53 protein-coding genes, 2 tRNA genes and 1 pseudogene (1 of these 56 running past the window's edge) are annotated in these 55,709 nt (G+C 62.3%); 24 read left to right on the forward strand and 32 right to left on the reverse strand.

The features are described 5' to 3' along the window. The 4 genes and pseudogenes from ACP7B7_RS00005 to radC form a co-directional block, all read right to left on the reverse strand. A pseudogene (locus ACP7B7_RS00005) lies at positions 1-344 on the reverse strand (hypothetical protein); the annotation flags it as partial. 139 nt (positions 345-483) lie between these two features. Beyond that, positions 484-651: a 50S ribosomal protein L33 gene (gene rpmG, locus ACP7B7_RS00010; RefSeq protein WP_010400929.1), complete on the reverse strand. Its 168-nt coding sequence runs from the start codon at positions 649-651 to the stop codon at positions 484-486. Between the two features lie 22 nt (positions 652-673). After that, positions 674-910: a 50S ribosomal protein L28 gene (gene rpmB, locus ACP7B7_RS00015; protein WP_010400928.1), complete on the reverse strand. Its 237-nt coding sequence runs from the start codon at positions 908-910 to the stop codon at positions 674-676. Between the two features lie 245 nt (positions 911-1,155). Continuing rightward, the gene (radC, locus tag ACP7B7_RS00020) at positions 1,156-1,830 is read right to left on the reverse strand and encodes a RadC family protein (protein ID WP_426075357.1); all 675 of its coding nucleotides are present in this window, start codon (positions 1,828-1,830) and stop codon (positions 1,156-1,158) included. A gap of 110 nt (positions 1,831-1,940) precedes the next feature. On the opposite strand from radC, the gene ACP7B7_RS00025 reads away from it, so the two are divergent. The 6 genes from ACP7B7_RS00025 (at position 1,941) to ACP7B7_RS00050 (ending at position 7,308) form a co-directional block, all read left to right on the forward strand. After that, positions 1,941-2,396, forward strand: a complete 456-nt coding sequence (locus ACP7B7_RS00025) for an FKBP-type peptidyl-prolyl cis-trans isomerase (RefSeq protein ID WP_426075358.1) — start codon at positions 1,941-1,943, stop codon at positions 2,394-2,396. A 10-nt stretch (positions 2,397-2,406) separates the two neighbouring features. Continuing rightward, on the forward strand, positions 2,407-3,381 hold the full coding sequence (gene ispH, locus ACP7B7_RS00030) for a 4-hydroxy-3-methylbut-2-enyl diphosphate reductase (RefSeq protein WP_426075359.1): 975 nt from the start codon (positions 2,407-2,409) through the stop codon (positions 3,379-3,381). A gap of 258 nt (positions 3,382-3,639) precedes the next feature. Continuing rightward, on the forward strand, positions 3,640-4,569 hold the full coding sequence (locus ACP7B7_RS00035) for a branched-chain amino acid ABC transporter permease (RefSeq protein ID WP_426075360.1): 930 nt from the start codon (positions 3,640-3,642) through the stop codon (positions 4,567-4,569). 21 nt (positions 4,570-4,590) lie between these two features. Then, complete coding sequence (locus ACP7B7_RS00040) at positions 4,591-5,808, forward strand: ABC transporter permease subunit (protein WP_426075361.1); 1,218 nt, start codon at positions 4,591-4,593, stop codon at positions 5,806-5,808. A 10-nt stretch (positions 5,809-5,818) separates the two neighbouring features. Continuing rightward, positions 5,819-6,592, forward strand: coding sequence for an ABC transporter ATP-binding protein (locus tag ACP7B7_RS00045; protein WP_426075362.1), 774 nt, complete (start codon positions 5,819-5,821; stop codon positions 6,590-6,592). After that, on the forward strand, positions 6,589-7,308 hold the full coding sequence (locus tag ACP7B7_RS00050) for an ABC transporter ATP-binding protein (protein ID WP_308924826.1): 720 nt from the start codon (positions 6,589-6,591) through the stop codon (positions 7,306-7,308). The genes ACP7B7_RS00045 and ACP7B7_RS00050 overlap by 4 nt, the downstream gene beginning before the upstream one ends. A 127-nt stretch (positions 7,309-7,435) precedes the next feature. Here ACP7B7_RS00050 and ACP7B7_RS00055 read toward each other — a convergent pair whose 3' ends face one another. Then, positions 7,436-8,002 (reverse strand): phasin family protein, encoded by a 567-nt coding sequence (locus ACP7B7_RS00055; protein ID WP_308924827.1) that lies wholly within the window; start codon positions 8,000-8,002, stop codon positions 7,436-7,438. A gap of 351 nt (positions 8,003-8,353) precedes the next feature. On the opposite strand from ACP7B7_RS00055, the gene ACP7B7_RS00060 reads away from it, so the two are divergent. Continuing rightward, positions 8,354-9,271 carry a DMT family transporter gene (locus ACP7B7_RS00060; RefSeq protein ID WP_308924828.1) on the forward strand — a complete coding sequence of 306 codons (918 nt, stop codon included), beginning with the start codon at positions 8,354-8,356 and terminating at the stop codon, positions 9,269-9,271. Between the two features lie 176 nt (positions 9,272-9,447). Continuing rightward, the gene (pbpG, locus tag ACP7B7_RS00065; RefSeq protein WP_308924829.1) at positions 9,448-10,542 is read left to right on the forward strand and encodes a D-alanyl-D-alanine endopeptidase; all 1,095 of its coding nucleotides are present in this window, start codon (positions 9,448-9,450) and stop codon (positions 10,540-10,542) included. A 262-nt stretch (positions 10,543-10,804) separates the two neighbouring features. Here the strand turns inward: pbpG and ACP7B7_RS00070 are convergent, their stop codons facing one another. After that, on the reverse strand, positions 10,805-11,584 hold the full coding sequence (locus ACP7B7_RS00070; protein WP_308924830.1) for an IclR family transcriptional regulator: 780 nt from the start codon (positions 11,582-11,584) through the stop codon (positions 10,805-10,807). A 153-nt stretch (positions 11,585-11,737) separates the two neighbouring features. On the opposite strand from ACP7B7_RS00070, the gene ACP7B7_RS00075 reads away from it, so the two are divergent. The 8 genes from ACP7B7_RS00075 to ACP7B7_RS00110 all read left to right on the forward strand — a co-directional run bounded on the left by ACP7B7_RS00075 (position 11,738) and on the right by ACP7B7_RS00110 (position 18,542). Then, a complete protein-coding gene (locus ACP7B7_RS00075; protein WP_308924831.1) occupies positions 11,738-12,121 on the forward strand; it encodes a diacylglycerol kinase in 384 nt (127 codons plus the stop codon). A 129-nt stretch (positions 12,122-12,250) separates the two neighbouring features. After that, a complete protein-coding gene (locus ACP7B7_RS00080; RefSeq protein ID WP_308924832.1) occupies positions 12,251-13,252 on the forward strand; it encodes a sulfate ABC transporter substrate-binding protein in 1,002 nt (333 codons plus the stop codon). A 60-nt stretch (positions 13,253-13,312) separates the two neighbouring features. Then, entirely contained in the window at positions 13,313-13,879 is a 567-nt protein-coding gene (locus tag ACP7B7_RS00085) for an RBBP9/YdeN family alpha/beta hydrolase (protein WP_308924833.1), read from the forward strand. A 45-nt stretch (positions 13,880-13,924) separates the two neighbouring features. Continuing rightward, a complete protein-coding gene (locus ACP7B7_RS00090) occupies positions 13,925-14,563 on the forward strand; it encodes a peroxiredoxin (protein WP_308924834.1) in 639 nt (212 codons plus the stop codon). A 226-nt stretch (positions 14,564-14,789) separates the two neighbouring features. Next, positions 14,790-15,596 (forward strand): sulfate ABC transporter permease subunit CysT, encoded by an 807-nt coding sequence (gene cysT / locus ACP7B7_RS00095; RefSeq protein WP_308924835.1) that lies wholly within the window; start codon positions 14,790-14,792, stop codon positions 15,594-15,596. Beyond that, positions 15,596-16,522: a sulfate ABC transporter permease subunit CysW gene (gene cysW, locus ACP7B7_RS00100; RefSeq protein WP_308924836.1), complete on the forward strand. Its 927-nt coding sequence runs from the start codon at positions 15,596-15,598 to the stop codon at positions 16,520-16,522. Before cysT ends, cysW begins: the two co-directional genes overlap by 1 nt. A 1-nt stretch (position 16,523) precedes the next feature. Then, a complete protein-coding gene (locus ACP7B7_RS00105) occupies positions 16,524-17,594 on the forward strand; it encodes a sulfate/molybdate ABC transporter ATP-binding protein (protein WP_308924837.1) in 1,071 nt (356 codons plus the stop codon). A 15-nt stretch (positions 17,595-17,609) separates the two neighbouring features. Further along, complete coding sequence (locus ACP7B7_RS00110) at positions 17,610-18,542, forward strand: CysB family HTH-type transcriptional regulator (protein WP_308924838.1); 933 nt, start codon at positions 17,610-17,612, stop codon at positions 18,540-18,542. Here ACP7B7_RS00110 and ACP7B7_RS00115 read toward each other — a convergent pair. Then, positions 18,539-18,904 carry an MmcQ/YjbR family DNA-binding protein gene (locus ACP7B7_RS00115; protein WP_426075363.1) on the reverse strand — a complete coding sequence of 122 codons (366 nt, stop codon included), beginning with the start codon at positions 18,902-18,904 and terminating at the stop codon, positions 18,539-18,541. The genes ACP7B7_RS00110 and ACP7B7_RS00115 overlap by 4 nt on opposite strands. Before the next feature lie 147 nt (positions 18,905-19,051). Here ACP7B7_RS00115 and ACP7B7_RS00120 point away from each other — a divergent pair, with 147 nt between their 5' ends. Further along, on the forward strand, positions 19,052-19,885 hold the full coding sequence (locus tag ACP7B7_RS00120; RefSeq protein WP_426075364.1) for an aldo/keto reductase: 834 nt from the start codon (positions 19,052-19,054) through the stop codon (positions 19,883-19,885). A gap of 49 nt (positions 19,886-19,934) precedes the next feature. Here ACP7B7_RS00120 and ACP7B7_RS00125 read toward each other — a convergent pair whose 3' ends face one another. The 3 genes from ACP7B7_RS00125 to ACP7B7_RS00135 form a co-directional block, all read right to left on the reverse strand. After that, positions 19,935-22,355, reverse strand: coding sequence for a TonB-dependent receptor plug domain-containing protein (locus ACP7B7_RS00125; RefSeq protein ID WP_426075365.1), 2,421 nt, complete (start codon positions 22,353-22,355; stop codon positions 19,935-19,937). A 285-nt stretch (positions 22,356-22,640) separates the two neighbouring features. Further along, positions 22,641-23,687, reverse strand: a complete 1,047-nt coding sequence (locus ACP7B7_RS00130) for an aldo/keto reductase (protein ID WP_426075366.1) — start codon at positions 23,685-23,687, stop codon at positions 22,641-22,643. Between the two features lie 17 nt (positions 23,688-23,704). After that, a complete protein-coding gene (locus tag ACP7B7_RS00135; protein ID WP_426075367.1) occupies positions 23,705-24,754 on the reverse strand; it encodes a quinone-dependent dihydroorotate dehydrogenase in 1,050 nt (349 codons plus the stop codon). 188 nt (positions 24,755-24,942) lie between these two features. Between ACP7B7_RS00135 and ACP7B7_RS00140 the strand changes: the two genes are divergently transcribed. Continuing rightward, complete coding sequence (locus ACP7B7_RS00140; protein WP_426075368.1) at positions 24,943-28,251, forward strand: S41 family peptidase; 3,309 nt, start codon at positions 24,943-24,945, stop codon at positions 28,249-28,251. 29 nt (positions 28,252-28,280) lie between these two features. On the opposite strand, the gene ACP7B7_RS00145 is transcribed toward ACP7B7_RS00140, so the two are convergent. The 3 genes from ACP7B7_RS00145 to ACP7B7_RS00155 are packed head-to-tail and all read right to left on the reverse strand — an operon-like array spanning position 28,281 to position 30,379. Beyond that, positions 28,281-29,003: an arginyltransferase gene (locus ACP7B7_RS00145; protein WP_426075369.1), complete on the reverse strand. Its 723-nt coding sequence runs from the start codon at positions 29,001-29,003 to the stop codon at positions 28,281-28,283. A gap of 46 nt (positions 29,004-29,049) precedes the next feature. Then, on the reverse strand, positions 29,050-29,766 hold the full coding sequence (gene aat, locus ACP7B7_RS00150; RefSeq protein ID WP_426075370.1) for a leucyl/phenylalanyl-tRNA--protein transferase: 717 nt from the start codon (positions 29,764-29,766) through the stop codon (positions 29,050-29,052). 37 nt (positions 29,767-29,803) lie between these two features. Beyond that, positions 29,804-30,379 carry an NUDIX hydrolase gene (locus ACP7B7_RS00155; RefSeq protein ID WP_308924846.1) on the reverse strand — a complete coding sequence of 192 codons (576 nt, stop codon included), beginning with the start codon at positions 30,377-30,379 and terminating at the stop codon, positions 29,804-29,806. Positions 30,380-30,568: 189 nt separating this feature from the next. On the opposite strand from ACP7B7_RS00155, the gene ACP7B7_RS00160 reads away from it, so the two are divergent. Together ACP7B7_RS00160 and ACP7B7_RS00165 are read left to right on the forward strand one after the other, a co-directional pair. Next, positions 30,569-30,645 (forward strand) — tRNA-Met (locus tag ACP7B7_RS00160). A 108-nt stretch (positions 30,646-30,753) separates the two neighbouring features. Beyond that, a tRNA-Met gene (locus ACP7B7_RS00165) sits at positions 30,754-30,830 on the forward strand. 63 nt (positions 30,831-30,893) lie between these two features. On the opposite strand, the gene ACP7B7_RS00170 is transcribed toward ACP7B7_RS00165, so the two are convergent. Then, the gene (locus tag ACP7B7_RS00170; RefSeq protein ID WP_308924847.1) at positions 30,894-31,676 is read right to left on the reverse strand and encodes a helix-turn-helix transcriptional regulator; all 783 of its coding nucleotides are present in this window, start codon (positions 31,674-31,676) and stop codon (positions 30,894-30,896) included. A gap of 107 nt (positions 31,677-31,783) precedes the next feature. Between ACP7B7_RS00170 and ACP7B7_RS00175 the strand changes: the two genes are divergently transcribed. Then, complete coding sequence (locus tag ACP7B7_RS00175) at positions 31,784-32,962, forward strand: MFS transporter (RefSeq protein ID WP_308924848.1); 1,179 nt, start codon at positions 31,784-31,786, stop codon at positions 32,960-32,962. Here the strand turns inward: ACP7B7_RS00175 and ACP7B7_RS00180 are convergent. Together ACP7B7_RS00180 and ACP7B7_RS00185 are read right to left on the reverse strand one after the other, a co-directional pair. Continuing rightward, on the reverse strand, positions 32,959-35,274 hold the full coding sequence (locus ACP7B7_RS00180) for a molybdopterin cofactor-binding domain-containing protein (protein WP_426075371.1): 2,316 nt from the start codon (positions 35,272-35,274) through the stop codon (positions 32,959-32,961). The genes ACP7B7_RS00175 and ACP7B7_RS00180 overlap by 4 nt on opposite strands. Continuing rightward, positions 35,271-35,744: a (2Fe-2S)-binding protein gene (locus ACP7B7_RS00185; protein WP_308924850.1), complete on the reverse strand. Its 474-nt coding sequence runs from the start codon at positions 35,742-35,744 to the stop codon at positions 35,271-35,273. The genes ACP7B7_RS00180 and ACP7B7_RS00185 overlap by 4 nt, the downstream gene beginning before the upstream one ends. Before the next feature lie 183 nt (positions 35,745-35,927). Between ACP7B7_RS00185 and mug the strand changes: the two genes are divergently transcribed. Continuing rightward, a complete protein-coding gene (gene mug / locus ACP7B7_RS00190) occupies positions 35,928-36,458 on the forward strand; it encodes a G/U mismatch-specific DNA glycosylase (protein WP_308924851.1) in 531 nt (176 codons plus the stop codon). A 14-nt stretch (positions 36,459-36,472) separates the two neighbouring features. On the opposite strand, the gene ACP7B7_RS00195 is transcribed toward mug, so the two are convergent. Continuing rightward, entirely contained in the window at positions 36,473-37,375 is a 903-nt protein-coding gene (locus ACP7B7_RS00195; protein WP_308924852.1) for a LysR family transcriptional regulator, read from the reverse strand. 147 nt (positions 37,376-37,522) lie between these two features. On the opposite strand from ACP7B7_RS00195, the gene ACP7B7_RS00200 reads away from it, so the two are divergent. Next, on the forward strand, positions 37,523-38,746 hold the full coding sequence (locus ACP7B7_RS00200; RefSeq protein WP_426075372.1) for an MFS transporter: 1,224 nt from the start codon (positions 37,523-37,525) through the stop codon (positions 38,744-38,746). Here the strand turns inward: ACP7B7_RS00200 and ACP7B7_RS00205 are convergent. Together ACP7B7_RS00205 and ACP7B7_RS00210 are read right to left on the reverse strand one after the other, a co-directional pair. Further along, positions 38,743-39,633: a DNA-3-methyladenine glycosylase 2 gene (locus ACP7B7_RS00205; protein WP_308924854.1), complete on the reverse strand. Its 891-nt coding sequence runs from the start codon at positions 39,631-39,633 to the stop codon at positions 38,743-38,745. The two genes, ACP7B7_RS00200 and ACP7B7_RS00205, sit on opposite strands and share 4 nt — an antisense overlap. Then, positions 39,630-40,613: an XdhC family protein gene (locus ACP7B7_RS00210; protein WP_308924855.1), complete on the reverse strand. Its 984-nt coding sequence runs from the start codon at positions 40,611-40,613 to the stop codon at positions 39,630-39,632. Before ACP7B7_RS00210 ends, ACP7B7_RS00205 begins: the two co-directional genes overlap by 4 nt. 104 nt (positions 40,614-40,717) lie before the next feature. Between ACP7B7_RS00210 and ACP7B7_RS00215 the strand changes: the two genes are divergently transcribed. Then, a complete protein-coding gene (locus ACP7B7_RS00215; protein ID WP_308924856.1) occupies positions 40,718-40,861 on the forward strand; it encodes a hypothetical protein in 144 nt (47 codons plus the stop codon). Here ACP7B7_RS00215 and ACP7B7_RS00220 read toward each other — a convergent pair. From ACP7B7_RS00220 to ACP7B7_RS00280, 13 genes are all read right to left on the reverse strand, one after another. Beyond that, positions 40,858-41,946 carry a M48 family metallopeptidase gene (locus tag ACP7B7_RS00220; protein WP_308924857.1) on the reverse strand — a complete coding sequence of 363 codons (1,089 nt, stop codon included), beginning with the start codon at positions 41,944-41,946 and terminating at the stop codon, positions 40,858-40,860. The genes ACP7B7_RS00215 and ACP7B7_RS00220 overlap by 4 nt on opposite strands. A 29-nt stretch (positions 41,947-41,975) precedes the next feature. Further along, positions 41,976-42,425, reverse strand: a complete 450-nt coding sequence (gene dut, locus ACP7B7_RS00225) for a dUTP diphosphatase (RefSeq protein WP_308924858.1) — start codon at positions 42,423-42,425, stop codon at positions 41,976-41,978. A gap of 23 nt (positions 42,426-42,448) precedes the next feature. Beyond that, on the reverse strand, positions 42,449-43,669 hold the full coding sequence (gene coaBC, locus ACP7B7_RS00230; RefSeq protein WP_426075373.1) for a bifunctional phosphopantothenoylcysteine decarboxylase/phosphopantothenate--cysteine ligase CoaBC: 1,221 nt from the start codon (positions 43,667-43,669) through the stop codon (positions 42,449-42,451). Positions 43,670-43,682: 13 nt separating this feature from the next. Beyond that, a complete protein-coding gene (lspA, locus tag ACP7B7_RS00235; RefSeq protein ID WP_308924860.1) occupies positions 43,683-44,198 on the reverse strand; it encodes a signal peptidase II in 516 nt (171 codons plus the stop codon). A 90-nt stretch (positions 44,199-44,288) separates the two neighbouring features. Continuing rightward, entirely contained in the window at positions 44,289-47,189 is a 2,901-nt protein-coding gene (gene ileS, locus ACP7B7_RS00240; RefSeq protein WP_426075374.1) for an isoleucine--tRNA ligase, read from the reverse strand. Between the two features lie 74 nt (positions 47,190-47,263). After that, entirely contained in the window at positions 47,264-48,235 is a 972-nt protein-coding gene (locus tag ACP7B7_RS00245) for a bifunctional riboflavin kinase/FAD synthetase (RefSeq protein WP_308924862.1), read from the reverse strand. Between the two features lie 160 nt (positions 48,236-48,395). Further along, positions 48,396-49,607: a tetratricopeptide repeat protein gene (locus ACP7B7_RS00250; protein WP_308924863.1), complete on the reverse strand. Its 1,212-nt coding sequence runs from the start codon at positions 49,605-49,607 to the stop codon at positions 48,396-48,398. A gap of 78 nt (positions 49,608-49,685) precedes the next feature. Further along, on the reverse strand, positions 49,686-50,117 hold the full coding sequence (locus ACP7B7_RS00255; RefSeq protein ID WP_308924864.1) for an ExbD/TolR family protein: 432 nt from the start codon (positions 50,115-50,117) through the stop codon (positions 49,686-49,688). A 105-nt stretch (positions 50,118-50,222) separates the two neighbouring features. Next, the gene (locus tag ACP7B7_RS00260) at positions 50,223-50,651 is read right to left on the reverse strand and encodes an ExbD/TolR family protein (RefSeq protein WP_308924865.1); all 429 of its coding nucleotides are present in this window, start codon (positions 50,649-50,651) and stop codon (positions 50,223-50,225) included. Positions 50,652-50,656: 5 nt separating this feature from the next. Further along, positions 50,657-51,586 carry a MotA/TolQ/ExbB proton channel family protein gene (locus ACP7B7_RS00265; RefSeq protein WP_308924866.1) on the reverse strand — a complete coding sequence of 310 codons (930 nt, stop codon included), beginning with the start codon at positions 51,584-51,586 and terminating at the stop codon, positions 50,657-50,659. Between the two features lie 86 nt (positions 51,587-51,672). Beyond that, entirely contained in the window at positions 51,673-52,335 is a 663-nt protein-coding gene (locus ACP7B7_RS00270; protein ID WP_426075375.1) for an energy transducer TonB, read from the reverse strand. Positions 52,336-52,859: 524 nt separating this feature from the next. After that, on the reverse strand, positions 52,860-54,449 hold the full coding sequence (locus tag ACP7B7_RS00275; RefSeq protein WP_426075604.1) for a SpoVR family protein: 1,590 nt from the start codon (positions 54,447-54,449) through the stop codon (positions 52,860-52,862). Then, a protein-coding gene (locus ACP7B7_RS00280; RefSeq protein WP_426075376.1) for a YeaH/YhbH family protein crosses the window boundary here: on the reverse strand, positions 54,449-55,709 show its 3' portion. Its footprint extends 8 nt past the window's final position; only the last 1,261 of its 1,269 coding nucleotides appear in the window; its start codon lies beyond the right edge, outside the window — the gene reads right to left on this strand; the stop codon is at positions 54,449-54,451. Before ACP7B7_RS00280 ends, ACP7B7_RS00275 begins: the two co-directional genes overlap by 1 nt.

Consider the following 55,709-nt stretch of genomic DNA (forward strand, 5'->3'; position numbering starts at 1 on the left):
TCGACACCTTCCTGGCGCAACTGCTGGAAGATCTCGGGACAAGAGCGATGTTCGCGATAACGCAACTGCCCCACGCGCAGCACCACATCGAAGCTGAATTCCTGCTTGGGTAACGCCCAGCGGCCTTCTTCCTCGGGATGGCAGACTTGATGGAAGCGTGGGCATTGGGCATTCTCGCAGCGGCGGATTTGCAAGCGCAGCTGGATCAGCCCATGCATCGTCACCAGCTTGCGGGTCTTGGTATATGTCGTCGGCATGCGCTGTGCGCATGCGGCGCAGTCGGCGCATTGAAGTGCCAGCGTGTACTGACACTCGGCTTCGCCACGAATAGGACGTCCTGACATGATCGCTCTCCTTGAGGAAGATTCCCATGCGACCTTGGACAGCAACGCGCTTCAATAGTGCCCGCGGGAGAGGTAAGCAGAATGTGCCGCCCTAGAAAAAAACCGCTCGGAAGCGGCTTTTTCAAGGAACTCGGATCGATTACTTGATCTTGGTTTCTTTGTACGTCACGTGCTTGCGTGCTTTAGGATCAAATTTCATGATCTCCATTTTCGCAGGCGTCGTACGCTTGTTTTTGGTGGTCGTGTAGAAGTGACCCGTACCGGCGGTCGATTCTAACTTGATTTTGTCGCGGCCTGATTTTGCCATGATAGCTCCCTTGTTCTGCTAATTAGACTTTTTCGCCACGAGCGCGCATGTCGACCAATACGGCGTCGATGCCGACTTTATCGATGACGCGCAGACCGGCGTTGGACAAACGCAGGGAGACCCAGCGGTTTTCAGATTCAACAAAAATACGACGATTTTGCAAGTTAGGCAAAAAACGACGTTTGGTTTTGTTGTTTGCATGGGAAACATTGTTGCCGACCATCGGCTTCTTCCCAGTGACTTGGCAAACACGTGCCATGGCGCACTCCTTAAAGACATTCCAAATTGGAAAAACGAGAGTATATCCAAAAAAATCAGATTTATCAATGACTTGCGAAAAACAATTGTGTCTTGTTGTGTTAAATGATTTAACAATTTGAGGCGCAGCTGTTTCCTGTCATGAAAAACCTTGTAAACTGACTTGTTTACTGCTAGGCAAGCAGCCCGGCTGGCGCGCGTATGTCCTTGTTTATACAGGTTAACTGCCGCAAACGCGCATGGACGCTAGAGTTGTCCGTGTTCGGCGAAGGAATGGACTTGCCGGCCTGCCACCACAAAGTGGTCGAGCACGCGCACATCGACCAGCGACAGCGCCTGCACCAGCGAACGCGTCAGCAACAGGTCCGATTCGCTGGGCTCCGGCGTGCCGGAAGGGTGGTTGTGCGCCAGGATCACGCTGGCCGCATTGTGCTGCAGCGCCTGTTTCACCACTTCGCGCGGATACACGCTGGTATGCGTCAGGGTGCCCCGGAACATTTCGCGTGTCGTGATCAGGCGGTTCTTGACGTCCATGAACAATACATGGAACGATTCATGGCCCAGGTTGCCCATGGTGATGCGCAGATAGTCCTTGACCGCATGGGGCGAGCTCAGCACCTGGCCCGATTGCAGGTCTTCGACAATCGCGCGCCGCGCCAGTTCCATCACGGCCTGCAGCTGGGCGAACTTGGCGCTGCCCATGCCGTGCACGGCCGAGAAATTGACCAGGCTGGCGCCGAACAGGCCGCGCAGCGAACCGAAGTGCTCGACCGTGTCGCGCGCCAGCTGCACCGCGCTCTTGCCACGCACGCCAGTGCGCAGGAAAACGGCCAGCAATTCCGCATCCGACAGCGTGTGCGCGCCGTCCTCGATCAGCCGTTCCCGGGGCCGCTCGCGGGCGGGCCAGTCCTTGATTGCCATATTGCTCTCCCGTGTAGTGCGGCAGGGACATCCTTTGACGACGCAATGGGGCGGGCGCGGCCAGTGTGGCTTACAATATCGTTTTGCATCAGTTATCTGAAAACATCACTATGTCCAACCAGCAACCAGCAGTCGTCACCAAAGCGGCCTACCTCACTCTGCATTATCGTCTTGCTACTGTGGACGGTACTGATATTGTCACTACCTTCAACGGAAATCCCGCGACCCTGATGCTGGGGCAGAACCAGCTGGCGCCGTTCCTGGAAGAGCGTTTGCTGGGCTTGCCGGAAGGCACGCACACCACGTTCGAGCTGGCCGCCAGCGAAGGCTTCGGCGAGCGCAACCCGGACCTGGTGCGATCGGTCACGCGCGCCACCCTGGACGAAAACTCGGTGCCGGGCGCCGACTACAAGATCGGCGACCTGGTCGACTTTGCCGCCCCTGGTGGCGGCCGTTTTGCCGGCGTCCTGCGCGAGCTGCGCGACGAATCCGCCCTGTTCGACTTCAATCACCCGTTGGCCGGACAGCCGCTGCGTTTTGAAGTCAAACTGATATCCGTGCTGTAAGGAGATGTCCATGGACAAGGAACTGTTACTGGCCCAGCCGCGCGGTTTTTGCGCCGGCGTCGACCGGGCGATCGAAATCGTCGAGCGCGCGCTGCAACAATTTGGTGCGCCTATCTATGTGCGCCATGAAATCGTCCATAACGCCTATGTGGTGGCCGATTTGCGCAACAAGGGCGCCATCTTCATCGATGACCTCGATGATGTGCCTTCTGGCAATACGCTCGTGTTTTCCGCCCATGGCGTCTCGAAAGCCGTGCGCGCCGAGGCCGAATCACGGGGCTTGAGCATCTTTGACGCCACTTGCCCGCTGGTCACCAAGGTGCACATGGAAGTGGCCAAGATGCGCCGCGAGGGCCGCGAGATCATCATGATCGGCCATGACGGCCATCCGGAAGTGGAAGGGACGATGGGACAGGCCGAGCAGGGCATGCATCTGGTGGAAACGCTCCAGGATGTGGCAGCCTTGCAGGTGGCCAATCCGGACAGCCTGGCCTATGTTTCGCAAACAACGTTGTCAGTTGACGACACCATCGACATTATTGCGGCCCTGAAACAAAAATATCCGAATATTTCCGAGCCTAAAAAAGGCGACATTTGCTACGCCACCACCAACCGCCAGGAAGCCGTCAAATTCATGGCGCCACAGGTGGAACTGGTGATCGTGGTCGGCAGCCCGAACAGCTCGAATTCGAACCGCCTGCGCGAAGTGGCCGACAAGATGGGCACGCCTGCCTACATGGTCGATAACGCCTCGCAGATCGACCCGGCCTGGCTGGACGGCAAGCTGCGCGTGGGTGTCACGGCCGGCGCCTCGGCGCCCGAGGTGCTGGTGCAAGCCGTGATCGACCGCCTGAAAGAGTGTGGCGTGAAGAGCGTGCGGCCGCTGGACGGCGTGCAGGAGGCCGTGACCTTCCCGATGCCGAAGGGCCTTGATGGGGTGAAAAGGGTGGTGGAGCAAGTGAGCTTTGGAGAGACTCCGGCATAAAAACTGAATTTAATTTGTTGGTTTCGATATTATTCCAAGCTAAGTTTTTGCAAAAGATCGTTATGATGGTCGCAAGCTTGAGTATGTTGTCGTTATGACTAAGCACGGGTGCGCACGTTTTCAGTGCATGCACCAGGCTGGTGAGAACGGTCCAAGGATGGCACTGCAGGAATTTTTCCTTCGGTGCCGTTTTTTTATCGGCGGCGGCATGGCGAGCGGACGGTGTTCCCGAAAAATGCAACGATAGGGCAATCTGACATGGATACATTCATCCAGCAAATCATTAACGGCTTGGTGCTGGGCAGCATGTACGCCTTGGTCGCCCTCGGTTATACGATGGTGTACGGCGTCCTGAACCTGATTAACTTCGCCCACGGCGACGTGCTCATGATAGGCGCCATGGTGGGCCTCGCCATCCTGAAGCTGCTGGGCATTTATGTGCCGGACTGGCCCGGCTATTTGAAACTGGCTACCGCCATCCTCGGCGCGATTCCCGCCTGCATCCTTGTCAATATCATCATCGAGCGGGTCGCCTACCGCCGCCTGCGCAACGCCCCCCGCCTCGCTCCCCTGATCACCGCCATCGGCGTGTCGATATTGCTGCAAACCTTTGCCATGATGATCTGGACCCGCAACCCGCTGCCGTTCCCGCAATTGCTGTCGACCGACCCGATCCATATCGGCGGCGCCGTGATTTCGCAAACGCAAGTGCTGCTGCTGGCCCTGGCCGCCATTTCCATGGGCTCGCTGGTGATCCTGGTGGAAAAAACGAAAATGGGCCGCGCCATGCGGGCCACGGCGGAAAATCCGCGCGTGGCCGGCCTGATGGGAGTCGATTCCGACAAGGTCATCGTCGCCACCTTCGCCATCGGCGCCGCGCTGGCCGCCGTGGCCGGCGTGATGTGGGGCGCCAACTATGCTTCCATCCAATTTTCCATGGGCGCGATTCCGGGCCTGAAGGCGTTCTGCGCCGCCGTGCTGGGCGGCATCGGCAATATCTACGGCGCCATGATAGGCGGCATCCTGCTGGGCATAATCGAAAGCCTGGGCGCCGGCTATATCGGCGACCTTACCGGCGGTTTCCTCGGCAGCCACTACCAGGATATCTTTGCCTTTATCGTGCTGATCATCGTGCTGACCCTGCGTCCGTCCGGCATCATGGGCGAACGCGTGGCCGACCGCGCCTGACGTCATTAGGAGATAGATAACATGGCACTACTCGATTTCGACGTCAAGAAGAACCCCACCAAAGCCTGGGCCGGCATGGTGGGCCTGGCCGCGCTGCTGATGATCTTCCCATTCTTTGCCGCCCAGTTCGGCAACTCGTGGGTGCGCATCATCGACATGGCGCTGCTGTACATCATGCTGGCCCTGGGCCTGAATATCGTGGTGGGTTTTGCCGGCCTGCTGGACCTCGGCTATATCGCCTTTTATGCGGTGGGCGCCTACCTGACGGCGCTGCTCGCTTCGCCCCAGTTCGCCATCCTGCTCGAATCGGTGATCAACCAGTATCCCGTGTTCGGCGAGTCGCTGGTGCAACTGATGGGGCCGGAGATCCGCGAGAACGGCATCCATCTGTCGGTGTGGGTGATCGTGCCGCTGGCGGCAGCTGTCGCCGGCCTGTTCGGCGCGCTGCTGGGGGCGCCGACCCTGAAACTGCGCGGCGACTACCTGGCCATCGTGACCCTGGGCTTTGGCGAGATCATCCGTATTTTCATGAACAACCTGAACGACCCGATCAATTTCACCAACGGGCCGCAGGGCATCAACCTGATCGATCCGATCCGTGTGTTCGGCGTTAACCTGGCCGGCGAGGCGGGCACCAACAGCACCGTGATGGTGGGCGGCTTTTCGATGCCGTCCGTGAATGCCTATTACTTCCTGTTCCTGTTCCTGTGCATCGCCGTGGTGTTCATCACCAAGCGCTTGCAGCATTCGCGCCTGGGCCGCGCCTGGGTCGCCATCCGCGAAGACGAGATCGCCGCGAAAGCCATGGGCATCAACACGCGCAATGTCAAACTGCTGGCGTTTTCCATGGGCGCCTCGTTTGGCGGCGTGGCCGGCGCCATGTTTGCGTCGTTCCAGGGTTTTGTGTCGCCGGAATCGTTTTCGCTGACCGAATCGATCGCCGTGCTGGCGATGGTGGTGCTGGGCGGCATCGGCCATATCCCCGGCGTGATCCTGGGCGGCGTGATCCTGGCCTCGATTCCCGAACTGCTGCGCCATGTGGTCGAGCCGGCCCAGCAGGCGCTGTTCGGCAAGGTGGTGATCGAAGCGGAAGTACTGCGCCAGTTGCTGTACGGCCTGGCCATGGTGCTGATCATGCTCAATCGCCCGGCCGGCCTGTGGCCGTCGCCGAAGAGCGAAGACCGGCCCGACCACGACGTCGACCAGCCCAACAAATCGACCGATGTCGTGTCGGCTTAAGGAGAACGGCTTGAGCGAACAGATCATTCTCAATATCGCCGGCGTCAACAAACGCTTTGGCGGCCTGCAGGCGCTGACCGATGTCGGCATTACCATCAAGCAAGGCCAGATCTATGGCCTGATCGGCCCCAACGGCGCCGGCAAGACGACGTTTTTCAACGTGATCACCGGCCTGTACCAGCCCGATACGGGCACCTTCGAGCTGGCCGGCAAGCCGTACTCGCCGTCGGCGCCGCACAAGGTGGCCAAGGCCGGGATTGCCCGCACCTTCCAGAATATCCGCCTGTTCGGCGACATGACGGCGCTGGAAAACGTGATGGTGGGGCGCCACGTGCGTTCGCACCAGGGCGTGTTCGGCGCCATCTTCCGCCACAAGGCGGCGCGCGAGGAAGAGGCGGCTATACGCCGGCGTTCGCTGGAGCTGCTGGAGTTCGTCGGCATTGCCCAGTTCGCCAACCGCACGGCCCGCTTTTTGTCCTACGGCGACCAGCGCCGCCTGGAAATCGCCCGCGCGCTGGCCACCGACCCGCAGCTGCTGGCCTTGGACGAACCGGCGGCCGGCATGAATGCCACCGAAAAGCTGGCCCTGCGCGAGCTGCTGGTGAAAATCAAGGCCGAAGGCAAGACCGTGCTCCTGATCGAACACGACGTGAAACTGATGATGGGGCTGTGCGACCGCATCACGGTACTCGAATACGGCAAGCGCATCGCCGAAGGCTTGCCAGCCGACATACAAAAAAACCAGGCCGTCATCGAGGCTTACCTGGGAGGATCGCACGCATGAGTAATGTTTTAAAAGTGGCGGGCCTGAGCGTGGCCTATGGCGGCATCAAGGCCGTCAAGGGCATCGACCTGGAAGTCAACCAGGGCGAACTGATCGCGCTCATCGGCGCGAATGGCGCCGGCAAGACGACGACCCTGAAAGCCATCACGGGAACTTTGCCGGCGTGCAAGGTCGAAGGCACGATCAGCTATATGGGCGAGTCGCTCAAGGGCAGCAAGTCGTTTCACCTGGTGGAAAAGAAGCTGGCGATGGTGCCCGAAGGGCGCGGCGTGTTTACCCGCATGTCAATCCGCGAAAACCTGATGATGGGCGCTTACACGCGCACGGACGTGGCCGGCATCGAGGCCGATATCGGCCGGTGGTTCGACGTGTTTCCGCGCCTGAAAGAGCGTGCCGCGCAGATGGCCGGCACCTTGTCGGGCGGCGAACAGCAGATGCTGGCGATGGCGCGCGCGCTGATGAGCCACCCGAAACTGCTGCTGCTCGACGAGCCGTCGATGGGCCTGTCGCCGATCATGGTCGAGAAGATCTTCGAGGTCATCCGCAAGGTATCGGGCGAAGGCATCACGATTCTGCTGGTCGAACAGAATGCGCGCCTGGCGCTGCAGGCGGCGCACCGCGGCTATGTGATGGATTCGGGCCTGATGACGATGAGCGGCAATGCGGCCGACATGCTCGACGATCCGCGCGTCAAGGCCGCCTATCTGGGTGAATAGTCTTTGCCCATAAAAAATGCCCCGGGAGACCGGGGCATAATGGCATCCGTGGGGAAGTACGGGGTGGATGCCTGGAGGAGCTGGTTCAGCTGGGCCGCCGTGGCGGCCCCGAGTCAAACGTCGCTAATTAGTTGCTGGCAGCGTGCGGTGCGGCTTTTGCAGCGGCTTGCGTGAACTGGCTGACGGCCGATGCCAGGTTCGCTTCGATGGTTTCCACGGCTTGCTTGCTGCTTTTCGTGAACTGCTCGTAACCTGCATTGGCGTTGCCGATGGCGCTTTTGAAGATGGCGACCGCGTTTTCCGAGCCGGCTGGCGCGTTCTTGGTGACTTCTTCGACCAGCGAGATGACCTTGCGGTTGGTTTCGGCGATTTGCGATTCAGCAGCTTTGCTGAATTCGGCTTGTGCGCCGGACGTGATCGCAGCCAGGTGACGGCCGTAGGCGATGGCTTTTTCAGCGGTCGGCTGGGCTTGGGCAGCGGTCAGCGAGAAGAATTCTTGTGGATCCTTGGCAGCCAGCAATTGCTTGGTGGTCGCGGTCGACTCTTCCAGGGTGGCTTTGGCGGCGGTCAGGTTCAGTTCGACGATTTTTTCGATGCTCTCAAATGCCTTGCCCGTCAGCGACGAGAACAGGGCGAATTGGGCTTCCAGGTTGGATTTGGTGGCGGACGAGAATTGCTCAGGGATTGAAAACATTGTGAATCTCCAAAATATTAAAATCTGGTTAATTTGATGCTGCGTTTGCCATAAAGGGGGAAGCAGTTGACTCTGTTTTATCTAGCTGAACAAGCAATTGTGCAACGCAACAAACCCTATTCTACGGTGAAAAAAAGTTAAGTCAAGCGAATTTTGTGCGTTGCAACAATTGAATAGATTTGGGTCAAAAGTCATTGTTTCTAAAGATTAATTTTTGATTCTTCCAGATAATTATTTCCTGGAAACTGGCCTCTTCGGCCTCCTGCGGCACGCCGGGCGGCGCAGCATGCTAGACTTGATCTTCCGCACTGGCGCCAGCCCACGGTGCCGCCACGTTTTCCGAGCCTGTTCATGTCCAATCTTCCCGCCGCGCCAGGCGCCAGCAATAAGCCCGTTTTTCCCGCCAGCCTGGCGCCGATGGCCTTGCCCGCTTTCTTCGTCCTGTTATGGAGCACCGGTTTTATCGTCGCCAAGTTCGGCCTGCCGTATGCGCCGCCGCTGACGTTTTTGCTGCTGCGTTTCCTGGGCGTGCTGGTGATCCTGCTGCCGCTGGTGCTGGTCTTGCGTGCGCCGTGGCCGGTCGGGCAGTTCCGCCAGATCGCCGTGGCCGGCATCCTGATGCAGGCCGGCTACCTGGCTGGTGTGTGGTGCGCGATCAAGCTGGGCATGCCGGCTGGCCTGTCCGCCCTGATCGTCGGCATGCAGCCGGTGCTGACGGCCTGCGCCGCACCTTTGATCGGCGAATCGGTGCGCCCGCGCCAGTGGCTGGGCCTGTTTTTCGGCCTGCTGGGCGTGGCGCTGGTGGTCTACGCCAAGATCAACCTGGTGGGGCTGACCGTGGAAAGCGTGCTGCTGTGCGTGTTCGCGCTGCTGTCGATGACGGCCGGCACCATGTACCAGAAACGCCATTGTCCGCAGTTCGACCTGCGCACCGGCACCGTCGTGCAATTTGCCGCCTCGATCGTTGTGGTGCTGCCGTTTGCCTTGTATTACGAAGGCCTGGATTTTGCTTTCAGTAGCGTGCAATGGACCGGCAACTTTATCGGCGCCTTGCTGTGGTCGGTATTGGTGCTGTCGATCGGCGCCATCTTCCTGTTGTTCGCACTGATACGGCGCAGCGACGCCACCAAGGTGACGGGCTTGCTGTATCTGACGCCGCCGACCACGGCCGTGATGGCCTGGCTGATGTTTGGCGAAGCATTTAACATGTTGGGCATCGCCGGCATGCTGGTGGCCGTGATCGGCGTGGTGTTTGTCGTCAAGAAATGACACCCATCACGGTTCAGGCAAGGAAACGCATAATGAAAAGGAAATTCATTTGCTCATCAATAATGCTTTGTGTTTCATTGCCGCAATAAATACTGTCTCAACTGTTAAATAGGCTTGCGATTACTCTGCATTTCGCTACACTGCAATAATGCAACAGCTTCACGGGGAAATATTGAATGGCTAAGTTTAAACTCGCGCTGGGCTTGCTGGCTTCCCTGCTGTTTGCGCTGGCACCGGCTGCTGCCGTGCACGCCAAGGAAGCAGCCAGCAAATCGTCAGCTGCCAAGAAACAGAATAACAAGAAAGTCAAAGTCGTCGTGCGCAAGGGCGCCCGCGCCACGGGTACGCGCGCGATTGCTGCGCCGCGCGAGAAAGCCGTGCGCCGCGTGGTGACCGTGCGCGGCAAGCGCAAGGTCATCTATCAAAGAGTGACCAGCGCCGCCGTGCCGATGGCCGCGCCGATGCCGACCATGGGCGACCTGGCCGGCCTGAACCTGACACGCGATCCGCTCGACCTGAAGTCCAGCGTGGCGCTGGTGCTCGACCAGAGCAATGCGGAAGTCCTGTTCGAGAAAAATTCCAATGTGGCCCTGCCGATCGCCTCGATTACCAAGATGATGACGGGCCTGGTGGTGGTCGAAGCGGGGCAGGACATGGAAGAAGTGCTGACGATCACGGACGACGATGTCGACCGCGCCAAGTTCAGCAGCTCGCGCCTGAAAGTCGGTTCACAATTGACGCGCGGCAATATGTTGCATATCGCGCTGATGAGTTCGGAAAACCGCGCCGCGTCCGCCCTGGGCCGCAACTATCCGGGTGGCCTGCCGGCCTTCGTGAACGCCATGAACGCCAAGGCGCGCAAGCTGGGCATGAACGACACCCGCTATGTCGATTCGAGCGGCTTGTCGAAAATGAACGTGGCCAGCGCGCATGACCTGGCCAAGCTGGCCATGGCCGCCTTCCAGCAACCGCTGCTGCGCCAGTTCTCGACCGATCCGAAAGCCATTGTCGAAGCGAGCGGCCACCCCATGCAATTCGGTAACACGAATCACCTGGTGGCCAATCCGGGCTGGGACATCGGCTTGCAAAAGACCGGATTCATCAACGAAGCGGGGCGCTGCCTGCTGATGCAGGCCGTGATCGAAGGGCGTTCCGTGATCATGGTGTTCCTCGACTCCAAGGGCAAGCAGTCGCGTACGGCCGATGCCGGACGGATGAGGAAGTGGCTCGAAGCGCTGAAACCAGGCAACTTGGTTCTTCCAGGCGGTTGATTACAAAGGCAGTTTTCATTGTAATGCCGTAAGTTAATCTGTCCGATGTATTAAAAGCAAGGCGTAAAAATGGCGGGCCGGAGACGCAGGCCCGAGAAAATGCCGATGGCGGCGTTGCAGCTCCTCGCCGACCATGCGTACTGTCTTCGTCGCTGCGCCTTGCCCTCGACATTTTTCAGGCCCGCTTGGCCCAAGATGCCTATGCGGACGACTGGGGTTTTAATCAGTTTGGTGGTGTGCTTGTGGGGCGGGGACGTTAATTTTAATTCTGCGGCATAAAGCCCAGCGTCACCGAAATCTGGTTCGCCGTTTCCACCAGATCCTCCAACCACTCGTCCTGCAGCCGGTCGGCCGGCGCCGAGATCGACAGGCCGGCGATCAGCTTGCCCGAATCATCGCGGATGCCGGCCGCCATGCAGCGCACGCCCAGTTCCAGCTCTTCATTGTCGCGCGCATAGCCGTTCTCGCGCACCTGGCTCAGCTCGCGTTCCAGTTTCAGCAAATCCGTGATGGAATTCTTGTTGTGCCCGGCCAGGCCGGTGCGCGTGGCATAGGCGCGGATCGCTTTCGGTTCATCGACCGATAAGAACAGCTTGCCGGTCGAGGTCAGGTGCAGCGGGCCGCGCCCGCCGATGGCGCGCACCACTTGCATGCCGGAACGCTCCGAGAACGCCCGGTCGATATACACGATCTCGTCGCCCTGGCGTACCGACAGATTGATGGTTTGCTGGGTTTTCTTGTGCAGCTGGCGCATGAAGTCGAGCGCCGCTTCGCGCACGCTGAGGCGGCTTTTCACCACATTGCCCAGCTCCAGCAGGCGCATGCCCAGCCGGTAGGTGCCCGGCTCGATGCGGTCGACAAAGCGCGTCAGTACCATGTCGTTCAGGATGCGGTGGGCGGTGGACGGGTGCAGGCCCGAGACCTTCGACAATTCCTTCAGGCTGACCGGGTCGCTATATTTGGCCAGGGCGTCGAGCAGGGCGACCATGCGCTCGATCACCTGTATCGTCGTCTTCGGCGCTGCGACGGGTTCAATTTTCATGATGGATTTGGTGCGATGCAGTATTCATGCCGTACTTTATACCATGATGTGAAAGAGGGGAATGCCCGCTGTGGCTTTGCAGGAAAAATTGTCACAATTCCTATTGTGCCAAGGCATAATCAAACTCCCTTATCGGCCGGAACACGAAAATCCATGCAACCAGTAAATGAATTCAAAAGCAAGAGCGGCTTGAAACGCATCTTTTCCGCCTTTTTCTATTCCATCGACGGCTTGAAAGCGGCCTGGCGCGGCGAGCATGCGTTCCGCCAGGAACTGGGCCTGTTCGTGGCCGGCACCATTATCGCCTTGCTGCTGAGGGTGTCCGCGTTTGAAAAACTGGTGCTGATCGGCGTGCTGCTGCTGGTGCTGATCGTCGAACTGATCAATTCCGCGCTGGAAGCGGTGGTCGACCGGATTTCGCTGGAGCGCCATGAACTGTCGAAGAACGCCAAGGATTTCGGCAGCGCCGCCGTGCTGCTGACCTGCCTGCTGGCATTCGCCACCTGGGCGGTGGTGCTGTTCAACCGCTTTTATTGATGGCGCATCTCCGTTGAGTGCCATCCATATACGAAAATCGCATATCAAATGGTGAAACGCTTCGTTCTCTTTATGATCGCAGGGCCGTAATCTGGTGGCTCTGAAAGCTTAACCACACGGGGATCATCGATGTTGTCGAAAAAATTAATCATTGCCGCCGCCATCAGCGCCTTTGCCATCCTGCAAACCGCGCAAGCTGCCGATATCACTTTGCTCAACGTGTCGTATGACCCGACCCGCGAGCTGTACCAGGACGTGAATACGGCGTTTGCCAAGGAATGGAAAGGCAAGACGGGCGACAACGTCAAGATCAAGCAATCGCATGGCGGTTCCGGCAAGCAGGCGCGTGCCGTGCTCGACGGCCTGGAAGCGGACGTGGTGACCCTGGCGCTGGCCTACGACATCGACGCCCTGGCCGAACGCAAGCTGCTGGCGGCCGACTGGCAGAAGCGCCTGGAGCACAACAGCTCGCCTTATACCTCGACCATCGTGTTCCTGGTACGCAAGGGCAACCCGAAAGGCATCAAGGACTGGAACGACCTGATCAAGCCGGGCGTGTCCGTGATTACCCCGAATCCGAAAACCTCGGGCGGCGCCCGCTGGAATCACCTGGCAGCCTGGGGCTATGCGCTGCGCCAGCCGGGCGGCAACGAAGCCAAGGCCAAGGAATTCCTCGGCAAGCTGTATAAAAACGTGCCGGTGCTCGACTCCGGCGCCCGCGGCGCCACCACCACCTTCGTCGAGCGCGGCATCGGCGACGTGCTGATCGCCTGGGAAAACGAAGCCTACCTGGCCGTCAAGGAACTGGGTCCGACCAAGTTCGACATCATCACGCCGTCGATCAGCATCCTGGCCGAGCCGCCGGTGGCCGTGGTCGACAAGGTGGTCGACAAGCGCGGCACCCGCAAGGTGGCGGAAGCCTATCTGCAATACCTGTACACGGATGAGGCGCAAGACATCATCGCGAAAAACTACTACCGTCCTGCTTCGCCGAAAGCGGCGCAGAAATACGCCAGCCAGTTTGCCAAGGTCAATCTGTTCACCATCGAGCAGGTCGGTGGCTGGACCGCGGCGCAAAAGGCGCACTTTGCCGACGGCGGCATCTTCGACCAGATCTATCAACCGAAGTAATCATGACGGGCGGGCGCCAGCCTGCCCGGCTTTGATCGCATTGATCGCAAAGGATCCATCATGGCGCTGCGCAGCTTTTCGGATTACCGGGTACTGATCGTGCCGGGCTTGCATAACAGCGGTCCCGAGCATTGGCAGAGCCGCTGGCAGCGCCTGTATCCGCAGTTCGAGCGGGTCGAGCAGGACGACTGGGAACAGCCCGACCTGGCGGCCTGGTCGGCAAAACTGGACCGGGCGCGGCGCGAAGACAGCCGTCCCACCCTGATCGTCGCCCACAGCTTCGGCTGCCTGACGACGGCCCACAGCCTGGCGCGCGATCCGCATGGCGTGGCCGGCGTGCTGCTGGTGGGGCCGGCCGATCCCGAGAAATTCGGTGTGGCGGAGATATTGCCGCACAAGCGATTGCCTTGCCCCGGCATCCTGATCGCCAGCCAGACCGATCCGTGGATGAAGGCCGAACACGCGGCGCAGTGGGCGCGCCGCTGGAATTGCAAGTATATTGACGGCGGTGCGCTGGGCCATATCAACGCCGAGTCCCGTTTGGGTGACTGGGTGTATGGCCAGGCGCAACTGCAAACGCTGTTTGACCTGGCGCAAAGCAGCACGCGCCACCGTCATGCAGCCTGATAGTCCAACCCCCTATTGCGGTAAAAACCTGTTGAGGAGATCACGATGACTTTACGCCTGGGCGATACCGCCCCCGACTTTGAACAAGACAGCTCGATCGGCACCATCAAGTTCCACGAGTGGGCTGGCGATTCCTGGGTGGTGCTGTTCTCCCACCCGGCCGATTTCACCCCTGTCTGCACCACCGAACTGGGCCTGACCGCCAAGCTGAAACCGGAATTCGACAAGCGCAACGTGAAAGCCGTGGCGCTGTCGGTCGATGCGGCCGAATCGCACAAGAGCTGGATCAAGGATATCGAAGAGACGCAAAACACGGTGGTGGGCTTCCCCATCATCGCCGACGTCGACAAGAAAGTGTCGGTGCTGTACGACATGATCCACCCGGAACAGTCCGTCACCGCCACCGTGCGCTCGGTGTTCGTCATCGACCCGAACAAGAAAGTGCGCCTGATCCTCACGTATCCGCTGAGCACCGGCCGCAACTTCGACGAAATCCTGCGCGTGATCGACGCCCTGCAACTGACGGACGGCTACACGGTCGCCACCCCCGGCAACTGGAAAGATGGCGATGACGTCATCATCCCATTGCCGGTGCAGGACCCGGAAGTGATCAAGCAGAAGTATCCGAAAGGATTTACAGCCGCGAAACCCTACCTGCGCCTGACGCCACAGCCGAACAAATAAGCCACTTCCCTTGAAAACGCACCTTGCCGGTGCGTTTTTTTTCGTCCCATGCTTTATACGCTGATGTATGCATTTTGCATCTAAGCAAATGAGAAATGGTTAGTTCTTTTTATAACGATTGCATGTGAATATGGCGCCCTGTTACTCGAAAATGTAATAAGAAGGGGTTTCCATGTCTGAAGCAACACTAGCACCGGTGAAGGCGCGGGGAGCGCCGTTCCGGGTCATGCCTGGCTTTAAACTGTCGCTGGGCTTTACGCTGTTCTACCTGGCGCTGATCGTCCTGATCCCGCTGTCGTCGGTGTTCCTGAAGACGTTTACGATGACGTGGGAAGCGTTTTTCAACGCCGTCACGTCCGAGCGCGTGATGGCCTCGTACCGTTTGACGTTTGGCGCGTCGCTGATCGCCGCCCTGCTCAACGTGATTTTCGGCGGCATCCTGGCCTGGGTGCTGGTGCGCTACAAATTTCCCGGCAAGCGCATTATCGACGCCTTGGTCGACCTGCCGTTCGCCCTGCCAACGGCGGTGGCCGGCATTACCCTGACGGCCCTGTATTCTTCGAATGGCTGGTTCGGCCAGTTCATCGAAGGCGTGCTGGGCATCAAGGTGGCGTTCACGCCGCTGGGCGTGGTGGTGGCGCTGACCTTTATCGGCCTGCCCTTCGTCGTGCGCACGGTGCAGCCGGTGCTGGAAGACGCGGAAAAAGAACTCGAAGAAGCGGCCGCCAGCCTGGGCGCCAATTCCCTGCAAACATTCACCCGCGTGATTTTCCCGACCATCCTGCCGTCGCTGCTGACCGGCTTCGCGCTGGCCTTTGCGCGCGCCACCGGCGAATACGGTTCCGTCATTTTTATCGCCGGCAATATGCCGATGGTGTCGGAAATCACCCCGCTGTTCATTATTACCAAGCTGGAGCAGTACGACTACGCGGGCGCCACGGCGATTGCCGTCGTGATGCTGGTGATCTCCTTCCTGCTGTTGTTGACGATTAACCTGCTGCAAGCGTGGACACGCGGAAAGGGCAAGAAATAATGACGACCAAAGTTTCCGCCGTCGCCAATGTGGAAGATGCGCTGCCGAAAGCGCGCCGCATCGAGCCTGCCGTCGGCCCCGTGGTGCTGGAACCCTTGTGGGTGCGCACCGTCCTGATCAGCATCGCGCTGCTGTTCCTCACCGCTTTCCTGATCGTGCCGCTGGTGGCCGTGTTTGCCGAAGCATTTAAAAAGGGCTGGGAAGCGTATGTGGCGGCGATTATCGATCCGGACGCGATTTCCGCCATCAAGCTGACCCTGATCACGGCGGCGATTGCCGTGCCGCTGAACCTGGTGTTCGGCGTGGCCGCCTCCTGGTGTATTGCCAAGTTCGAGTTCCGCGGCAAGAGCATCCTGCTGACCCTGATCGACCTGCCGTTTTCCGTCTCGCCGGTGATTTCCGGCCTGATCTATGTGCTGATGTTCGGCGCCCAGGGCTGGTTCGGTCCGTGGCTGCAGGAACACGACATCAAGATCCTGTTTGCCGTGCCCGGCATCGTGCTGGCGACCATCTTCATCACCTTCCCGTTCGTGGCGCGCGAGCTGATTCCGCTGATGCAGTCGCAGGGCAGCGAAGAGGAAGAGGCGGCGCTGGTACTGGGCGCCTCGGGCTGGAATACCTTCCGCCGCGTGACCTTGCCGAACATCAAGTGGGGCCTGCTGTATGGCGTGATTTTGTGCAATGCGCGCGCCATGGGCGAGTTCGGCGCCGTGTCGGTGGTGTCCGGCCATATCCGCGGAGAAACCAACACCATGCCGCTGCAGGTGGAGATTCTGTACAACGAGTACAACTTTGCCGCCGCGTTTGCCGTGGCGTCCTTGCTGGCCCTGCTGGCGCTGGTGACCCTGGCCCTGAAAGCCTTTATTGAGTGGCGTTTGAACGAGAGCGACGCCGACGATTCCGCCTTACGTTCCACGGAGCACTGACATGACCATCGCAGTTAAAAACATCAACAAGCGTTTCGGCGATTTCGTCGCCCTCGACAATATCTCGCTGGACTTTCCCGCCGGTGAACTGACCGCGCTGCTGGGCCCGTCCGGCTGCGGCAAGACCACCTTGCTGCGCATTATCGCCGGCCTGGAACATCCGGACAGCGGCCAAGTGCTGCTCGACGCGCAAGACGCGTCGAACCGCCATGTGCGCGAGCGGCAAGTCGGTTTCGTGTTCCAGCACTATGCGCTGTTCAAGCACATGACCGTGTTTGAAAACGTGGCCTTTGGCCTGCGCGTGAAATCGCGCAGCGAGCGCCCGTCCGAGGACCAGATCCGCCGCAAGGTAAAAGATTTGCTGGAGCTGGTGCAGCTGGACTGGCTGGCCGACCGCTATCCGCCGCAGTTGTCCGGCGGCCAGCGCCAGCGTATCGCGCTGGCCCGCGCGCTGGCGGTCGAGCCGCGCGTGCTGCTGCTCGACGAACCGTTCGGCGCGCTGGACGCCAAGGTGCGCAAGGAACTGCGCCGCTGGCTGCGCCGCCTGCACGACGACCTGCATGTGACCAGTATTTTTGTGACGCACGACCAGGAAGAGGCGCTGGAAGTGGCCGACCAGGTGGTGCTGATGAACAAGGGCACCGTCGAGCAATTGGGGTCGCCCGAGCAGGTCTACAACCATCCGGCCTCGCCGTTTGTGTATGGCTTCCTCGGCAACGTCAACCTGTTCCATGGCCGCGTGCACGACGGCGTGATGGCCACCGGCGACGCCAGTTTCGACGTACCCGATTACGCTGGCGTGAGCGACAGCAAGGGCACCGCCTATGTGCGGCCGCATGACCTGGAAATCGACCGTTACACGCCGGGCGCCGACGGCATCGTGGTGAAACTGAGCCGTGCCCATGCGATCGGCCCGCTGGCCCAGCTGGATTTGCAGCGCGTCGATAACAGCGAGCTGATCGAAGCGGTGATGTCGAACGAGCGCTTCAGCCATCTGCAACTGAAAGAAGGCGAGACCCTGGTCGTGCGCCCGAAACGCCTGCACGTGTTCGTTGAACCAACAAGAACCTAAAAGGCTGGAATCACCATGAACTTTCAACAATTGCGCTCGATCCGCGAGGCAGCGCGCCGCGGCTATAACCTGACGGAAGTGGCGAACGCCCTGTTCACCTCGCAGCCTGGCGTGAGCCGGCAGATCCGCGAGCTGGAGGACGAGCTGGGCGTGGTCATTTTCGAGCGCAACGGCAAGCGGCTGACGGGCCTGACGGAGCCGGGCAAGGGCATCCTGAAGATCGTCGACCGGCTGTTGATCGAAGCGGAAAACCTGCAGCAGGCCAGCCTGGAATACAGCGGCCAGACCAGCGGCACCTTGTCGGTGGCGGCCACCCACACCCAGGCCCGCTATGCGCTGCCGAAAGTGGTGCAGGGCTTTCGCGCGGCGTTTCCCGATGTGCGCATCGCGCTGCAGCAAAGCGCTCCCGAACATATCGCGGAATGGGTCTTGTCGGGCAAGACCGATATCGGCATCGCCACCGAGGGCCTGAGCCAGTTCCCCGACCTGGTGTCGTTCCCGTGCTACCGCTGGAGCCATCTGATCGTGGTGCCGGACGGCCACCCGCTGCTCGAGCACTCGCCGATCCGCCTGGAAGACCTGGCGAAATACCCGTTGATCACCTACGACAAGGGTTTTACGGGCCGCGGCCATATCGACGATGCGTTTGCCAAGGCCGGCGTGGCCACCGACATCATTTTGACCGCCATGGATTCGGACGTCATCAAGCAGTATGTGGCGCTGGGCATGGGCGTGGGCATCGTCGCCTCGATGGCCTTCGACCATGGCCGCGACAAGGGGCTGCGCGCGGTCGAAGCGTCGCACCTGTTCGCCACCAATACCACCCGCCTGGCCGTGCGCCGCGGCGCCTATCTGCGCTCGTATGCCTATGAATTCATTTTGCAGCTGGCGCCGGACCTGACGCGCGAGGATATCGACCGCGCCATGGGCGGCGAGGAAGCGCTTTAATTGAGCAGGACGTCGAGCATGGCGCGCTGCGCGCGCGTCAGTTTCGCCACGGCGCGCGCGTGGGAATCCTGTACCAGCTCGGCCAGGTAGTCCGCCGGAAAGCGCGCCACGTCGACGATGGTCACCCAGTGAAAACGGCCCATGTAGCGCGCCGGCTTCACGCCCGGCATGCCGGTCAGTTCGACAAAGCGGTCCGCGCTCACGCGCAGGCTGAAGCGCCATTGTTCGGGCGCGCTGGTCTTGAAATACGCAAACTTCTTGCCCTGCACTTCATACACCAGGATATTCGCCGGCGCGCCATGCGGCACCGCCTGGGCACCGGGCAGGGCCGCGCAATGGTCTTGCAGTTGTTGTGTATTCATTCTTCAATCGCGCCAGTCTGTCCGTGTGTACAAGCAAGGATGGTAGCCGATCCTGCTGCCTGCCGTGCACGGTACAAGGCGGGCCGGGCTCGCAGCCGCGATTGTGCTCTATCATGACCCTTCCCTCTCTCATTACAAAGGACAGGCATGACAGACGCGATTCCCCATTTGACCCTCAACGACGGCCAGCACTTGCCGCAGATCGGCTTTGGCACCTGGCCGCTGGACGACGCGCAAGCGCAAACGGCCGTGCAGGCGGCGCTGGCCTGCGGCTACCGCCTGATCGATACGGCGGCGCGCTACGGCAATGAGGCCGGCGTCGGGCGCGGCATTGCCGCCAGCGGCGTGGCCCGCAGCCAGGTGCGGCTGACCAGCAAGCTGCGCGGCAGCGAACACGGCTTTGACAGCACCTTGCGCGCATTCGACGCCACCCTGGCGGCGCTGGGCACCGATTACCTCGACCTGTACCTGATCCACTGGCCGCTGCCGATGCGCGACCTGTATGTCGACACCTGGCGCGCTTTTGTCCGCTTGCGCGAGGAAGGTCGCATCCGCTCGATTGGCGTATCGAACTTCCAGCCGGCCCATATCGACCGGCTGTTGTCGGAAACCGGCGTGCTGCCGGCCGTCAACCAGATCGAACTGCACCCGGACTTCACGCAAGCGGCGCTGCGTGCCTGGCATGCGCGGCAGGGCATCGTGATCGAATGCTGGAGCCCGCTGGGACGCGGCGAAGTATTGAAGGATGCCACGGTGGCGCGCATCGCGCGAAAACACGGCCGCTCGCCGGCGCAAATCCTGCTGCGCTGGCATGTGCAGCACGGCCTGGTGGCGATCCCGAAATCGCAGGATCCCGAGCGCATGCGGCAGAACCTGGCCGTGTTCGACTTCGCGCTCGACGCCGAGGATATTGCTGCGCTGGCGCTGCTTGATGGCGAGCACCGGCAGGGCGGGGACCCGGATACGAACGACGAACGGTAAACAAAAAAACGGGAGGCATCAGCCTCCCGTTTTTCATGCGGCGATGCGATTACCAGCTATAACCCGCCTTCGCATAGTAATAGCGGCCATTGAAACCGTTCGGCGCGAAGATGCTGTACGGCTGGGTACCACCGACGTTCAGGTTGCCTGCGCTGGTCACCTGCGCCGGGTAGCGGTTGGTGACGTTGTCGATGCCGGCCGCCAGGCGCCAGTTCTTGCCCAGCTTGACGCTGCCCGACAGGTCCAGCACCCATTGCGGATCGTAGTTCTGGTCCAGCGCGGCGTTATTCTGCGGCACGGTGAAGCTGCCGTAGCGCGTGACCACGCCGTGCGCATTCCAGTTGCCGAAGCCATAGTCGGCCACCAGGCTGAACTTGTCTTTCGGCGAGGCCACGGTGGCGCGGGCAACCGTCTGGCGGTCGATCAGCAGCAGGTTGTTGGCCGTCAGGATGGCCGGATTGTCGGCGATGCTCCGTACCGAGTTCTTGTTGTGGTTATACGCCACGGTGAAGTCCAGGCGGTCCTTGTCCTGCAGGTCGATGCGGTAGGTGCTGACGATATCGACGCCTTCGGTGCGCGTATCGACCGCGTTGGTGAAGTAGCGCGCGGCGCCGACCGGCGTGCCTTGCGCGGCCAGCAGGTTGCGCAGGTTCGTGTTCAGCGCCAGGTTGGCCGAGAACAGGATGCGGTTGTCGATGTCGATGCGGTAGGCGTCGATCGAGGTGGTGAAGTTGCGGTTCGGCTGGAACTGCAGGCCCACGCTGTAGTTGCGGGCTTTTTCCGCCTTCAGGTCTTGCGCACCGAGGGCGCGCGCCTGCGGCGTGCTGACGGCGAAGGTGCCGGTTTCGATCGCCGTATTGGTGCCGTTGACGAGCTGGAAGTTGGTGGTGGTAATCGTGTAGTACTGCTGCGCCAGCGAGGGCGCGCGGAAGCCGCTCGAGGCTGTGCCGCGCAGCGACAGCGCGTCGGTAAAGGCGTAGCGGGCCGATCCCTTGGCCGAGGTGGTGTTGCCGAAATCGCTGTAGCGCTCATGGCGCAGGGCCAGGCCACCCGACAGTTTTCTGGTGACTTCCGCTTCCAGGTTCACATAGATCGACTCATTGTGGCGCGAGTGGCTGCCGGCATTGGCAGGGCGGAAGCCGGCAAAGCCCTGCGAACCGCCGTTCGTGTACGACGCTGCATCGCCGGCGCCGATCGTATATTTTTCATGGCGCGCTTCGGCACCGACGGCCACCGTCAGCGGTCCCGTAAAAACCGGGACGGCAAATTCGCGCGCCGCGTCGAGGTTCAAGACGGTTTGTTCGTTCTTCAGCGAACCGGCGTAAAAATGCGTGGGGCTGTTGGCGCTCAGCGACTGGTTGACCGTGTTGTCGAGATCCAGTTCGAACTTGTTGCTGCCGTAATTCAGGCTGGCGTCCCAGCGCCAGCCGGCCGCTTCGCCGCGCAGGCCCGTGACGATCGATTGATCCGTCAATGTACTGTTTTGCTGCGGCAAAAAGCCTTCCGGATAGATCGGCGTGCGCTGCACATACACGATGCGATCCGTGATGGTGGTATCGCGTATCAGTCCCGAGCGCCAGGTGGCGACGGCCGAGGTGTCGCGCTTGCCGTAGTTGCCGAAGGCATACCAGTCGATATTGTCGTTGAGATGGTATTCGCTGTTGAAGAAGACGGTCGCCGGCTGGCTTTCGGCGTCGCCATAGCGCTGGTTGATCTTGCCGTAGCGCGGTTCCAGCGGATTGCTGAAGTCGGCGCCGGCGCGGTTGGTCGGATCGCGGTCGGCCACTTCGGCCGACAGGCGCAGCCAGCCGTCTTCACCGAGCGCAAAGCCGGCCGAACCCTTGATCGACTTCTGCTTGCCGTCGCGTTCCTGGGTCTGGCCATAGCCCACTTCCACGTCGCCACCGGCCGCGCCTTTTTTCAGGATGATATTGATCACGCCGGCGATCGCGTCCGAGCCATACTGGGCGGCGGCGCCATCGCGCAGCACTTCCACATGGTCGATGGCGGCCAGCGGAATCGCGTTCAGGTCGACCGGCGCCGAGCCGCGGCCCAGCGAACCGTTGACGTTGACCACGGCCGACGTATAACGGCGCTTGCCGTTGACCAGCACCAGGGTCTGGTCGGGCGACAGGCCGCGCAGCTGGGCCGGACGCACGGCGTCGCTGGCGTCGGCGCCGGTGGCGCGCGCAAAGTTCAGCGACGGCAGCAGGCGCGCCAGCACGGTGGCCAGTTCGCCCGAGCCCGTGCTTTGCAGGTCGCGCGAGGTCAAAATGTCGATCGGCGATTCGGAATCGATGGTGCGGCGGTTTTTCGCAAAGGTGCCGGTGACGACCACCGATTGCAGTTCGCCGTCGGCCGGCAGCTCTTGCTGGGCGTGGGCGGGCAGGGCGAAACAGGCCACCAGGCTGGCGGCGATGACGGTCTTGACGGGCAGGGCGCGGGTGGTACGTGTAGTAACAGGACTCATCGACTATATCTCTTCGGTTGGTGATTCAGGTTCCGCGGACCGTGGCGGTCCGGTGATGTCATCAGATTAACAGTGGGCGCGTGGCGCGCTTACGAATGCTTCTGTGTATCGTTATGCGATAAACGGATAATGCGTGGGCAATTTGCGGGAGTAGCGCATATCGCCTTGGTGTCCAGCATACGACCGGGCATGGCGGCACCGCAATGGTGCACTGCAAGGGAATGGTACTTGTTGTATAAAAACGACTGCCGGCGGCACGGATGGCCGCCGGCGAAGAGGATGCGCTTATTGACCGGGGTTGGTCAGGGTGGCGTGGATGGCGTCGACCGCTTTCACCACTTCCGGCGACAGCGTGATTTGATAGGCGTCGATATTGTGGGCCAGCTGCGCCAGGCTGGTCGCGCCGATAATCGTGGAAGCGATGAACCAGCGCGAGTAGCACCAGGCCAGCGCCAGCTGGGTGGGCGTCAGGCCATGGGCGCGCGCCAGCGCCGCATACTGGCGTGCCGCCTCGATGGTGGCCGGGCGGATGTAACGGGGGCTCCAGCCGGGCGGGAAGATGGTCAGGCGGCCGCGCGCCTGCGGATCGTCGAGGTACTTGGCCGTCAGCTGGCCGAACGCCAGCGGGCTGTAGGCGAGCAGGCCCACGTTCTCGCGGTGGCAGGTTTCGTCCAGCAGGCCGGTTTCGAACTGGCGCGCCGTCAGGTTGTACAGGTTCTGAATCGAGGCGATGCGCGGCAAGCCTTTCAGTTCGGCCTGCTTGATATATTCGCACACGCCCCACGACGACTCGTTCGATACGCCGATATGGCCGATCTTGCCTTCGTCGACCAGCTTGCCCAGGATCGCCAGCGTGTCTTCGATGGCGACCGCTTCGCGTTCATGCTGCGGGTTGTAGCTGTTGGCGCCAAAAATCGGCAGGTTGCGGCTGGGCCAGTGCAGCTGGTACAGGTCGATATGCTCGGTCTGCAGGCGGCGCAGGCTGTCTTCGACGGCGGCGCGGATATTGACCGCGTCGAGGTTGTTCTTGCCGCCACGTATCCAGTGCATGCGGCTGTTCGGCCCGGCGACCTTGCTGGCCAGTACGATCTGGCCGCGCTTGCCGCTTTTCTTCAGCCAGCTGCCGATATAGCGCTCGGTATTGCCCTGCGTCTCGGCGCTGGCCATCACCGGATACATCTCGGCCGTGTCGATGAAATTGATGCCGCGCTCGAGTGCGTAATCGAGCTGGCTGTGCGCTTCCGCTTCGCTGTTCTGTTCACCGAACGTCATGGTACCCAGGCAGATCTTGCTGACCTGCAGCGTGCTGGAACCGAGTGTGGTCTTCTCCATGGTCTCTCCTGTCTGTCTTAACGTGCCTGCTTGCCGCGCAGCGCGCGCGCGCAATCGCCGACCAGGGCCGGACCCGCGTAAATCAGGCCGCTGTACAGCTGCACCAGCTGCGCGCCCGCCTCGAATTTGGCCACCGCGTCCTGGCCCTGCATGATGCCGCCCACGCCGATGATGGGCAGCGCATTGCCCAGTTCCGCGCGCAACAGGCGGATCACGGTGTTCGACAGTTCGAACACGGGCGCGCCCGACAGGCCGCCCGCTTCCGCGCCATGCTCCATGCCTTCGACGGCCGTGCGCGACAGGGTGGTGTTGGTGGCGATCACGCCGTCGATGCCGTGGCGCGTGAGCGAGTCCGCGATGCTTTTCACCTGTTCGCCATCCATGTCCGGCGCGATTTTCAGGGCCAGCGGCACGTAGCGCTTGTGCTTGTCCGCCAGGCGCGCCTGCGCTTGCTTCAGCTGCGACAGCAGGGCGTCGAGTTCCGACGCGCCTTGCAACTGGCGCAGATTCTTGGTGTTCGGCGACGAGATGTTCACCGTCACATAGCTGGCGTAGGGGTAGACTTTTTCCAGGCACAGCAGATAATCGTCGGCCGCTTTCTCGATCGGCGTATCGGCGTTCTTGCCGATGTTCAGGCCCAGCACGCCGGCGCGATTCTGGTAGAACTTCGAGGCCTGCACATTGGCGACAAAGGCGTCGACGCCGCCGTTATTGAACCCCATGCGGTTGATGATGCCCTGCGCCTGCGGCAGGCGGAACATGCGCGGCTTCGGGTTGCCGGCCTGCGCGCGCGGCGTGACGGTGCCCACCTCGATCGAACCGAAGCCCATGTCGGCCAGCGCATCGATAAACGCGCCGTCCTTGTCCAGGCCGGCGGCCAGGCCGACCGGATTCGGGAAGGTGATGCCCATCACTGTGCGCGGGTCAGCCGCCGGTTTGCCTGCCAGCCTGGTCAGGCCCAGCGCGGCCGCGCGTTTCAGGGCCGGCAGGGTGAAATGGTGGGCCGCTTCGGCATCCATGGAAAACAGCAGCGGGCGGGCGAGGGAGTACAGGAATTTTTTGGACATGGGTTTTTCAAGGATGGTGCGCGGGGCGTGATGCGGTCATGGGTACTGGCGATGGGCCGTATTTTACCGTGTTCCACGGAGCTGCCGGGTGTATAGTTCTTGTTGGCCTAATGCAATATTGAGTACATGATAATGCGCATTGGGCCGTGGGTACTCCCTCTTTTCTTACACCATAAGCGAGACAAGACTTGATCAAGACCTTGACCCTGACGGCGATTGCCGCCGCCGCACTGCTGCTGAGCCAAGCCGCCACCGCACTGCCCAATACCCAGGACACCCGCATGCTGAGCGAGCCGGCCGTCTCGAACAGCCATCTCGCCTTTATCTATGCCGGTGACCTGTGGCTGAGCAACCGCGATGGCGGCGGCGCGCGGCGCCTCACGTCCGATCTCGGTGACAAGTCGAACCCCGTGTTTTCGCCCGATGGCAGCCTGATCGCGTACAGCGCCAATATCGACGGCAATACCGATGTCTACGTGATCGCGGCCGCCGGCGGCGTGCCGCGCCGCCTGACCTTCCACCCGGGTGTCGACCTGGCGCAGGCATTTACGCCGGACGGCAAGGCGGTGATGTTTACCTCGCCGCGCGCCGCCTTCAACAACCGCTTCCAGAAGCTGTTTACGGTGCCGGTGACGGGCGGCGTGGAAACCCAGCTCGAGATCCCGAACGCCTCGCGCGCCACCTATTCGCCGGACGGCCAGCGCATCGCCTACAACCCCCTGATGCCGGCCTTCAAGCAATGGAAGCGCTACCGGGGCGGCACCAATTCCTGGCTGTGGCTGTTTTCATCCAGCGATAAATCGATCGAGAAAATCCCGCAGCCCACCACGCGCTCGAACGACGTCGATCCGATCTGGCTCGGCGACACGGTCTACTTCCGCTCGGACCGCAACGGCGAATTCAACCTGTTTGCCTACGACGTCAAGACCAAGGCGGTGCGCCAACTGACGCGGCACACGGACTTCCCGGTGCTGAACGCTTCGGCCGCCAATGGCGTCATCGTCTACGAGCAGGCCGGCTACCTGCACAGCCTGGACCTGGCCAGCGGCCAGTCGAAAAAGCTGGCCATCGGCGTCGCCAGCGACCTGGGGCAGACGCGTCCGCGCTGGGTCAAGGGCGCAAAATATATCCGCGACGCCTCGATCTCGCCGTCGGGCGCGCGCGTGGCGTTCGAATACCGGGGCGAGATCGTCACCATCCCGGCCGACAAGGGCGATGTGCGCAACCTGACGCAGACGCCGGCTGCCCACGAACGCACGCCGATCTGGTCGCCCGATGGCCGCTCGGTGGCGTATTTCTCGGACGAGTCGGGCGAATACGAGCTGCATGTGCGGGCCCAGGACGGCAAGGGCGCGGTGCGCAAGTTCAAGCTCAATGGCAGCGGCTTCTACGACAGCGCCGTCTGGTCGCCCGACAGCAAGAAGATCGCGTTCGCCGACAATGGCTGGAGCATGTATGTGATCGATATCGGCACGGCCAAGGTGCAGAAGATCGCGACCGAACCGATGTACGGCGTCGACAAGAGCATGCGCGCCTCGTGGGCGCCCGATTCGCGCTGGCTGGCCTACACGCTCAATTCACCGACTTACACGCGCAGCGCCTATATCTATTCGGTCGAGCAGAACAAGTCGATGCCGGTCACCGATGGCCTGTCGGACGTGGCCGAGCCGGTGTTCGACAAGAACGGCAAGTACCTGTACTTCTTTGCCTCGACCAATGCGGGGCCCAGCAACAACTGGTTCTCGCAGCAGAACGAAGACAACCTGGTGACGCGCACGGTGTGGATGGCGGTGCTGAGGAATGATTTGCCGTCGCCATTGATCAAGGAAAGCGACGAGGAAAAAGCGGCCGGCGCGGAGCCGAAGAAGGACGCCGCCAAGGCAGAGACCGAGGCTAAAAACGAGCCGAAGATCGACCCGAAGACGGGCCGCGACGATCCGAAAGTGCTTGTCGCGCCGGTGGCGCCGATCCGCATCGATTTCGACGGCATCGCCACGCGCATCGTCGACCTGCCGATGCCGGCCGCGCAGTTCTCCAGCCTGTCGGCCGGTGGCGACGGCCAGATCTTCTTCCTGCGCGAGAACGACGGCAAGAAGGCGGTGCAGCGCTTTGACCTGAAGGAGCGCAAGGCCGAAACCGTGGTGGCGGAGGCCGATGATTTCGAAGTGTCGGCCGACGGCAAGAAGCTGCTCTACCGGCAGAAGGACAACTGGGCCATGGGTTCGGCCACCGGCAAGCCGCTGACGGCGGGCGAAGGCAAGATCAAGATCGACGCGATCGAGGTAAAAGCCGATCCGCGCGCCGAGTGGACGCAGATTTTCAACGAAGTGTGGCGCATCAACCGCGATTATTTCTATGACCCGGCCATGCATGGCGTGGACTGGAAAGCCATGCGCGACAAGTACGCGGCCTTCTTGCCCGAGCTGTCCAGCCGTGCCGACCTGAACCGTTTGATCCAGTGGATGTGCAGCGAGCTGGCCGTTGGCCACCATCGCGGCGGCGGCGGCGACGATTTTATCGACGCCAAAAAAGTGCCGGGCGGCTTGCTGGGTGCCGACTACGAGGTGAGCGACGGCCATTACCGCTTCAGGAAAGTGTATGGCGGCCTGAACTGGAACCCCAGCTTGCGCGCGCCGCTGACGGAGCCGGGACTGAACGTCAAGGCCGGTGAATACCTGCTGGCCGTCGACAGCCGTCCGATCGCGCCGCCGACGAATATCTACAGCGCGTTTGAAAACACGGCCGGCAAGGCGATCGATATCACGGTCGGCCCGTCGGCCGACGGCAAGGGCGCGCGCACCATCACGGTGGTGCCGGTACCGACCGAAGACGCCTTGCGCAACCGCGACTGGATCGAGGGCAACATGCGCAAGGTGAACGCGGCCACGGGCGGCAAGGTGGCCTATGTGTATGTGCCGAACACGGCGGGCCTGGGCCACACCTACTTCAAGCGCTATTTCTTCCCGCAGGCGGACAAGCAGGCCATTATCGTCGACGAGCGCTTCAATGGCGGCGGCAGCGTGGCCGACTATTACATCGAAATCCTGCAGAAGAAAGAGATCGCATGGTGGGCCATGCGCTATGGCGCCGACATGAAGACGCCGTCCGCCTCGATCCAGGGTCCGCGCGCCATGCTGATCGACGAGACGGCCGGCTCGGGCGGCGATTTGCTGCCGTGGATGTTCCGCAAAAATAACATGGGTCCGCTGATCGGCAAGGCGACCTGGGGCGGCCTGGTCGGCATCCTCGGCTTCCCCGTGCTGATGGACGGCGGCAGCATCACCGCGCCCAACCTGGCGTTCTGGACCCGTGAAAACGGCTGGGGCGTGGAAAACGAAGGCGTGCCGCCCGATATCGAAGTCGAGCAAACGCCGGCCGACGTGATCGCTGGCCGCGATCCGCAGCTGGAAAAGGCGATCGAGGTGATACAGGCGGAGCTGGCGAAAAATCCGCCGGTGCGGCCGGTGCGTCCCGCGTATCCGGACAAGAGCAAGTAAACAATGAAAAAGGGGCGCAAGCCCCTTTTTTACATCACCACCCACTGCCCCTTGATTCTGGCTTCCAGCGGCTTGAAATTGATTTTATAGGCCATCTTCGGGCTCTGCGCGATCCAGTAGCCGAGATACACATACGGCAGGCCCAGCTCGCGCGCCTGGGCGATCTGCCACAGCACGTTGTAGGTACCGTAGGAGGCGCCCGGCACGTCCGGATCGAAGAAGGTGTAGACGGACGACAGGCCGTCGGCCAGCACGTCGATGATGCTGACCATGCGCAGCACGCCTTCGGGGTCGCGGAACTCGACCAGGCGCGTGTTGACCCGGCTTTGCAGCAGGAACTGGGCGTACTGGTCGCGGCTGTCCTGGTCCATGCCGCCGCCCGCGTGGCGCGTGCTCTGGTAGCGCAGGTACAGCTCGTAGTGCTCGTCGAGGAAGGACAGGGTGGCCACGCCGGCCTGCAGCTGCGCATGGCGGCTCCAGGCGCGGCGCTGGTTGCGGCTGGCGCTGAAATCCTGCGCCGCCACGCGCACCGGGATGCAGGCCTGGCAGCCGTCGCAATACGGGCGGTAGGTAAAGATTCCACTGCGCCGGAAGCCGTTGCGCACCAGTTCCGAATACACGTCGCTGTTGATCAGGTGCGAGGGCGTCGCCACCTGCGAGCGCGCCTGGCGCTGTTCCAGGTAGCTGCAGGGGTAGGGTGCCGTCGTGTAGAACTGCAGGGTGGCAAACGGTAATTCGTTCAGGTGCGTCATGGCGGTCCAGTATGAGGCAGCGGTGTTGCTTGCAACGATAGCATAGCTAGTCCCTGGCCGCAGTGTGCCAGTCGGTGATTTGTGCTTCTTCAATTGCACCGCGCAGATGGGCCAGGAAGCGCGCGCGCGAAATCGGCGCCGCGCCCAGCGAGGCCAGGTGGCGCGTCTCCTGCTGGCAGTCGATCATCTTCACGCCGCGTTCTTTCAAAAAATGCACCAGATGGGCCAGCGCGATTTTCGAGCCGTCCGTGACGCGCGCGAACATCGATTCGCCGTAGAACATGCGGCCGATCGACACGCCATAGGCGCCGCCCACCAGTTCACCGTCGAGCCACAGTTCCGACGAGTGCGCATAACCGAGCTTGTGCAGGCCCGTATAGCCGTCGATGATCTCGTCCGAGATCCAGGTGCCCGGGCCATCCTTGCGCGGCGCGGCGCAGGCGCGCATGACGGCCTCGAAGTCGCCGTCAAAGCGCAGCTGCCAGCGCCCGTCGGTGGCGGCGCTGCGCTCGACCTTGCGGATGGCTTTCTGCAGGCTGTCGGACAGTTTGAACTGGTCGGTCATCAGCACCATGCGCGGATCGGTGCTCCACCACAGTATCGGCTGGCCTTCGGAAAACCAGGGGAAGATGCCGTGCCGGTAGGCGTCGAGCAGGCGGCGCGGCGACAGGTCGGCGCCGGCCGCCAAGAGGCCAGGCGCCTCGCCCGTCAGCGCGCGCGAGACGTCGGGAAACGGGGTATGGAGATCGAGCCAGGGGATCATGCGGTCAGGGCGGTCAGGGCGCTCAAGGTTGAGGGACTCAGTCGGCCGGCATGGCCATCGGGCGGTTGATGTCGCCCGTATGAAAGCCGTAGCTGCCGCCTTCGCGTATCTTCACGCGGTCGGCGAAGAACAGTTCCAGCGTGGTGCGCACGGTGGGAAAGGCCAGGTCGTCCCAGGGGATCTCGCTTTCCGTAAACAGCTGCACCTCCAGGCTTTCGATGCCGGGCGCGAAATCGAGGTCGCGCAGGCGCGCCAGGTAGAACAGGTGCACCTGGTGCACGCGCTGCACGTTCAGCAGCGAAAACAGCTTGCCCAGTTCGATGTTCGCGCCCGCTTCCTCCACCGTTTCGCGCTCGGCCGCGTCCGAGGTGGTTTCATCGTTTTCCATGAAGCCGGCAGGCAGGGTCCAGTAGCCGTAACGCGGCTCGATGGCGCGCTTGCACAGCAGCACCTGCAACTGGCCGTCCTGCTCCCATACCGGTATCGAGCCGACCACCATCTTCGGGTTCTGGTAATGGATGGTATCGCAATTGGCGCAGACATAGCGCGGACGGTTGTCGCCGGCCGGTATCGACAGGCTGACGGGATGGGCGCATTCGGAGCAGAATTTCATGGGCAGGCTGTAAGGTAAAAGAGGGCAGAGGTCCGAGCAACAGTGTAACGCTTACTGTACACCGATTGCGTGTGCCGTGGCGTGCCGGGCGGATCAGGCATGTGCCGGGATTTTCTATTGAATGGCTCTATTACGGCCGATGTTGAGATAGCTATTGCCTAAGTCACCCGTTTGCGCTTATAATTCTTGTGCGGGGTGGAGCAGTCTGGCAGCTCGTCGGGCTCATAACCCGAAGGTCACAGGTTCAAATCCTGTCCCCGCAACCAATTCGAAACCGCTGATTCCTCGCAAGAGGGTCAGCGGTTTTTTCATTGTCAGATGATGTGTCAAACACGTCCCTTTACGCCGCGTAACAATCTGGTATATAATTCTTGTGCGGGGTGGAGCAGTCTGGCAGCTCGTCGGGCTCATAACCCGAAGGTCACAGGTTCAAATCCTGTCCCCGCAACCAATTCGAAGCCGCTGATTCCTCGCAAGAGGGTCAGCGGTTTTTTCGTTGTGGGGCGTGCTGCCCCTACAACTGGCGTGCGTGCACCACCAGCCGCAAATGGCGGTCGGCGTCGATCGTCAGCGAGCTGTGTTCAAAGGCGACGCTGGCGCCATCGATGGACAGGCTGCGCACGCCGTCGCACGGTGCGTGCACCTCATGGCGGCGCCACCACAGCTTGAATTCCGGCGACACCTGTTCCAGTTCCGCGACCAGCGCGTGGATATCGGCCTCCTGCGTGGCGCGCGCGTAGTCGCGGCGAAAGCTGGACAGCATGCGCGGCGCCTGCTGTTCCCAGTCGGTAAAGCGCTGGCGCAGCAGGGGATCGGTAAACAGCAGCCACAGCAGGTTGCGCCGCGCAGGCGCATGCGCGCCCAGGCCGAACAGGGCGCCGGCCCCGTCGTTGAATGCCAGCACATCCCAGCGCAGGTTGAGCACGAAGGCCGCATGCGGCAGGTCGTGCATCAGGCGGCGTACCGGCGGCGGCACCACGCACCAGGTCTTGCCGTCTTCGGCCGGCGGGCGCGCATGGGCCAGCAGGAACAGATGGCGCCGCTCACCGGCATCGAGTTTCAGCACGCGCGCCAGATTGTCGAGAAAAGCGCTTGAGACGCCGATATCGCGGCCCTGTTCCAGCCAGGTGTACCAGGTCAGTCCCACGCCGGCCAGGGCCGCCACCTCTTCGCGGCGCAGGCCCGGCGTGCGGCGCCGCCCGCCGCTGGGCAGGCCCATGTCTTCGGGGGACAGGCTGGCGCGGCGCGCCTGCAGATAGGCGGCCAGTTCATGGCGGGTGCGTTGCAAGGTGCGCATGGCGGTGATCCCGGAGGCTGTTGCTGCCAGTAATAGCATAAACAGTTAAATTGTAATTGTTTATATTGTATTCCAGAATGCCTGCTTTCTTGTTGAAGGCAGAGCCCATGTCCGATCACGTCTTGTCCACTTCCGCTACTGTCCGCCTGCCATTCGCTGTTTATCTGATCGCCTTGGGCGCCTTTGCACTGGGCATGGCGTCCTATGTGACGGCCGGCCTGATTCCGCTGATCGCGCCCGCGTTCGAGGTGCCGGTGGCGATGGCCGCGCAACTGGTGACGGCGTTTACGCTCGCCTACGGCCTGGGCTCGCCACTGGCGGTCGCCTTGCTGCCGGCCGCGCGCCAGCGCGCCGGCCTGCTGCTGGCGCTGGGATTGTTCGTGCTGGCCAATGCCGCCAGCGCGCTGGCCGGCGGCTTTGCGCAGCTGCTGGTCTTCCGGGCGATTGCCGGCATCGGCTCCGGCGTGTATCTGGCGCTCGGGATTGCCGCCTGCGCCGCCATGGTGGCGCCCGGCCAGCGCGGCAAGGCGATCGCCGCGATCATGGGCGGCATGGCCAGCGGCACGGTGCTGGGCGTGCCGTTGAGCCTGCTGCTGGCAGCACGGTTGGGCTGGGCGTCGGCACTGTGGCTGGTCACGGCGCTGGGGGCGCTGGCGCTGATGGGCTTGTGCTGGAAGCCGCCTGCGATGCCAAAGGCGCCGGCGGTCGCGCTGCGCCGCAAGCTGGCCTTGCTGGCCGATGGCCAGGTGATGGGGATACTGGTCGTTTCGCTGCTGGCGGCGATTGCCAGCCTGGGCATGTACACATTTATCGCGCCGCTGGTGGCGCCGGACGGCGAGGCGGTCGCGCCTTTCCTGTGGGCCTGGGGCGTGGGTGGCGTGGCGGGCAGCATGCTGGTGGGGCCGCTGGCCGACCGCATGGCGGCGCCGCGCCTGACCCTGATCATCTTGCTGCTGCTGCTGGCGCTGTCGCTGGCCGCATTGCCGCTGGCGGGCGCCTGGCAGCACTGGCTGCCATTGCTCCCGATATTGCTGTGGGGCGCGGCCGGCTGGGCGCTGCAGGTGCCGCAGAACCAGCGCCTGCTGGCGGTGCGGGCAGCGCAGGGCGACGGCAACCTGGCCATCGCCCTCAATGAATCGGCGCTGTACCTGGGCAGCGCCATCGGCGCCGCCGGCGGCGGCCTGCTGTTGCTGCTGCACTGGCCAGCATGGCTGCTGGCGGCCGGCGCGGCGGCAGTGGCTGCCGCCGCCGCGCTGCTGCAGCGATGGAACGTGCGGCGGGTTTAGGCTTTCTTCGCCAGCTGCATCCCCACCGGCAGCGCGCGGATGCGCTTGCCCGTGGCGGCAAAGATGGCGTTGCACAGCGCCGGCGCGATCGGCGGGGTGGCCGGTTCGCCCACGCCGCCCAGTTCCATGTCCAGCGTGCCCGGCACCAGGTGGGTGTGGATCACGCGCGGGGCGTCGGCGGCGCGCAGCACGGCGTAGTCGTGGAAATTGCTTTGCTCGACCCTGCCGTTCTTGAAGCTGATTTCGCCGCTCATCGCCAGTGACAGGCCCATGACGCAGGCGCCCTCGATCTGCGAGCGCACGCGGTCCGGGTTGATCTGCGGGCCGCAGTCCATGGCGATATCGACGCGCGGGATCAGCACTTCGCCGGCCGCGTTGATTTCCACCTCGATCACGGCCGCCACGTAGGTGACGAAACTGTAGGACACGGCCAGGCCCAGGCCGCGTCCCTTGGGCAGCTTGCGGCCCCAGCCCGCCTTGGCCGTGGCCAGTTCGATCACGTGGCGCATGCGGCCGATATCGACCGGATATTTGGCCGGGTCTTCGCCATAGTTCCAGCCGTCGGACAGTTCCTTCGGAGCTATCTTGCGCGCCGGTCCCAGGAGTTCCAGCAGATAATCGCGGTGATCCTTTTTCGCCGCATGCGCCAGTTCGGCCGCAAACGACTGGATGGCGAACGCGTGCGGAATATTCGACACCGAGCGGAACCAGCCGATGCGCGTGTGGGCCGGCACTTCCGGCACCTCGACGCGCACATTCGGGATCGCAAACGGCACGTTGATCGCCGACATGCCCAGCTCGAATGGCGCCTGCTTGTTGGCGCCGGCGGCGAAGGTCGAGGTGATGGTGGGCGCTGCCGTGCGGTGCAGCCAGGCGGTCGGGAATCCCTTCGCGTCAAGCGACGCTTCCAGGCGCTCGACCGATACCGTGTGCAGGTAATCGTGCTGCAGGTCGTCGTCGCGGGTCCAGGTCAGCTTGACGGGTTTGCCGTCCATCGCTTTGGACAGCAGCGCCGCTTCGACCGCGAAGTCCGGTTTCGATTTGCGCCCGAAGCCGCCACCGAGCAAGGTGACGTGCACGGTGACGTCCTCGAACGCCAGTCCCAGCGCTTTCGCCACATTGCTGCGCGTGGCTTGTGGCGCCTGCACGCAGGCCCACACTTCGGCCTTGCCGTTGGCCACGCGCACGGTGGCGGCGGGCGGCTCCATGGTGGCGTGGGCCAGGTGCGGCAGATAGTATTCGGCGCTCATCTTGCGCCTGGCCAGTGCGGCGGCCAGGGTTTCAAGCGTCTTGCCCTGGTCGCGCGCCGGCTTGGCGCTCTGGCGCACGGCCGCTTCCAGGGTGGTACGGAATGCCTTCGAATCGTAGACGCCGTTCGGGCCGTCCTCCCATTCCAGCACCAGCGCTTCGCGGCCCTTGATGGCGGCCCAGGTATTGCTGGCAATCACGGCCACCCCGCCCAGCGGATTGAACATGGCCGGCGGCGGGCTGCCCGCCAGTTCGACGATGCGCAGCACGCCCGGCACTTTCAGGGCCGCCGTCTTGTCGACGCTTTTCAGCTTGCCGCCAAACACGGGCGGACGGGCGATCACGGCGTAGTGCATGCCCTCCAGACGCGTGTCGATGCCGAAGTGGGTGTTGCCGGTCACGATATCGTGCAGGTCGATACCGCGCTTGCGATCTTGTTCGCTTTCCTGGCCGATATAGCGCAGCTCTTCGGCGCGCTTGAGCGAGATGCTGGCGCGCGGCGGCACCGGCAGTTTTGCCGCCGCTTCAGCCAGTTCACCGAAGCCCAGCGTGCGTCCGCTGGCCGCATGCACGACCTTGTGGTCGGCCGCTTTCACTTCCGTGACGGCGACGTTCCAGCGCGCGGCGGCCGCCGTTTCCAGCATCAGGCGGGCGGTGGCGCCCACATGGCGCATGGCGCGGAACGAGTGGCGCATGCTGCGCGAGCCGTCGGTGTCCTGGCTGCCGTAGCGCGCTTCGTCGGCCGGAGCTTGTTGCACCTTGACCTTGGCCCAGTCGGCGCCCAGTTCGTCGGCCGCCACCATTGGCAGGCTGGTGCGGATGCCCTGGCCCATTTCCGAGCGATGCGCCACGATGGTCACGATGTCATCAAAGCCGATCGACAAAAATACCAGCGCGTCGTCGACCACGCCGCCGGCCATGTTCTCGCCGCCATACTTGACGGCATCGGCCGCCATCACCAGGCCGGAAGGGCCGGCGACCAGTGTAAAGCCGGCCAGCGCGCCGGCGGCCTTGAGCCAGTTGCGGCGCGAGGCCGAGGCGATCATCTTGTCAGGGGCGTTCATTTGGACGCTCCTTTGGCGGTCACGCCAGCGGCCTGCCTGATGGCCGCATGGATGCGCGTATAGGTGCCGCAGCGGCAGATATTGCCGCTCATCGCCTCGCGGATCTGCTGGTCGCTGGGCTTCGGCGTCTTGTGCAGCAGAGCCGTGGCCGACATGATCTGCCCGGCCTGACAGTAGCCGCATTGCGGCACGCCGTGGTCTTGCCACGCCTGCTGCAGGGCCAGCCCCACCTTGTCTTCGCCCACCGCTTCGATGGTGGTGATCTTTTTGCCGGCGGCGGCCGAGATCGGCGTCACGCACGAGCGCACCGCCTCGCCATCGAGGTGCACGGTGCAGGCCCCGCACAGGGCCATGCCGCAGCCGAACTTGGTGCCTGTCATGCCCAGTTCGTCGCGCAGGGTCCACAGCAGGGGCGTGTCTTCGGGCAGGGCGATATCGTGCCGCTTGCCATTGATGGTCAGGGTAGTCATAGCATTCCTCGGAAGTGGGGGGTACGGAAAAACGTGGCGGCCATCCGTCATGGGGATTAGCTCATCAGTAGTAGATGGTAGCACCGGCCGCCGAGTGCTGCAGGCGAGGCGACCGGCGGCGGCCGTGTTCAACGCCGGCTCTCGTTTCTTCTATACTGCGGCTCCCCGCATTCGGAGTTTTCCATGACAGACAGCACACTGGCGCAAATGGCACAAGGTTTGCCCGATATCCTGGCCCCCGGCTTGCAGGTGGTTTTTTGCGGCCTCAATCCGGGCGCGGAAGCGGCCGTCGCCGGCCACCATTTTCTCGGCCGCGGCAACCGCTTCTGGCCCGTGCTGCACCTGGCCGGCTTCACGCCGCACCAGGTGGCGCCGCAGGATGACGCCAGCGTGCTGGCGTTCGGACTGGGCCTGACCGCGGCGGTGGGGCGGCCGACACAGCGGGCCGACCAGGTCGGCAAGGAAGAATTTGCGCAAGCGGCGGCCGGCCTGCAGCACAAGCTGGCGCTGCTGCAGCCGCAATGGATCGCCTTCCTGGGCAAGGCGGCCTACGCGGCGATGATGGGCCAGCGCCAGGTCGAATGGGGAGAACAAACCGAGCGCTTCGGCGGCGCGCGCGTGTGGATACTGCCGAACCCCAGCGGACTCAATCGCGGCTACAGCAAAGAGCAGCTGGTGCAGGCGTATGCGGAACTCAGGCGCGCGCTCGGTTGATATTCAGTTGATATTCAGCTGATGCTCAACTGCCGCGCACGCAGGCGCGGCGTGACAAAATCGAGAAAGGCGCGCAGTTTCAGCGGCAGCGGCGTTTGTCCCTTGTGCACCAGGCTGACGGGCAAGGGTTCCGACTCGAACGGTTCGAGCACGATGCGCAGCGCATCGTTGCGCAGGGCGTCCATCACCTGGTAGGACATCACCCTGACCAGGCCCACGCCGAGAGTGGCGGCGGCGATCGCCGCGTCCACCGTATTGACGGCCAGCCTGGAATGCACGGGCACGGCCTGCGCCGACCTGGCCGCGCCGAACACCCAGGCGCGCCGCGATTCCATCACCTCGAAACTGATGCAGTCATGCGCGGCCAGGTCGGCCGGCGTGGCCGGCGCGCCATGCCTGGCCAGGTAATCGGGGCTGGCGCAGACCACCCGCCGCACCTTGCCGACGCCAGTGGCCATCAAGCCGCTGTCGGGCAGTTCGCCGATGCGCACCGCCACATCGATATGTTCATCCATCAGGTGCATGACGCGATCGGTCAGCACCAGGTTGATTTCGATCTCCGGATACTGGGCCAGAAACTCGGCCACCACCGGCACGATATGCAAGCGCCCGAACATCATCGGCGCGGTGACCGTCAGTTCGCCCTTGGGCGTGGCGTATTCGCCGGTCGCCGTGCGTTCCGCTTCGCCGATCTCGTCGAGGATGCGTCGGCAGGCGGCCACGTAGGCGCTGCCTGCCTCGGTCAGCGCCAGGTGGCGGGTCGTGCGGTGCAGCAGCCGTGTTTTTAGGTGCGCTTCCAGCGCCGCCACCTTGCGGCTGACGGTGGCCAGCGGCATGGCCAGGTGGCGCGCCGCGGCCGACAGGCTGCCCGCTTCCACCACCGCCAGCAACACCGCCATCGAGTCCAGTTTATCCATGTTCGGTACTCGCGATTCTGTCAAATATTGGAAGAATGACTCCCGATATTATGGGATTCTCTTCATGGGTGCAAGTACGTAAGCTGCTCTTCTGCGCCATGGCATGTTGCCGTGGCGCCTGACAGATCACCATGAAAGGAGGGCGCCATGCGCTCCACACCCCAAAACTCACATGAAACACGGCCGCCGCCGGCCGCGCCGCGCGGCAAGATCCTGATGATGGCGGTGATCGCCGGCGCGGTGATCACCAATATCTATTGCACGCAACCGATACTGCCCCTGATACAGGCCGGCCTCGGCGTCGAGCTGGCGTCCGTCAACCTGGTGGCCGGCGCGGCGCTGCTCGGCTTTGCCACCGGCCTGGCCCTGCTGCTGCCGCTGGGCGACCGTGTCGACCGGCGCAAGCTGGTGCTGGGCCAGATCGCGCTGGCGTTTTTCTTTGCGCTGGCCGCGTGCATGGCGCCCGGCATCTGGGCGCTGGTGGCCGCCTCGTTCGGGCTGGGCATTGTCAGCTGCGTGCCGCAGCAGCTGGTACCGTTTGCCGCCCTGATGTCGTCGCCGGGCGAGCGCGGGCGCTCCGTCGGCACGGTGGTCAGCGGCATCATGGTCGGCATTTTGCTGGGGCGCACGGTGGCCGGCGTGGTGGGCGATGCTTATGGCTGGCGTGCCGTCTACGCCATGGAGGCGGCGTTCATGATACCCGTGTGGTTCACGGCCAGGGCGCTGCTGCCACGCGGCATACCGACCACCCAGCTGTCGTATGCACGGCTGCTGGCCTCATTATGGCCCTTGCTGCGCGACCATCGTCCCATCCGTGAATCGATGCTGATCCAGTCACTGTTGTGGGCCTGCTTCAATGCCTTCTGGGTCAACCTGGCGGCGCTGCTGGCCAACGGTCCATGGCATCTGGGCAGCAGCTGGGCTGGCGCCTTCGGCATTATCGGCGCGGCCGGCGCGCTGGCCGCCGCTGTGGGCGGCAGGGCCGCCGACAGGCTCGGCTCGCGCACCGTCATTGGCGCCAGCATCGTCATCGTCACCTTGTCCTGGTTGCTGATGGCGGGCGCCGGCACCTCGCTGGTGCTGCTGGTGATCGGCGTGATCGTGCTCGATATCGGCGTGCAGGCCGCGCTGGTGGCGAACCAGACGCGCGCCTTTGCCGCCGATCCGGCCGCCCAGGGCCGCATCAACAGCCTGTACATGACGGCCACCTTTATCGGCGGCGCGCTCGGCGTGGCGGCCAGCGGCTGGCTGATGGAGCGCCATGGCTGGCCCGGCGTGGCGGTATTCGGTATGGTACTCGGTGCGGTGGCGGGCGTGATCCACCTGCTTGGGGCGCGCGCACAGCGGCGCAGCGCTTTACCTTTGCATTAGCCTTGCAGGCTGGCCCACAAATGGGCCGCCGCCATGGTGCGGTGGGGCGCGTACTGGCGCAGCCATTGTTCGGTGCGCGCCATGTCCGGCTTGCTGTCTTCTTGCAACAGCTTTTGCAGGGCCGCGCGGATCGCCACGTCGCCATGCAGCGAGCAGTCGGCGTAGCCATAGCCGCGCAGCAGCGCGTAGTTGACGGTCCACGGGCCGATGCCTTTGACATTCAGCAGCGCCTGCGACACCGCCGCTACCTCGCCCGATGCCGGCAGGTCGAGTGACAGTTCACCATCGTCGACCAGTCGTGCCAGGCGCAGCAGCGTTTCGGCCTTGGCGCGCGAAAATTTGCGGTCCGTCAGCTGTTCCGGTTCCAGCCGCGCCACGTCGCGCGCTTCCGGGTAGCACCACAGGCCGCCGCCGTGCCGCCGGCCCGCCTGCAGGATAAAGGTACGGCGCAGCGCAATGGCGAACGGCAGGTTGATCTGCTGGCCGATGATGGCCCAGGTCAGTGCCTCGAACGGCGTGGCCGACTGCACGATGCGCAGGCTGCCGTTGGCGCGCGCCAGGGGGCCCATCAGCGGGTCGCCGGCCACCAGCTGCGCAAACGGCTCGGGCGCGATGCGCAGGCCCAGGATATTGATCAGCACACCGTGCAGCGCGTCCTGCATGCCGTCGTCGCTGGTAGGGCCGTCGATATCGGCGCGGCACAGCGCTTGCGTGGCCGTGAAATCGACTTCCAGCAGCACCGGCGCGCCTTGCTGCAAGATGCCCTTGCGCAGGCCACCGGGCGTCACCTGTTCGGCCACGCCTTGCGCATCACGGCCGTGAAACGCCAGCACGTCCGCCTGGCGGTAGCCGGGCGGCAGCGGCAGGCTCCAGTGCAGGGTATTCATGCGGACAGCGCTTGCGCGTGCTGGATCTGCAGCTTGTCGGGCACGCCATTTTTCACGGCCGTCAGTTCGGCCAGGATGGAGATGGCGATTTCGGCCGGCGTCTTGCTGCCGATGTACAGGCCGACCGGGCCGTGCAGGCGCGCCAGCTGGTCCGGCGTGACGTCGAACTGCAGCAGCCGTTCGCGCCGTTTCGCATTGTTGGCGCGCGAGCCGATGGCGCCGACATAGAAGGCCGGCGACTTCAATGCTTCCATCAGCGCCAGGTCGTCCAGTTTCGGGTCGTGCGTCAGGGCCAGAACGGCGCTGCGGCTGTCCAGCTGCAGTTCCAGCACAAGGTCGTCGGGCATGGCGTGCAGCAGGGGCACGCCGGGCACATTCCAGCCGCCGCGGTAGTCTTCGCGCGGGTCGCAGACGATCACATGGTAATCCATGGCGGTGGCAATCTGCGCCACGAAACGCGACAACTGGCTGGCGCCGATGATCAACAGGCGCCAGCGCGGGCCGTGCTGGGTGGTCAGCAGGTCGTCGTCCAGCACCAGCGTGGCGCCCGGCGCGGCCGCATGCAGGCTGACCGCGCCGCTCTTCAGATCGAGCCGCCGTTCGAGCAGTTCATGGCGCTCCAGCCGCGCCAGCAGTTCGGCCACGCCGCTGCCGGCATGCAGCGGTTCGATCGCCAGCTCGATGGTGCCGCCGCAGGGCAGGCCGAAGCGGTGCGCCTCGTCGGCGCTGATGCCGTAGCTGACGATTTCGGGCCGCTCGCGCACGATGCCGTGCGTGCGCACATGTGCGATCAGGTCATCTTCGATGCAGCCGCCGGACACCGATCCCACCACCGTGCCGTCGTCGCAAATGGCCAGGGTGGCGCCGACCGGGCGCGGACTGGAGCCCCAGGTCTTGATGACGGTGACCAGTTCGCAGCGGCGGCCGGCCGCGATCCAGGCGGCGCAGGTTTTCAGTACTTCGAGGTCGATGCTGTCCATGGTGCGCCGTATGGTGGTTTTAGTGCCTGCCGCATGCGTGCGGCGTGCGATAAAAAAATGGCTATACTGATGACTCGCTATCCCACAGCCTGCGGAGAGTTCAAATGATAATCAAAGAACAGCAATCGCAAGATGAAGGCATGCCCACCCTCAGCAAACTGCTGGTCGGCGTGTTCCTGGCAGTGATATTGATCGGCATCGTCACCTGGGTCGCGGGGGGCGTGTTCCCCCCATTCCCCGGTTCTTAAGGACGCAGCGGTTTCTTCGCCGATTGCTTGGCCCGCACATCGATCACCGCCCGGTTGATGGCGGCGATGCGCGCGCTCATGCCGGGGTGCAGCGCCGTATAGCCATTGGCGGTGCCGGCGGGCACTTGCGTGGCGATGCGCTGCCAGAAGCTGGCCGCGTTGCCGATATCGTAGCCGGCGCGCGCCAGCAGGTAGATCGCCAGGGTGTCGGCCTGGGCGTCCATTTCCTGCGGCATGGCTTTGACACCGGCGGAACCCGTCAGCATCGATACGTCGGGCTGCACCGCGCCCAGGCTGTCGATGATGCTGCCGGCCGTGCCGCTGCTGCGCTGGGTGCGCGCATGGTCGAGGATGTTGTGCGCCATTTCGCGCGCGATCACGAAGGCGATGCCTTCATCGTTTTGCGCCGCATTGACCATGCCGCGCGTGAGCATGATGCGGGCGCCATCCGAATACGCATTGATATTGTCGGCATTGCCCAGCGCAACGCGGAAGGCGCAGGCGCGGGTGACGGGAATCTTCAGGTCCTGCGGCTGGCCCTGGCGTGCAATCGTCATGTTGATGCTGGCGCTTTTCGAGGCCAGCGGGCCAACGATGGCGCCGAACGGGCCTTCCGCGTTCGGGCCGGCAGGCAGCGGCTTGCCTTCGGCGGCCAGCAGGCCGTCGCCCTTGCGCAGGCCGGCGCGCGCGGCGCCGCTGCCCGGCAGCACGCCCGATACCTGCATCTGTTCGCCGTAGCCCAGGGCCGCCTGCGCCGCATCGGCATAGACACCCGGGTAGGAATACTTGTTCTGCGCCGTAAAGCCCAGCAGGTTGCGCGCGTAGGTCTTGCACAGGTCCGCATTGTTGATCAGCAGCGGCGCCGAGACTTTCGACAGCCGGTCCTGCAAGGCCACCATTTTCACCAGGTTGTCCTGCGCCGCCTTCTGCTGCGCCGTGTAGGCGGGCGCTTCATCGGGCGCGGGCGTCATGTTGAACGGGCCGCTGACGGTGGTGCCGGGCGTGGTACACCCGGCAAGCATGGCGGCGCAAGCCACCAGCAGTGGCAGGGCCAATTGGCGCAGCGGGTTTTGGGCTGGAACCATGTGGCGTAAACCTGGCATAAATGTAGTCCTTAGTGTTTGCCGGTGCTGCCGAATCCGCCAGCACCGCGTTCGCTGTCGCCGAATTCCTCGACGACATTAAAGCCCACTTGCAGCACCGGCACGATAATCAGTTGCGCCAGGCGTTCCATGGGGTTGAGCGTGAATGCGTTTTGGCCCCGGTTCCAGGTCGAGACCATCAACTGGCCCTGGTAATCGGAGTCGATCAAGCCTACCAGATTCCCCAGCACGATGCCGTTCTTGTGGCCCATGCCGCTGCGCGGCAGTATCATCGCCGCATAGCCCGGGTCGCCCAGGTAAATCGCCAGGCCGGTCGGGATCAGCACGGTCTGGCCGGGTTCGATCGTGATGGCTTCATCGATGCAGGCACGCAGGTCCAGGCCGGCGCTGCCCGGGGTGGCGTAGGCCGGCAACTGGTCTTTCATACGGGCGTCGAGGATTTTGATGTCGATATTTTTCATTGAATCTGAAGCTTTGTTAAGGGTTACTTGAGCAGCGAAATCTTGGCGATACGCTTGGAAATTTCGGAAATCAGCTGGCGCGCCAGTTCCAGCTTGGAGGCGCGCGGCAGCACGGTGTGGCCGTCTTCGTCGAACAGGATGATGGTGTTGTCGTCCTGGCCGAAGGTGTGGTGGCCGATATTGCCTACCAGCAGGGGGATGCCCTTTTTCTCGCGCTTCGAGGCGCCGAATTCCACCAGGTTTTCCGATTCGGCGGCAAAGCCCACGCAATACGGAAAGCCGCGCAGGTTGGTGCGGGCCGCCACCGTGGCGAGAATATCGGGATTCTGCGCGAACTGCAGTTCGGGCACCGAGCCGTCGGCCTGCTTTTTCATTTTCTGGCTGCTGGCGTTGACCACGCGCCAGTCGGCGACCGCCGCCACGGCGATAAAGACGTGCTGGCCGTCGAGGTGATCGAGCACGGCGTCATGCATCTGCTGCGCGCTTTGCACATCGATGCGGCGCACGCCGAATGGCGCGGGCAGGGCGGTCGGGCCCGAGATCAGGAGCACATCGGCGCCCGCTTCGCGCGCGGCGCGCGCCACGGCGTAACCCATCTTGCCCGAGGACAGATTGGTAATGCCGCGCACCGGATCTATCGCTTCAAAGGTCGGGCCGGCCGTGACCAGCACGCGCCTGCCCGCCAGTACTTTCGGCTGGAAGGCGGCGATCAGTTCCGCCAGCAGCTGCTCCGGTTCCAGCATGCGGCCCAGGCCCACCTCGCCGCACGCCTGTTCGCCGGCGGCCGGGCCAAAGAAGCCGATGCCGTCTTCGCGCAGCTGTTGCACATTGCGGGCGGTGGCGGGGTTCTGCCACATTTCCACGTTCATGGCCGGCGCCACCAGCAGCGGCAGCTGCGCGGGGCGCGCCAGGCACAGGGTCGACAGCAGGTCGTCGCACACGCCATGGGCGAGCTTGCGCAGGAAATCGGCCGAACACGGCGCGATCAGGATGGCGTCGGCGCCGCGCGTGAGATCGATATGCGCCATATTGTTGGCTATGCGCGCATCCCATTGGCTGGTGTGCACGGGGTGGCCGGACAGCGCCTGCATCGTCACGGCCGTGATGAAGTGGCTGGCCGCGTCCGTCATGACCACTTGCACCGAAGCGCCGGCGCGGGTCAGTGCGCGGCACAGTTCGGCCGCCTTGTAGCAGGCGACGCCGCCCGACAGGCCCAGGACGATTTTTTTACCCGACAATTCCATGACCAAGCTCCCTTTATTTGTTGACACGCCGCAGTTCATCGATGATGAACAGGGCCGCGCCGATGCAGATGGCGCTGTCGGCGATATTGAAAGCGGGGAAATGGCCCCAGCTTTTCCAGTGGAAATCGAGGAAATCGACCACGTGGCCGTAGACCAGGCGGTCGATGGCGTTGCCCAGCGCGCCACCCAAAATCAATGCCAGGGCCCAGCAAAACATGCGCTGGCCGGCGTGTTTTTTCAACAGATAGATGATGTAGACGGCTGCCGCCAGCGCGATACCGGTGAAGAAATAGCGCTGCCAGCCGCCCTGGTCGGACAAAAAGCTGAACGCGGCGCCCTTGTTAAACGCCAGCACCAGGTTGAAGAACGAGGTGATGACCTTTTCCTCGGCATACTGGAAGGTGCGCAGCACGGTGATCTTGCTGATCTGGTCGAACAGGATGACGATGGCGGCGATGCCCAGCCAGGGAACCAGGGACGATGACGACGACGATTTCGATTTCGACACAACGCGGTTTTTAGTGGCCATATTTTTTCAGGAAGAGGTAAAGCCGCCGCTGCCTGGATGCAGGCAGCGGCGGGCGGGAGCGGAACGCGAGCGGCGTTCCGGTGCGACAGTTTAAGCGAAGCGGCGCGATTCGCCTTTTCCGAACAGATTGCTGACGCAGCGGCCGCACAGGGTCGGATGTTCGGCATCCGTGCCCACGTCCGCGCGGTAGTGCCAGCAGCGCTCGCACTTCGGCGCTGTCGATGCCGTGACGACCACTTCCTCAGCAGCTTCGTCAGCCACTTCGGCCACGCTTGCCTGCGAGGTGATAAAGACGAATTTCAAGTCGTCGCCCAAGGTGGTCAACAGCTTGTACTTCATCGGCGCGGCCTTGATGGTCAGCTCGGCCTGCAGCGACGAACCGATGGCGCCCGAGGTGCGCAGGTCTTCCAGCTGCTTTGTCACATCGGTGCGCACGGCGCGCAGGGCCGTGTATTTTTCCAGCAGTTCCGCGCTGTCCGCCACTGCCGGCAACTGCCACCAGGTTTGCGTGAAGATGGTTTCATCGCTGGCGGCATACGCTTCCTCGCCCGCGAACACGGCCCACGCTTCTTCGGCCGTAAACGACAGGGCAGGGGCCATCAGGCGCAGCAGGCTTTGCGTGATGTGCCACAGGGCTGTCTGCGCCGAACGGCGCGCGTGCGAGGTGAGGCCGGTGGTGTACAGGCGGTCCTTCAGGATATCGAGGTAGAAACCGCCCAGGTCTTCCGAGCAGTAGGTTTGCAGCTTGGACACTACCGGATGGAACTCGTAGCGCGAATAGTTGTTTTCGATCTGCTGCTGCAGCGACGCCATGTTGGCGATCGCATAGCGGTCGATCTCGAACAGCTCGGCCACCGGCACCGCGTCAACGGCCGGGTTGAAGTCCGAGGTATTGGCCAGCAGGAAGCGCAGGGTGTTGCGGATGCGGCGGTACGATTCGGTCACGCGTTTCAGGATCTCGTCGGAGATCGACAGCTCGCCCGTGTAGTCGGTCGAGGCGATCCACAGGCGCAGGATGTCGGCGCCCAGGCTGTCCGAGATTTTCTGTGGCGCCAGCGTGTTGCCCAGCGACTTGGACATCTTCTTGCCTTCGCCATCGACCGTGAAGCCGTGCGTCAGCAGGGCCTTGTACGGCGGACGGCCGTTCAGCATCGACGACACCAGCAGGGACGAGTGGAACCAGCCGCGATGCTGGTCCGAGCCTTCCAGGTACAGGTCGGCCGGGAATTGCAATTGCGTCGAGTGCGAACCGTGCGCCTGCGGGCCGCCCAATACCGTCTGGTGGGTGGCGCCGGAATCGAACCACACGTCCAGCGTGTCCTTGTTCTTGGCGTAGATGGCCGCTTCGTCGCCGATCAGGTCCGCCAGGTCCAGCGCCTGCCACGCTTCGATGCCGTCTTTTTCGATCAGCTTGGCCACTTGCTCCAGCAGTTCCGGCGTGCGCGGGTGCAGGTCGCCGGTTTCCTTGTGCACGATAAAGGCCATCGGCACGCCCCACTGGCGCTGGCGCGACAGGGTCCAGTCGGGACGGTTGGCGATCATGCCGTGCAGGCGCGCCTGGCCCCAGTCCGGGAAGAACTCGGTGTCGGCGATGCCTTTCAGGGCGGTTTCGCGCAGGGTGGCGCCGCCGTCTTTTGGCGTCACATCCATGCCGGCGAACCACTGCGAGGTGGCGCGGTAGATGATCGGCGTCTTGTGGCGCCAGCAATGCATGTAGCTGTGGTCGAACATCTTGACTTCGAACAGGGCACCGGCTTCGCGCAGGGCGTTGCAGATCGGTTTCGACGCTTCCCAGATGGTCATGCCGCCGAACAGCGGCAGGGTCGAGGCGAACTTGCCGTCGCCCATCACCGGCTTGATGATGTCGTCGTCCTTCATGCCGTGCGCCTTGCACGAGATAAAGTCGTCCAGGCCGTAGGCCGGCGCCGAGTGCACCACGCCGGTGCCGCTTTCGGTGGTCACGTACTCGGCCAGGTAGAGCGGCGACAGGCGGTCATAGAACGCGTCGCTTGCATGCAGCGGATGGCGGAAATTGATGCCGGCCAGGGCCGCGCCGTCGCAAGTGGCGATCGTCGTGCCGTCGAGCTTGAAGCGCGCCAGGCTGGAGACGACCAGGTCCTGCGCCAGGATCAGCAGCAATGGCTGGCCATCGCGCTCGGCTTGCACCAGCGCGTACTTGACTTCCGGATTGACGTTCAGCGCCTGGTTCGACGGGATGGTCCACGGCGTGGTGGTCCAGATGACGATATAGCCGTTCTCGGTCGGCAGCGACGGCAGGCCGAACGCTTGCGCGATGCGGTCGAATTCCTTGAATTTGAACCCCACGTCGATGGCCGGATCGCGTTTTTCCGCGTATTCCACTTCCGCCTCGGCCAGCGCCGACTGGCAGTCGAAACACCAGTTGACCGGCTTCAGGCCGCGGTACACATAACCTTTTTCCAGCAGCTTGCCCAGCGCGCGCAGTTCGTCGGCTTCATTGCCGTGCGCCATCGTCAGGTAGGGGTTGTCCCATTCGCCGAGCACGCCCAGGCGGATAAAGTCCTTCTTCTGGCGCTCGACCTGCACATTGGCGTAGGCGCGCGCTTTTTCCAGCACTTCGGCCGTCGGCAAATTCTTGCCGTACAGTTTTTCGATCTGGATCTCGATCGGCATGCCGTGGCAATCCCAGCCCGGCACATAAGGCGCATCGAAGCCGGCCAGCGAGCGCGACTTGACCACCATGTCTTTCAGGATCTTGTTGACGGCGTGACCCAGGTGGATGTCGCCGTTGGCATACGGCGGGCCGTCATGCAGGATGAATTTCGGCCGGCCGGCGGCGGCCTTGCGCACGCGCTCGTAGATTTTCTTGTCTTGCCATTGCTGTACCCATTGCGGCTCGCGCTTGGCCATGTCGCCGCGCATCGGGAAGGTGGTTTCCGTCATGTTGACCGGATATTTGCTGACGGGTTTCTTGTTCTGCTTCGGTGCGGCTGGCTTGTTTTGGTCGGACATGGATGGTTTTCTTTACTTGGATGGTGTGAGTTACTGTGGCGGGCAAGCCCGCCGCGCGCAGGAGTTGGCCGGGATCAAATTCGGTCGGTGGCGGTAATGGCGCTGCGGCGCTGTGCGAAATAGGCGCGCGCCTGGTTCGAGTCGCGCTCGATGGCGGCCGTCAGGGTCGGCAGGTCGTCGTATTTCTCTTCGTCGCGCAGCTTTTCAAGGAACTCCACGCGCACCAGCTTGCCGTAGCAGGACTGGGCGAAGTCGAACAGGTGTACCTCCAGCAGCACGCGGCCGCTGTCATCGACGGTGGGACGCACGCCCAGGCTGGCCACGGCCGGCAGCGGCTGTGGCGCCAGGCCATGCACTTGCACGATAAAGATGCCGGACAGGGCGGGGCGGTGCGCCACGCGCAGGTTCAGGGTCGGAAAACCCAGGGTGCGGCCCAGTTTCTGGCCATGGATCACATGGCCGGAAATTGCATACGGGTGGCCCAGCAGCTGCGTGGCCAGGGTGAAGTCGCCATCGGCTAGCGCCAGGCGCACGGCCGAGGACGAGATGCGGGTGCTGCCATTCATCACGGTGGGCAGGGTTTCAACATGAAAACCATGCTCGCGGCCCGCTTCCTGCAGCATGGCCACGTCGCCGGCGCGCCGCGCGCCATAGCAGAAGTCGTCGCCGACCATCAGCCATTTCACATGCAGGCCATCGACCAGCACCTGCTGCGTGAATTCCTGCGGCGTCAATGACGCGAACTGGGCGCTGAAATGCTCGACGATGACCCGGTCGATGCCGGCGTCTTCCAGCGACTGCAGCTTGTCGCGCAGGTTGGCGATGCGCTGTGGCGCTTTCGACAGGTCGCCCGCGCGCTGGGCAAAGAACTCGCGCGGATGCGGTTCGAACGTCATCACGGCCGCTTCAATGCCGAGTTCGGTCGCCGCCTCGCGCACGCGCGCCAGCAAGGCTTGATGGCCGATATGGACACCGTCAAAATTGCCGATGGTCAGCGCGCACGGTGCGCGTGCCTGGGCATTGGGAAGTCCGCGAAATACCTTCATGGGAATGGGATGAAAACTGTGCCAAAAGGGGGATTATACGGACTGTTTCAGGGATGCACACCCGGCAGGGCCGGCACAGGGGTAATTTCCCTGCTGAAATGATAAAAAGCGTTGCCGGCAGAGCTGCCGACAACGCTTTTCGAGGATGCTGCAAACTTGCTTATTTATTCATGAGGGTCCAGTAGCGGGCCAGGTCAGCGGCGCCATCGGTGCCCTTGACGGTTTTCAATGCCGTGTTGGCATTGGCTTTCTTGCCGGCGTGGATGTAAGCGATGCCCAGGTGCAGCTTGGCTTCTTCCGGATACTTGGCGGTGCCCAGTTTCACGGCGTCGTTCATCAGGCCCAGGCCCTTGTCGGCCTGGCCGTCGTAGACCAAGGCAAAGCCCAGCTTGCTCAAGCTGTCGGCGTCCTTGTTCTTGACGTATTCGGCTTCCGACTTGGCGGCGTTGGCTTTCAGATCGGCCTGGGTTTTCAGGGCCAGGTCTTTCAGGCGCTGGTGACGGGCGGCATCGGCGCCGGTGCCCAGCACGCCTTTTTTGTAACCCTGGTCGATGATGCTCAAGGCTTCACCCGGATTGGCTGCCTGCAGTGCCAGCTGGCTGATTTCCATGTATTCGGATGGCTTGGTGAACAGGCCGTTGGCCAGGCGCAGGCGCTGCACGTCCAGGCCCAGGCGCTGGGAGAAGCCCGGTTTGCCCGATACGCGGTTCAGCAGGTCGGCCCAGTAGCTCGCTTTCGGATAGCTGGCAGCCAGTTTTTCCAGGGTCGACACATAGCCGGCCTTGTCACCCTGTTTCAGCTGGATATTGGCCAGCATTTGCAGGCTGGCTTCCGAGTTGCCGCCTTTTGCCTGCAGCTCTTTTGCCGCTTCGGCGTAGTTGCCGCTCGAATAGTAGGCCTGGATCAGGTATTCGCGGGTCTGTGGATCTTCGCGGTCTTTCAGCGAGCGCTTGAACCAGGTGATGGCGTTCGGCCAGTCCTTGGCGCGGTAGTACATGCCGGCCAGGCCTTGCGTGAATTTCGGTGCTTCGGCGGCGCTCAGGCGGCCGGAATTGATGACGGCTTCAAAAGCCTTGATGGCGGCGCCGTTATCGCCGGCGCCAGCGGCGGCCGAGGCGCGCACGCGTTCGATCTGGTAGCTCTCAAAGGCGGTCTTGCCGCTGACGTTGTCAGCTTCGCGCAGCTTGGCCAACGCTTCCTTGTTTTTGCCGGCGCTCGTGAGTCGTTGTGCTTCTTGCAGTGGCTTGCCCACTTCGGCGCGCACGGTGTCGGCGGCATATGCGAGCGAACCCAGGCCGATGACGGGAGTTGCTGCGGTAAAACCGATAGCGGCCATGACGAGGCCGAGATGAGCGAGACGAAACTTGGACATGAGAAAGTCTTTCTGTAAAAAGCGAATAGGCAGGATGGCCTGCCTATTCGGATGTAAAGAGAACCTGATTGCTGTAGCTTACTGGAATTGCTCGTTACCGACCAGACCGATTTTAGTCACGCCCAGACGCTGCGCCGTTGCCATGACACCGGCGACGACCTTGTATTCCACCAGCTTGTTCGGACGCAGATGCACTTCCGGCTGGTCTGCTTGCGCAGCAACGTTGTTCAGCTTGACTTCCAGCGAGGCACGGTCAGGAACGACCTGATTGTCCCACAAGATGGTGCCGTCAAAATCGACATCGATCGTGACGACCACTGGTTCCGTAGTCGGTGGCGGCGGGGTGCCGACCGGCATGTTCAGGTTCACCGAGTGGTTTTGTTTTGGAATCGTAATGATCAACATGATAATCAGCACCAACATCACATCGATGAGGGGCGTCATGTTCAGTTCCATCATTGGTTCCGGATCCGCGCCTGCTGCGCTTCCCGAACCGACATTCATACTCATAGTGTTTCCTTTAAGAAGTCCAACGAAGCACCGGGCGCAACTGCCGCCCGGCAAGCTCCTGACTGAAGCGCCCCGTTATTGCCAGGACGCTGCAATCAGTCGCTATCAGCTCTTGTCAGGTGGTTCGGTGATGAAGCCGACCTTCTGAATCCCGGCACGTTGGGTCGTGAAGATCACTCGGCCGATCGATTCGTAGCGTGCTTCCTGGTCGCCACGAACGTGTACTTCCGGCTGAGGTAGTTTCACTGCTTCAACTTTAAGATAATCGAACAGTTCGTTCGTGTCTTTCAGTCTGGTCTGGCCCAGGTAAATCTCGCCGTCCTTGTTAACCACGATGTTAACGTTTTGCGGCTTGCTTTGAAGGGCTTGGTTGGCCTCAATCGGCAGATCGATTTTCTGCAGCTTGAGAACAACCGGACTGGTGATCAAGAAAATGATCAGCAAAACCAACATGATGTCGACGAGCGGCGTCGTGTTGATTTCTGACATTACTTGATCTTCATCTCCGCTGTCGGAGCCGACGGACATCGACATGATTCTTATCCGATCTTTTTAGCGCCGGCAGCACGGCCAGCTTCGCTGGTCGACATGGCGCCGGAAACCAGAACCGAGTGTACGTCGGCGCTGAACGAGCGGATGTCTTCCATAGCGGTTTTGTTACGACGAACCAACCAGTTGTAACCCAGAACGGCAGGCACGGCGACCAGCAGACCAAACGCGGTCATGATCAGTGCTTCACCAACTGGACCTGCAACTTTGTCGATCGAGGCGTTACCGGTCATGCCGATGGCGGTCAGCGCGCCGTAGATACCCCAAACGGTACCGAACAGACCGATGAACGGTGCGGTCGAACCAACGGTTGCCAGGAACGACAGGCCATCTTGCAGACGCGACTGGACTTTGTCCGAAGCGCGCTGGATCGACATCGTCACCCAGGTCGACAGATCGATTTGTTCCAGCAGGGCGCCGTCGTGGTGAGCGGTTGCCTTGGTGCCCGATTCAGCGATGAAGCGGAATGGCGAGCCTTCGGCCAGGGTAGCCGAACCGGCAGCGATCGAAGGTGCTTTCCAGAATTTGGCAGCGGTTTCTTTCGCTTGCTTGAAGATCTTCATCTGATCCAGCAGTTTGGTGATGATGATGTACCAGCTGCCGATCGACATGATGGCCAGGATGATCAGGGTGGCGCGTGGCACGAAGCCGCCGTCCCACACAGCCGACAGGCCGAACGGGTTGTGCACTTCTTCGGTTTTTGGAGCGGCTGCGTCAGCGGCTGGAGCGGCTGCATCGGCTGCTGGTGCTGCTGCGTCAGCAGCTGGTGCTGGTGCTGCTGCAGCGTCTGCCGCAGGCGCCGTGGCTGCTGCCGAAGCTGGCGCGTCCGCGAATGCTGGAGCTGCTACCAGGGCGGTAGTAGCGGTAACGGACAACAGAACCGCGGCAAAAAATGCGGACAAACGGGTATTCTTAAACATGCTTCCTCCAAAATTAAAAATAACAGATCGCTGAACGTGATGACAACGAAATCATGGTGTGAGACAGCGGGTAGCTGTCTCGGGTTTTAATCCAGCGACCAAACGTATTGCATTTGCTGCCAGCCTTGTTCCGGCTTGCCGTCCACCGTTGCTGGCTTGAACGTGCAACGGCTGATGCCTGTTACCGCGGCTTTGTCCAGATCGCGGAAGCCGCTCGACTTCACGATCTTCGAATCGGCGACCTTGCCATCGACGCCAATCAGGAACGACAGTGTCACGACACCGGTTTCCTCATTGCGCTGCGACGACTTCGGATAAGCCGGCTTCTCGCAGACGCTGAAGTCAACGACCGCTGCGGTACGCACCGATTTGGCTGGTCCAGGAGGAGCGGCTGGCGCAGGCTGTGCAGGCGGCGTTGGCGGTGCCAGTACATTGGTGGCTGGCTTCACCTGGGTGGTGTTGGCAATCACGTTCTGTGGCGGCGGCGGCTGCTGCACGTTCACCTCGACTGGCGGAATGAATGGCGGCGGTGGCGCTTTCATTTCTGGCGGCGGTGGTGGCGGTGGAAGATCCTTCGGTGGAGGCGGTTTCACTTCCTCGATAATCTTGGTTTCAACCGGGTCCATCATTTTGGTGACCAAGCGCTTGCCCAAGCCCGTCGCAATCCCGTAAGCCGCGAGAACGTGCAGCAGGACAACGATCGTGATGCCTGTGTAGTTCTTGGGACTTTTCTCGTTCGAAAAATTCATGCCTGCTTTCTCCAAATACCATCTCTTGTCTTGCAACTGAACCCCAAAATGACGACACAAAGCTCCAGCCGTATCCGGGACGTCGCCGAATTATACATACGAATTCTTTATTTTACACAGATTTTTAACGCCTAAAACCGGTTAAATTTTCCCACCTTTTGCGCCCTGAAAACGTACTTGCTTATGCCATCTTTGCACGCTTTCGGACATAAAAAAAGGCGGTCTTATCGGTTTTCTACAGCCGTTTGGGCCTACCACGGCTAAGTTCTCCCATGTGTCGATATGGCAGAATTATATTTTGCGTTATTGAATATGGAAACCGCTAAATTTGGATCAAATTCTTTCTTTGGGGTAACTTTTTACTCCTGAACCAGACCACTTTACCTTATCGCTGCACCAAGGCGGTGCGAATCGGCCTCGCCCACGGCAAATTGGCGTGCCTATGCGGCGGTTTTCGAGGCCGCCAGGCCATACGGAATTGTGATGTAGCCATAGCGCGCGCTTATCTTTATACCCAAATCGTGTTACGGGCGCATGACGGCATCGTCGCGGCGGTTGCGTTTTTCACGCCGGCAATTCAGCGTGCCCAGCACCAAGCCCTGCGGATCGACCGTATCGAGATGCACGTCGAAACCCCACAGGCGCGCCACGTGTTTCAATACCTCCGTTGCCTGCTGGTTCAGGGGGCGGCGCAGGAATTGCGTGTGGCGCAAGGTCAGCGCGCGGTCGTCGCGCGTGTTGACCGACCACACCTGGATATTCGGTTCGCGGTTGCCCAGGTTGTATTGCTCGGCCAGCTGCTGGCGCACATAGCGGTAGCCGGCTTCGTCGTGGATGGCGGAGATGGCCAGCTTTTCATTCTTGTCGTCGTCGAGCACGGCAAAGAAGTGGAACTCGCGGATCAGGCGCGGCGACAGGTATTGGGCAATGAAGCTTTCATCCTTGAAATTGCGCATGGCAAAGTCCAGGCTCTTGCGCCAGTCGCTGCCGGCCAGGTCGGGAAACCAGGCGCGGTCTTCGTCGGTCGGATGCTCGCAGATGCGGCGGATATCGCTCATCATGGCAAAGCCCAGCGCATACGGATTGATGCCGCTGTAATACGGGCTGTCGATCGGCGGCTGGTATACCACGTTGGTATGGCTTTTCAGGAACTCCATCATGAAGCCGTCGCCGACCACGCCTTCGTCATACAGCTGGTTCAGGATGGTGTAGTGCCAGAAGGTGGCCCAGCCCTCGTTCATGACCTGGGTCTGGCGCTGCGGATAGAAGTACTGGGAAATCTTGCGCACGATGCGCACCATCTCGCGCTGCCACGGTTCCAGCAGCGGCGCGTACTTCTCGATAAAGTACAGCAGGTTTTCCTCGGGCTCGGGCGGGAAGCGCGGCGCGGCCTTGCGCTGCTCATCCTCGTCGTCCTCCTCGTCGCGGCGCGGCAGGGTGCGCCACAACTGGTTGATCTGCGACTGCACGTATTCTTCGCGTTCTTTCTGGCGCGCATATTCTTTCGCCATCGACAGCTTGGCCGGGCGCTTGTAGCGGTCCACGCCATAGTTCTGGATCGCATGGCAGGAATCGAGCAGCAATTCCACCGCGTCCACGCCATGGCGCTGTTCGCATTCGGCGATATAGTTCTTGGCAAACACCATGTAATCGATGATGGCGTCCGCATCGGTCCAGGCGCGGAACAGGTAATTGCCCTTGAAGAAGGAGTTGTGGCCATAGGCCGCGTGCGCGATCACCAGCGACTGCATGGTCAGGCTGTTTTCCTCCATTAAATAAGCGATGCACGGGTTCGAGTTGATGACGATCTCGTAGGCCAGGCCCATCTGGCCGCGCTTGTAGCTTTTCTCGGTCGACAGAAAATGCTTGCCGAACGACCAGTGGTTATACGACACCGGCATGCCGACCGAGGTGTAGGCATCCATCATCTGCTCTGCCGTGATCACTTCCAGCTGGTTGGGATAGGTGTCGAGGCCGAACTGTTTGGCCACGCGACGGATTTCCTCGTGGATCTGCTCGATCAGCTCAAACGTCCATTCGGACTGTTCGGGCAGGGCGTTCGGGTGGCGGAGGCGAACGAAGGGTTCGGCATGCGGGGTGGCGGCGCTGGTCATCATTTCACCTGTTTCTTGAACAGTTCGCGGAAGACCGGATAGATATCGGCCGGCGTAACGATCTTTTGCATGGCGAAATGGGCGTGGTGGTCGAGCACGCCCGCATATTGTTCCCACAGGTTCTGCTGCGGGCCGTCGGTGATTTCGACGTAGGTGTAGTACTGCACCTTGGGCATGATGGTGTTGATCAGCAACTGGCGGCACAGCACGGAATCGTTGTCCCAGTTGTCGCCGTCGGACGCCTGCGCCACATAGCTGTTCCACTGGCCGCCGCCGTAGCGCTCCTCTATTATAGTGTTGAGCAAATTGAGGGCCGATGACACCACCGTGCCGCCCGATTCGCGCGAGTTGAAGAAATCGTGCTCGTCGACCTCGGACGCGGCCGTATGGTGGCGGATAAAGACCACGTCGATCTTGTCGTAGGCGCGCTTGAGGAACAGATACAGCAGGATGAAAAAGCGCTTGGCCGTATCCTTGCGCGATTCGTCCATCGAACCCGAGACGTCCATGATGCAGAACATCACCGCCTGCGTCATCGGCTTGGGCACCTTGATGCGGTTGCTGTAGCGCAGGTCGAACGGGTCGATAAAGGGTATCGCCAGCAGGCGCGTGTGCAGGTGGTGGATCAGCCGGCGCAATTCGATCACGTCGCCGTCTTCTTCCGGTACGCCATCCTTGAGCATCTGCGCCAGCTGTTCCTCGGCCAGCGCCAGTTGCTTGCGCGAGCCGCCGCCGACGGCGATGCGCCGCCCCAGCGCGCCGCGCAGCGAGCGCAGCACGTGGATATTCGATGGCGTGCCCGACATATTGTAGCCGGCACGCTGGTTCTTCAATTCGGTGGTGGCCGTCAGCTGGGTCTTCACCATGTGCGGCAATTCCAGGTCTTCAAAGAAGAAGTTCATGAATTCTTCGCGCGACAGCTCGAAGATGAAATCGTCTTCGCTGGTTTCCTCGCTGTTGCCGGCCTTGCCGCGGCCACTGCCGCCGCCGCCCTTGGGCCGGGCGATCTGATCGCCCTTCAGGTATTCCTTGTTGCCGGGATTGACGACTTCCCAGACGCCGCCATGCGCGTGGCCAAACGCCGGTTCGCCCACGTCCTTGACGGGGATGGTGACCTTCTCGCCATTCTCGACATCCGTGATCGAGCGCCCCTTGATGGCGCGCCCCACGGCATCCTTGATCTGGCCCTTGTAGCGCCGCAAGAAACGCTCGCGGTTGACGGCGGACTTGTTCTTGCTTTGCAAGCGCCTGTCGATGAGG

It is taken from the genome of Janthinobacterium sp. PSPC3-1 (assembly GCF_049896105.1).
Lineage (GTDB): Bacteria > Pseudomonadota > Gammaproteobacteria > Burkholderiales > Burkholderiaceae_D > Janthinobacterium.

Bases quoted from the DNA above. Each gene is read 5' to 3' on its own strand.
- coaBC (WP_426075373.1), bottom strand. From the start codon at position 43,669: ATGGAATTGTCGGGTAAAAAAATCGTCCTGGGCCTGTCGGGCGGCGTC.
- ACP7B7_RS00175 (WP_308924848.1), top strand. From the start codon at position 31,784: ATGTCCGATCACGTCTTGTCCACTTCCGCTACTGTCCGCCTGCCATTC.
- ACP7B7_RS00055 (WP_308924827.1), bottom strand. From the start codon at position 8,002: ATGTTTTCAATCCCTGAGCAATTCTCGTCCGCCACCAAATCCAACCTG.
- ACP7B7_RS00025 (WP_426075358.1), top strand. From the start codon at position 1,941: ATGTCCAACCAGCAACCAGCAGTCGTCACCAAAGCGGCCTACCTCACT.
- ACP7B7_RS00205 (WP_308924854.1), bottom strand. From the start codon at position 39,633: ATGAATACCCTGCACTGGAGCCTGCCGCTGCCGCCCGGCTACCGCCAG.
- ACP7B7_RS00185 (WP_308924850.1), bottom strand. From the start codon at position 35,744: ATGACTACCCTGACCATCAATGGCAAGCGGCACGATATCGCCCTGCCC.
- ACP7B7_RS00220 (WP_308924857.1), bottom strand. From the start codon at position 41,946: ATGGTTCCAGCCCAAAACCCGCTGCGCCAATTGGCCCTGCCACTGCTG.
- ACP7B7_RS00200 (WP_426075372.1), top strand. From the start codon at position 37,523: ATGCGCTCCACACCCCAAAACTCACATGAAACACGGCCGCCGCCGGCC.
- ACP7B7_RS00210 (WP_308924855.1), bottom strand. From the start codon at position 40,613: ATGGACAGCATCGACCTCGAAGTACTGAAAACCTGCGCCGCCTGGATC.
- ACP7B7_RS00155 (WP_308924846.1), bottom strand. From the start codon at position 30,379: ATGAAATTCTGCTCCGAATGCGCCCATCCCGTCAGCCTGTCGATACCG.
- radC (WP_426075357.1), bottom strand. From the start codon at position 1,830: ATGGCAATCAAGGACTGGCCCGCCCGCGAGCGGCCCCGGGAACGGCTG.
- rpmG (WP_010400929.1), bottom strand. From the start codon at position 651: ATGGCAAAATCAGGCCGCGACAAAATCAAGTTAGAATCGACCGCCGGT.
- ACP7B7_RS00040 (WP_426075361.1), top strand. From the start codon at position 4,591: ATGGCACTACTCGATTTCGACGTCAAGAAGAACCCCACCAAAGCCTGG.
- ACP7B7_RS00145 (WP_426075369.1), bottom strand. From the start codon at position 29,003: ATGACGCACCTGAACGAATTACCGTTTGCCACCCTGCAGTTCTACACG.
- ACP7B7_RS00275 (WP_426075604.1), bottom strand. From the start codon at position 54,449: ATGACCAGCGCCGCCACCCCGCATGCCGAACCCTTCGTTCGCCTCCGC.
- ACP7B7_RS00080 (WP_308924832.1), top strand. From the start codon at position 12,251: ATGTTGTCGAAAAAATTAATCATTGCCGCCGCCATCAGCGCCTTTGCC.
- cysW (WP_308924836.1), top strand. From the start codon at position 15,596: ATGACGACCAAAGTTTCCGCCGTCGCCAATGTGGAAGATGCGCTGCCG.
- dut (WP_308924858.1), bottom strand. From the start codon at position 42,425: ATGAAAAATATCGACATCAAAATCCTCGACGCCCGTATGAAAGACCAG.
- ACP7B7_RS00105 (WP_308924837.1), top strand. From the start codon at position 16,524: ATGACCATCGCAGTTAAAAACATCAACAAGCGTTTCGGCGATTTCGTC.
- ACP7B7_RS00115 (WP_426075363.1), bottom strand. From the start codon at position 18,904: ATGAATACACAACAACTGCAAGACCATTGCGCGGCCCTGCCCGGTGCC.
- rpmB (WP_010400928.1), bottom strand. From the start codon at position 910: ATGGCACGTGTTTGCCAAGTCACTGGGAAGAAGCCGATGGTCGGCAAC.
- ACP7B7_RS00070 (WP_308924830.1), bottom strand. From the start codon at position 11,584: ATGAAAATTGAACCCGTCGCAGCGCCGAAGACGACGATACAGGTGATC.
- ACP7B7_RS00250 (WP_308924863.1), bottom strand. From the start codon at position 49,607: ATGTCCAAGTTTCGTCTCGCTCATCTCGGCCTCGTCATGGCCGCTATC.
- cysT (WP_308924835.1), top strand. From the start codon at position 14,790: ATGCCTGGCTTTAAACTGTCGCTGGGCTTTACGCTGTTCTACCTGGCG.
- ACP7B7_RS00075 (WP_308924831.1), top strand. From the start codon at position 11,738: ATGCAACCAGTAAATGAATTCAAAAGCAAGAGCGGCTTGAAACGCATC.
- ACP7B7_RS00265 (WP_308924866.1), bottom strand. From the start codon at position 51,586: ATGTTTAAGAATACCCGTTTGTCCGCATTTTTTGCCGCGGTTCTGTTG.
- ACP7B7_RS00035 (WP_426075360.1), top strand. From the start codon at position 3,640: ATGGATACATTCATCCAGCAAATCATTAACGGCTTGGTGCTGGGCAGC.
- ACP7B7_RS00245 (WP_308924862.1), bottom strand. From the start codon at position 48,235: ATGAAGGTATTTCGCGGACTTCCCAATGCCCAGGCACGCGCACCGTGC.
- ACP7B7_RS00125 (WP_426075365.1), bottom strand. From the start codon at position 22,355: ATGAGTCCTGTTACTACACGTACCACCCGCGCCCTGCCCGTCAAGACC.
- ACP7B7_RS00050 (WP_308924826.1), top strand. From the start codon at position 6,589: ATGAGTAATGTTTTAAAAGTGGCGGGCCTGAGCGTGGCCTATGGCGGC.
- lspA (WP_308924860.1), bottom strand. From the start codon at position 44,198: ATGGCCACTAAAAACCGCGTTGTGTCGAAATCGAAATCGTCGTCGTCA.
- ACP7B7_RS00090 (WP_308924834.1), top strand. From the start codon at position 13,925: ATGACTTTACGCCTGGGCGATACCGCCCCCGACTTTGAACAAGACAGC.
- mug (WP_308924851.1), top strand. From the start codon at position 35,928: ATGACAGACAGCACACTGGCGCAAATGGCACAAGGTTTGCCCGATATC.
- ACP7B7_RS00120 (WP_426075364.1), top strand. From the start codon at position 19,052: ATGACAGACGCGATTCCCCATTTGACCCTCAACGACGGCCAGCACTTG.
- ACP7B7_RS00135 (WP_426075367.1), bottom strand. From the start codon at position 24,754: ATGTCCAAAAAATTCCTGTACTCCCTCGCCCGCCCGCTGCTGTTTTCC.
- ACP7B7_RS00085 (WP_308924833.1), top strand. From the start codon at position 13,313: ATGGCGCTGCGCAGCTTTTCGGATTACCGGGTACTGATCGTGCCGGGC.
- ileS (WP_426075374.1), bottom strand. From the start codon at position 47,189: ATGTCCGACCAAAACAAGCCAGCCGCACCGAAGCAGAACAAGAAACCC.
- ACP7B7_RS00255 (WP_308924864.1), bottom strand. From the start codon at position 50,117: ATGAGTATGAATGTCGGTTCGGGAAGCGCAGCAGGCGCGGATCCGGAA.
- ispH (WP_426075359.1), top strand. From the start codon at position 2,407: ATGGACAAGGAACTGTTACTGGCCCAGCCGCGCGGTTTTTGCGCCGGC.
- ACP7B7_RS00180 (WP_426075371.1), bottom strand. From the start codon at position 35,274: ATGAACGCCCCTGACAAGATGATCGCCTCGGCCTCGCGCCGCAACTGG.
- ACP7B7_RS00130 (WP_426075366.1), bottom strand. From the start codon at position 23,687: ATGGAGAAGACCACACTCGGTTCCAGCACGCTGCAGGTCAGCAAGATC.
- aat (WP_426075370.1), bottom strand. From the start codon at position 29,766: ATGATCCCCTGGCTCGATCTCCATACCCCGTTTCCCGACGTCTCGCGC.
- ACP7B7_RS00270 (WP_426075375.1), bottom strand. From the start codon at position 52,335: ATGAATTTTTCGAACGAGAAAAGTCCCAAGAACTACACAGGCATCACG.
- ACP7B7_RS00170 (WP_308924847.1), bottom strand. From the start codon at position 31,676: ATGCGCACCTTGCAACGCACCCGCCATGAACTGGCCGCCTATCTGCAG.
- ACP7B7_RS00260 (WP_308924865.1), bottom strand. From the start codon at position 50,651: ATGTCGATGTCCGTCGGCTCCGACAGCGGAGATGAAGATCAAGTAATG.
- ACP7B7_RS00110 (WP_308924838.1), top strand. From the start codon at position 17,610: ATGAACTTTCAACAATTGCGCTCGATCCGCGAGGCAGCGCGCCGCGGC.
- ACP7B7_RS00060 (WP_308924828.1), top strand. From the start codon at position 8,354: ATGTCCAATCTTCCCGCCGCGCCAGGCGCCAGCAATAAGCCCGTTTTT.
- ACP7B7_RS00195 (WP_308924852.1), bottom strand. From the start codon at position 37,375: ATGGATAAACTGGACTCGATGGCGGTGTTGCTGGCGGTGGTGGAAGCG.
- pbpG (WP_308924829.1), top strand. From the start codon at position 9,448: ATGGCTAAGTTTAAACTCGCGCTGGGCTTGCTGGCTTCCCTGCTGTTT.
- ACP7B7_RS00215 (WP_308924856.1), top strand. From the start codon at position 40,718: ATGATAATCAAAGAACAGCAATCGCAAGATGAAGGCATGCCCACCCTC.